This window comes from Nocardioidaceae bacterium SCSIO 66511 (genome assembly GCA_023100825.1).
GTDB lineage: Bacteria > Actinomycetota > Actinomycetes > Propionibacteriales > Nocardioidaceae > Solicola.
The window spans coordinates 2,645,332-2,702,862 of sequence record CP095846.1; the positions used below are offsets into that span (position 1 = coordinate 2,645,332).

Genomic DNA, 57,531 nt, shown 5'->3' on the forward strand with positions numbered 1-57,531 from the left:
GCGGGCATCGAGACAGCCGATGCGTTTGCCGCAGTCTCCAGCGGTGACAACTCGAACATCATCTCCGCACGCGTGGCCCGCGAGCAGTTCGGCATCACCAACGTGGTCGCACGCATCTACGACCCCGGCCGCGCCGAGGTGTACGAACGCCTCGGCATTCCGACCGTCGCAACGGTCACCTGGGCGGCAGACCAGGTCCTGCGCCGGCTGGTCCCGCACGGCGACGAACCGCTCTGGCGTGACCCCTCCGGCACGGTGCGCTGCGACCAGATCCTGGCGCCCGCACCATGGGTCGGGCGTCCGGTACGCCAGATGCAGGACTGCACCGGCGGGCGCATCTCCCATCTCACCCGGCTCGGCACGGGTCTGATTCCGGCACGCGAGACCATCATCCAAGAAGGTGACCTGGTCACGATCTTCATGCTCGAAGACAATGCCGACGACGTACTCACCCGCTTCTACAACGGGCCTTCGGAGGGCTAGGTCATGCGTGTAACGATCGCCGGAGCAGGCGCGGTCGGCCGCTCGGTCGCCCAGGAGCTGCTCGACAACGGCCACGCCGTGCTCCTGATCGACAAGGACCCGACGGCCATCAACTCCGACACGGTTCCCGACGCCGAATGGCTCCTCGCCGACGCCTGCGAGCTGTCGTCGCTGGAGGAGTCGCAGATGCAGCAGTGCGACGTGGTCATCGCCGCCACCGGCGACGACAAGGCCAACCTCGTCATCTCGCTGCTGGCGAAGACCGAGTTCGCCGTTCCGCGTACCGTCGCCCGGGTCAACCACCCGAGCAACGAGTGGTTGTTCAACGAGTCGTGGGGCGTCGACGTACTCGTGTCCACACCGCGGTTGATGTCTGCGCTCGTCGAGGAAGCCGTGACGGTCGGTGACCTGGTGCGCCTGTTCACCTTCCGGCAGAGCAGCGCGAACCTCGTCGAGCTGACGCTGCCGTCCGACTCTCCGTACCTCGGCCAGCGCGTCGGCAGCGTCGCCTGGCCGCGCGACGTCGCTCTGGTGGCGATCCTGCGCGACCAGGGCATCCTGACGCCCGACAGCGACCGGTCGCTGGAAGGCGGCGATGAGCTGCTGTTCGTCGCGCACGAGGATCGCGAGGCCGAGATCGCCTGCCTGCTCGCCCCCGACGAGCATCCGAGCTAGCGGTCAGTCGGCCTCGCGGCGCACGGGCGTGTGGTTGCGGCTGAGCAGATAGACCATCGCCAGCAACGCGGCGACCTGCAGCGGCCAGCCGAGCGCGATCTTGGCCGTACCGAGCATCGCGACCATGAGGTCCTTGTCGGCGAGGTCTTGGCTACCCGCAAGGTACATGGGCGCCTGGATGACGACGCGCACGATGCATGGGAGCACCAGCAGCCAGGTCAGGTTGCGACACAGCTTGACGATCTGCGGGTTCTCCCGCCAGGCGGTCGGGTCACCGGTGACGCTGCCGACGAGGAAGCCGACGACCGGCCACCGCACCACGATCGACAGGATCATCGCGACGGCGTACCCGGCGTTGTAGAGGATTCCGGGCAGGAAGTACGCGAGCGCCTGGTCGCTCTCGTCGCCGCCTCCGCGCGCGCTGCGCCACGCGAAGAACGCGCCGATTCCGATGCCGACCAGACTGTTCACGGCGAACTGCACGGTCGAGCGCTGCACGATCCGTACGACCAACAGCACCGCCGCGACGGTGATACTGACGATCAGCGCGGGTTTGAGCTCGCGTACGGACAGGAAGACGATCGTGAACAAGATGGTCGGCACGGCCGCTTCGACCATGCCGCGGACGCCCCCGAGCGCCTTGGACAACTGACCGCGGACGACTGCCTCGACGGTCTCTTCGGTGGGTGCGCCGCCTGCAGCGTCAGGCATGGGCGAGGGCCGGCTCACGCACTCAGCTCGTAGCGCGGGTTGAACAGGATCCGCTCACCGTCGCGGATGCCGAGCCGACCGTGGACCGTGAGCTGACGACCCGGTGTGATGCCTTCGATTCGACGCCTGCCGAGCCAGACGACGAGGACCGAGCCCGAACCATCGTTCAGATCTGCCTCGAGCGCGGGCACCCCGCCACGGGGGCGCAGCGTGACCCGGCGCAACGTGCCGTGCACGGTCGCCTCCTGGCGGTCCGACCTGGTCGCGATCAGCTCGCAACCGGCCTTCGCCGCCTCGTCACGTAGCTCGGCCTCCTCGATCCGTGCGGTGGGCGTCGTGAGGCGTCCGAGCGCGCGGCTCAGCACCCCTTCACGGCGCTCCTTCGCTCCTGAACGTGGCATGTTTCCAGCGTAGTCCATGGCGGTCCGCGCCATGGGGGGTCAGGGGACCCCGAGGAGACGCAACCCGGCTGCCGTCGCGGCGGCAACCACCACGACCACCACGAACGGCGCCTTGCGCCAGGCGAGCACGCCCGCGACCACGACACCGGCCGGTCGTGCGTACCCCGCGAACCCGTCGCCTTCGGTCAGCGTCGCGGTCGCGAACAGCGCCGAGAGCAAGACCACGACGGCCACCCCGATCACTTTGTCGGTGTACGCCGACAGAGTGAGCCGCTCGCGGAGCACCGGCCCGGCGAAGCGGAACGCGAACGTGCCGGCGCCGAGTACGGCGATGGCAATCGACATGGTGAGCGGGTTCATTGCACGGTCACCTCCTCGGTCGCCTTGGGTCTGCAGATCGCGACACCGGCCAGCGCCAGCAGCACCGGGAGCCCAGCGGGTACGAACGGGGTCGTGACGAGTGCGATCGCGACCCCGACGACGGCAGCGGTCAACGTACGCCGATCGCGCAGCGAGGGCAGGATGAGAGCGAGGAGTACGGCCGGGAAGGCCGCGTCGAGGCCGAAGGCATCGGTGTCGGTGATCACGGTGCCGGCGACCCCGCCGATGACCACTCCGACGTTCCAGCACACGAACAGGCCTGCACCACAGATCCAGTACGCGGCCCGGCGACGCGCCGGATCACGCTGCGCGAGCGAGAACGCGACGGATTCGTCGATCATCAGATGGCTGCCGAGCGCCCGGCGCGGGAGCGTACTGCCGAGGACGTCGGCGACTGCGAACCCGAACGGGAGGTGGCGGGCGTTGACGACGAGCCCGGCGAGCACGGCCGGTACCAGCGCACCGCCGGCAGCGATGAGACCGATGAACATGAACTGCGACGCGCCCCCGAAGACGACGACGGACAGGGCTATCGGAACCCAGAGCGGGAATCCGTCACTCACCGCGATCGCGCCGAAGGAGACGCCGACGAGGCCGTCGGCGACCAGGACCAGGGCGATGTCGCGAGCGAGCTGCCGGCCGAGGCGCTCGTCGATCGTTCGCCATATCGAACGCATTGCACCATGGAAACAACGCGGTAGGGTGTTCGTCAACTTGAACGTAACGACCGATGGAGCGAACGGATGACCACAGCCGACCGCACCGGCGCACCGCTCGAGCTGATCGCCTCGGCCTTACGCCGCGAGCGAGAGCGTTCCGGCCTGTCGCTCACCGAGGTTGCACGGCGCGCAGGCATCGCGAAGTCCACGTTGTCGCAGCTGGAATCCGCCAACGGCAACCCGAGCATCGAGACCCTCTGGGCCCTCGGCGTGGCGCTGAACGTCCAGTTCTCCCAGCTCGTCGACCCGGTGGCCCCCCAGGTGCGGGTGGTACGCGCCGGGGAGGGTACGACGATCCGCTCCGACGTCGCCGACTATGCGGGCACCCTACTGTCGACATCGCCGCCGGGATCGCAGCGCGATCTCTATGTCCTGAGCATGGAGCCCGGCTCCCGCCGCGACGCCGAGCCCCACCTCGCAGGCTCCGTCGAGCACATCGTCGTCGCCGCCGGCCGCGTAGTCACCGGACCGCAGACCAGCCCGATCGAGTTGGCCGCGGGCGACTACGCAACGTTCCCGGGCGACGTACCCCATTTCTACGAGGCACTCGAGCCCGGTACGTGGGTCGTGCACGTGATGGAGTCCCGCTAGCGCTGACTCGCCTCAGTCTTCTTTGGGGGTGGCGTTCTCGGGGATGACGATCGGCAGCGCGTCGCGCGGTGCCATCGGCCCGTCGCCGCGACGTACGACGACGTCCCGGAACGCGCTCTCCAGCGGGCCGTCGTCGTCGGGCTGGACCGCGGCCTTGCCATAGAACGTGCCCCGCAGGAACCACCGCGGGCCCTCGACACCGACGATCCGGCTCGGCTGCACGGCATCGGCGCCCTCGGGCGTCTTCGCCGGAACCTGTAGGTGCAGCTCCGGACCGTGCCGACCGTCGACGACCTCGCACTCACCCTTCAACCGGGCGGCCTCTCCGGCGATGTCGGAGCGTACGTCTTCCCAGAGGCCGCCGGAGCGCTTCGCGGCGAACGCGCGCAGCTCCAGTGCGGCCTCCTTGTTCACGAACACGACCGCGGCCGGATTGCCCGACTTCGGATCGGACGGGATCTGTACCTCGAGACCCTCACGACCCTTGACGATCAAGCCACCGAGATCGACGTACGCGCCGTCGTCGGCGTCGATCGTCACCTCGTCGACATCCCATGGGCCTTCGGTACGCGCCGCGCCGGACTCGGCCGGCGTAGCCTCCTGGCCGGTCGGCGTAGCCTCCGAGTCGGTCTGCGCCTCCTCCCCAACCGGGTCGGATTTGCTCTTGCGACGCAGGATCACCGGGATTCCTCCTCGTTCATCGGCGATATGGACGGACTTGTCAACGCGTTCGCGCCACCGGTCGAACCGTAGCCACCCGCGCCGCGAACCGTGTCGGGGAGCGCCGCGACCTCCACGAACCGGGCCCGCTCGACACGCTGGATGACCAGTTGTGCGATGCGGTCCCCTCGCTCGAGCGCAATCGGCTCGGCCGGATCGAGGTTGATCAGCGAAACCTTGACCTCTCCACGGTAGCCCGCGTCGATGGTGCCCGGTGCGTTCACGATCGAAAGACCGCGACGGGCGGCAAGACCGGACCGCGGATGGACGAACCCGGCATACCCGGGTGGCAGCGCCAGCGCGATCCCGGTCGGCACCAGTGCGCGTTCGCCCGGTGCGATCACCGTGTCGACGGTGGTCACGAGGTCGGCGCCGGCGTCGCCGTCGTGTGCGTACGACGGCAGGGGTACGCCCTGGTCTACTCGCTGGATCGCGACTTCCACGTGTGCAGGCCTCCTCGTGATGTGCCGGGCCGACCTTACAGTGTGCCCCGAGCACGCCCGGTCCTTCGGGCATGACAGCCTTTCCCCATGCCCGAACCGTCGCCCGCCGGAGGCGAGCACGAAGAGACGCTGTACGCGCCGCTGTCGTGGTGGCTGGTCGTTGCGGGATTCGCGATCGTCGTGTGGTGGGTGTTCGTACTCGCGACGCCGCTCGCGGTCGCCGTCGGCGCCGGACTCGTTGTCGCGGCGGCACTCGGTGGCGTGCTCTGGGCGTACGGCCGCGCCGCGGTGACGGTACGCGGAGGCGAGATCGCCGCCTGTGGTGCACGGATCGAGGTGGAGTACTGCGGACCGGCGCAGGCGCTCGACGCGTCACAAACGGCGGCTGTACGCGGGCGCGACGCGGATGCACGGGCGTACTTGGCGCTGCGACCGTACATCGCGACATCGGTGCGGCTGGAGATCGCAGACGAGCGCGACCCCACACCGTACTGGCTGATCAGCACGCGCAACCCCGACCGACTGGTCGCCGCGATCGACGCGGCACGCGCCTCGTCGGGAGCATCCGGCGAGTGATGGCAGCATGCAGGTGCAAGACTGTGACATCGAGGGCACTGAGGACGGAAGGCGGATCGCCAGGTGAGTAAGAAGGCGGACAAGAAGGGCAAGACGCAGGGCATGGCGCAGAAGCGCACCTGGAAGCTCTTCGACCGTGGGTCGACGGTGCTTGCGGGTGTCGTCGCGGCGCAGCTGTCCAACCTCACCTGGCGGGCCGCGACAGGTAAGAAGCCGCCCACGTCACCGGCCGATCCGCAGGTACGTCTCGCGGAGGCTGTGACATGGGCGGCTCTTGCCGGTGCGACGGTCGAGCTCACCAAGATCCTGGTGAACCGCAAGGCCGTCGACTATTGGGTTCGCTCAACCGGCGAGCTTCCTCCGGGCGTCAAGGCAAACAAGACGTCCGGAACAAGCGGCAAGAAATAGCGGCTCTCAGGCAGCGCAATCCCGGCAGATGAGCTGCCCGTTTCGCTGCTCGGCGAGCTGGCTGCGGTGGTGGACCAGGAAGCACGATGCGCAGGTGAACTCATCGGACTGGCGCGGCAGCACCTTGACCGAGAGCTCCTCATGCGACAGGTCGGCGCCGGGGAGCTCGAACGACTCCGCAGCCTCGACCTCGTCCTCGTCTACCTTGCCTGAGTTCTTGTCGTGACGCCGCGCTTTGAGCTCTTCGATGCTGTCCTCTGACTGTTCGTCATCGGTCTTGCGCGGTGCGTCGTAGTCGGTGGCCATAGACTCCTCCTCCACGGGGACTATGGACCGATTCGTCGAGCCGACGACTCGGTCAATGATTCGTACTTCGGTGCCCAAAACGGACGCGGCGCGCAGATTGTGCCCCAAACTCCCCCGCAAATGCGAATCAATTCGACACATTCCGGTGCGATTTGAGACACATTTTGGTGACGACCGTCGTCGGTCACCCTTGGTCCATCAGTTAACGCGAGACACCGGCCGATGATTCCCGATGTGTCGAGGGAGTTTTCGGCCGTCTCTGCGGCCCGGTCACGATGCGCTCAGAAGCCCGCTTTTCGTACCTCTTCGAGCAATTCTGCGGCGATCCACGGGGTGCATGCGATCGTCATGCGTTCGTTCGGCTCGCCGTCGAGGCCGGTCACCACCGCGCCCGACTCCTCGGCGATCAGCCGCCCGGCCGCGAGGTCCCACGGCTTGAGCCCTTCCTCGACGTACCCGTCGAGGCGCCCGCTGGCGACATTGCAAAGGTCGATCGCGGCCGACCCGATCCGTCGGATGTCCGCGACGGAGCCGAGGAGCCTCGCAACGGCAGCGCCCTGCTTCGCCCGAATCTCGGGGCGGTAGTTGAACCCGGTGCCGATCAGCGCGTACTCGAGACGCACCTGCGGCGGCGGGCCGAGTGCCGTCGTCGTGCCGTCGGGTCCGGTACGGGTGGCGCCGTTGCCGCGCAATGCGGCGAACTCCTCGCCCGAGACGACGTCGACGACGCAGCCCGCCTCGACGACACCGCCGACCGACGCGGCGATCGACACGGAGTAGCCCGGTAGACCGTGCACGAAGTTGACGGTGCCGTCGATCGGATCGACGATCCAGGTGACGTCGGACGACTCTTCGGCGCCGCCGAAACCGCCTTCCTCGCCCATCACCGCATCGCCGGGCCGGGCGGCCGCGATCATCGTGCGAATCAGGTCTTCGGTCGCACGGTCGATCTCGGTGACGACATCGGTGTCGCTCGATTTCGTCGCCGCGACGTCGACGCGGCCCTCGGGCCGCCGCGAGCGTACGAACTCGGCCGCGGCGTGAGCGACCGAACGAGCCAGGTCGTGCAGCGCCTCCGGCGACGTCACTGGTCTTCACCGCACAGCGCGGGCCGATCGCCGCGAGCGTTGGCGCAGCAGCCCGCGGGACAGACGTCCCAGCTCGCTGCGCACTCACCGGTCGTACTTCGCTGCACCGCGACGCCGCGCTCCACGGCGGCGCGCTCCTGCACAAGGTCGGTGATCATCGAGACGAACCTCGGGTCGACTCCGGGCGTCGCTGCGCGCCGGTATGCCAGGCCGAGCTTGTCGGCAGTCTGCGCGGCTTCGGTGTCGAGGTCGTAGATGACCTCCATGTGGTCGGATACGAAACCGATCGGCACGACGACGACCGCCCGGGTGCCGGCCTCGACGACCGCCTCGAGATGGTCGTTCACATCGGGTTCGAGCCACGGCATGGTCGGCGGACCCGAACGCGAGCAGTACACGAGCGCATCGTCGCGCTCGACCCCGGTGCGCTCCGCGACCGCGGCGGCGACCGTCGCCGCGACGTCGAGGTGCTGCGCGACGTACGCCCCGCCTTCCGGCGCACCGTCGTGACGGCCGCTCGCGGCGTTCATGGTGTCCGGGATCGAATGCGTGACGAACACGATCCGCGCCTCGTCGCGTACGTCTGCGGGCAGCGATTCGATCGCGTCGACGGTCGCGCTCACGAACGGCTCGACGAAACCCGGGTGGTTGAAGTAGTGCCGAATGCGATCGAGACGCGGAGCAGCGTCGCCCAAGGGTTCGGCGGCATCCCAGAGGTTCTCGCGGTACTGCCGGCAACCCGAGTACGACGCGTAGGCCGACGTCACCAGGCACAGCGCGCGGCGTACCCCGTCGTCGGCCATGCGTGCGAGCGTGTCGCTCAGGTAGGGATCCCAGTTCCGGTTGCCCCAGTAGACCGGGAGTTCGACGCCCTCCCGTTCGAAATCGGCACGGATCGCCGCGACCAGCTCGCGACACTGGTCGTTGATCGGCGAACGACCGCCGAAGTCGTAGTAATGCTTGCCGACCTCGACGAGGCGCTCGCGCGGGATGTTCTTGCCTCGGGTGACGTTCTCGAGGAACGGCACCACGTCGTCGGTGGCCTCGGGCCCGCCGAACGAAACCAGCAGGAACGCGTCATAGGGGTCAGTCGACGAGCGCATGGCTCCAGTGTCTCAACCAGGGAAGACACGGCCGGCGTCGGTGGTCTTCTACGGGCTCGGTGGTGGTGTGACACCGAACGCGCGTATGCGAGGGTGAGATGCCACTCCGGCTCAGTCGCCCTAGGACGCCAACGATGTTCGCCACGTACCGACGCGTGCTGTCGCTGCCGGGCGCGTTGTTGTTCAGCATGACCGGGTTGGTCGCACGGCTGCCGATCTCGATGGTCACCCTCGGCATCGTGCTCCTCGTCTCCGACCGCACCGGGTCGTACGCGTACGCCGGCGGCATCTCGGCGGCCTGCATCGTCGCGACCGCTTTGGCGTCGCCGCTACAGGGTCGTCTGGCCGATGCCCGCGGCCAACGCCTCGCGTTGCTGGTGATCCCGACCACGTTCGCATCCGGCATGGCGCTGCTGCTGCTCGCGGTCGAACGTGGATGGTCGTCGCCCGTGCCACATCTGTTCGCCGCCTGGACCGGCGCGGCGCTGCCTCAGGTCGGCTCTCTGGTACGCGCGCGCTGGACGTACCTCGTCAAGGAACGGCGTCAGCTCACCACCGCGTTCGCCTTCGAGGCAGTCGTCGACGAGGCCGTGTTCATCACGGGCCCGGTGATCGTCACCTTCCTCGCGACGCTCGTAGACCCGATCGCGGGACTGGCCGTTGCTGCCGCGACCGGCCTGGTCGGCGGGCTCGCACTCGCGGGTCAGCAACGTACGGCGCCGCCCGTTCGCGCGGTCGACGACACGGCACCGAGAGTGCCGATCCGCTGGGCGGTACTGCTACCTCTGTGCGTCGCCGCGGCGGGGTCGGGCTCGATGTTCGGTGCCGGCGAAGTGGTGACCGTCGCCTTCGCGAGCGAGCAGGGCGAACGCAGCGCCTCGGGTGTGCTGCTCGCTGTCTGGGCGTGCGCCAGCCTCATCTCGGGCTTCGTCGTCGGCGCCGTCGACACCAAAACCGCGCCGCTGCGTCGGTTCCGCATCGCGAGCCTGGTGCTGACCGCCGCGATGGCGCCGCTCGTCGTCGTGCCGTCGGTCCTGCTCGCCGGGCTCACCCTGTTCCTCGCGGGCTTCGCCATCTCACCGATGCTCGTCGCGCAGATGTCACTGATCGAACAGGTCGTACCCCGGGAGCGGCTGACCGAGGGCATGTCGTGGTTCTCGATGGGCATGGCCGCGGGTGTCGCACTCGGCGGCGCGGCGTCGGGCTGGGTCGTCGACCACCACGGCGCATCGCTTGCGTACCTCGTCCCGATCGCGTCCGCCGGAATCGCCGCCGCAGTCGCCTGGACGGTGCCGAAACAGGCCGTCGAACCCCTCACAGCGGAAGGTATTCGGCGCGTTCACTTGGATTGAGTCGCTCTGCGGACGAGACTGTCCCTCGACACCGTCCACCGTCCGGAGGTGGGCACCTGGGAGGCTACGAATGCGCGATCTCAGTCTCGTGGGGCTGGTCGAAGACCGACGACACGTCGTACTTCGTACCGCCACGGGCGAGGAGTTCCGCCTCCCGGTAGACGACCGCCTACGCGCCGCGATCCGGGGCGACCGGGCGAGACTCGGACAGTTGGAGATTGAGATGGACAGCGCCCTGCGTCCCCGCGACATCCAGGCACGTATCCGACGCGGGGAGTCGACCGAAGCCGTCGCTGAGGCGGCGAACGTACCCGTCGAGCGGATCATGGCGTACGCCGTTCCGGTTCTCGCCGAGCGTGAGCACATCTGCGAACGCGCACAGGCCGCAACGATCCGGCGTACGAACGTCAGCACGCCGACTGCACGGTTCGGCGACGTCATCGCAGAGACGTTCCGCACCCGCGACGTCGACGCGACGGCGGTCGAATGGGACTCATGGCGCCGCGAGGACGGCCGCTGGGTCGTTTCGGTGCGCGTACCCGACGAGGACTCACCCGCGATGTACCTCTACGACGCACCCGGGCGCTATGTCGTCGCCGACAACGACCTCGGCAGCGACCTGGTCGCCGACGTCGCAGACAGCACCGAGATGGCGATCGCATCGGCAGTCACCGAGGCCGAACCGGAGACGACCTCCGAGGCAGACGCCGAGCCCGCCGCCACACACACACGGCCGGAGGTCCAGTTGGATCCCGAGCCGCAGGGGGCATCCGCGGCCGACGAGTACGACGACGTCGACGAGCCGGGCGTGACCTCGCTCAAACGGGCCCGTGCTCGCCGGGCGATGGCGCAAGAGCAGCTGATGCTCGATGAGCAGGCCCAGGCCGGCGACTCCGAGGAGTCGACCGACGAAGACGTCGACCCGCATGCGAACACCGCTGACCTGACCGAGACGGCCGCCGCCGCGCGCGCCGCCGGCGACGTCGGCGAACAGGCCGACGCCGCGCCGAAGCGGTCGCGTCGGCGCGAGCGCAGGCGCGTACCGAGCTGGGACGAGATCATGTTCGGCAACAAGACCGAGGAGTAGGTTCACCCGCTCCAGCCGGATACCATGCTGCGACACCGACTGGAGAGGCAGATATGGCGTACTTCGTCACCGGCGCAACCGGATTCATCGGCCGGCATCTGGTGGCGGAGCTGCTCGACCATCGGGCCGGCGACATCCACGTGCTCGTCCGGGAACAGTCAATCGGCCGCTTCGAGCGCCTGCGTCGTCAGTGTGGGGGCACCGACCGGCTCAAGCCGGTCGTCGGAGACCTCGCGGAGGCACGTCTCGGTGTCGACGACAACTGGTTGCGCGAGCATCGCGGCGACATAGACCACGTCTTCCACCTCGCTGCGCTCTATGACATGACCGCCTCCGCGGACCGCAACGATGAGCTCAACATCGGCGGTACGCGAGCCGCGCTCGGGTTCGCCGATGCGGTCGACGCAGGCGTGTTCCATCAGGTCTCCTCGATAGCAGTCGCAGGCGACCTGCGCGGACGGTTCAACGAGTCGATGTTCGACGAGGGCCAGGGGCTCCCGTCGGCGTACCACCGCACGAAGTACGAGTCCGAACGCATCGTGCGCGAGGAGTCGACGATCCCGTGGCGCGTCTATCGTCCGGCAATCGTCGTGGGCCACTCCGCAACCGGCGCGATGGACAAGGTCGACGGCCCGTACTACTTCTTTCCGCTGCTCAAACGCATGCGCGACTCGCTGCCGCAATGGACCCCTCTTGTCGGTATGGACCTCGGCGACACCAACGTCGTTCCGGTCGACTACGTCGTCAGCGCAATGGATCATCTGGCGCACAAACCCGGGCTCGATGGTCGGGCGTTCCATCTGGTCAACCCAGAGCCGCAACCGACCATCGACGTCGTCAACACGCTGGCTCGCGTGGCGAAGGCGCCCCGTTTCGCGCTGCAGGTCGACAAGCGGCTGACCGGCCTGGTGCCGGCGTCATTTGTGCAGTCGGCGCTGCAGAGCGGCCCGGCGAAGTTCCTGCTCCGCCAGAGCGTCGAGCGATTCGGCATCCCGGCAGAGGTGGTCGGCCATGTCTCACTACCGACGACGTTCGACGACCAGGCGACCGAACGCGAACTGTCCGGAAGCGGCATCGCGTGCCCCGACCTCGAGACGTACGCGTCGGTGCTCTGGGACTATTGGGAGCATCACCTCGACGAGAGCGTGCTCGCCGACCCGCGGCTGCGATCGGCCGTCCAGGGCCGCTGCGTCGTGATCACCGGGGCGTCGTCGGGTATCGGCAAGGCGACTGCGCTTCGCGTCGCCGCGCTGGGCGGGATACCCGTACTGATCGCGCGTGACCTCGACAAGCTCGAGGACACCCGTCGCGAGATCGAGCTGCTCGACGGCCAGGCTCACGTCTACTCCTGCGACCTCTCCGATATGGCGGCGATCGACGAGCTGACCAAGCGACTCGTGGAGGAGCACGAGACGATCGACGTGATCGTCAACAACGCGGGCCGCTCCATCCGGCGCTCACTACACCTCTCGTACGACCGCTTCCACGACTTCGAACGCACGATGACGCTCAACTACTTCGGCGCCATCCGGCTGGTGATGGGGTTGGCCGGCAAGCTGTCCGAGGACGGCGGCGGGCATATCGTGAACATCTCCTCGATCGGCGTGCAGACGAACCCGCCACGGTTCTCCGCGTACGTCGCATCGAAGGCCGCACTCGACTCCTGGAGCCGCGTCGTCAGCTCCGAACTGATCGGCGACGGCATCACCTTCACCACGATCCACATGCCGCTGGTCAAGACGCCGATGATCGCACCGACGAAGCTCTACGACGCGTTCCCGACGATCACGCCCGCGCAGGCGGCCGACCTGGTGCTGCGCGCGATCCGAGACAAACCGCATGAGGTGAACACGCACCTCGGCACCGCCGGCGAGCTCGGACACGCGCTCGCGCCCAAACTCGCGTTCCGGATCCTGCATCAGGCGTACAAGGTCTTCCCGGACTCCTCGGCAGCAAAGGGCGCCTCGGACGGCGACGAGTCGGCGACCAGCGAACAAGTGCTCCTGGCGAAGGTGCTCAGAGGAGTCCACTGGTGACGCCTGGCCTGCTGCTGTCTGGCTGATTCGCTTCGGTGCGACCACCCGTCGGCCCGATCCTCGCCGCTGTCGGGTTTCCCTCGCCCTCTGGCTGGGCAAAGACGCGGCGACGCGCGGAGCCGCCATTTCGGTTCGGTTGCTTGGCGGCTTTCTCACCACTTTAATGCTGGATCGGGGTAACGTTCGGTTTCGGTGTCACTCCAGTACCGGCAGCCACCTACGTACCAACGAGCACGGCAACGTGTCACATTGCACGGTGTCCCAGCCATGCAAAGTGGAGTTTCCCCACGTTTACCTGGTAAGGCACCACCAATCGACCCGCAAAAGCCAATCGGAACGCGAAAGCCGGCCAGCAACCGAGCCATGTAGCCGCGACTCCCGCGTCGCCGCGTCTTTGCCCGACCGAATGAGCGGGAGCGCCGACCGGGAGTCGGAATCGGGCAGCCGGGTAGTCGAGCCAAAGTAGAGCGGGAAAGCCGACAGCGCCGAGAAGCAAAGCGGCAAGTAGTCGCACCGTAGAAGCCGAGCGCCGGCACCGATGGACGAGAGCGCTACTCCCCCGTCGCCACCGGGCGACGCGGATCGGTCACCCACTCGCTCCACGAACCCGGGTACAGCGCCGCCTCGAAGCCGGCGATCTCCAGTGCCAGCACGTCGTGGGCGGCCGTGACGCCGGACCCGCAGTACGCACCGACCTCGGTGGTCGCGTCGATGCCGAGGGCGGCATAGTGCTCACGGAGGTCAGCAGGCGTACGCCACGATCTGTCCTCGGTGAGGTTCAACCGCGACGGGGCGTTCGCGGCGCCCGGGATGTGGCCGGCGACCGGATCGATCGGCTCGAGCTCACCGCGGTAGCGCTCCGCGGCGCGTGCATCGAGCAACACACCGGACTGCGCCAGCGCCGCCGCACCGTCGGCGTCGACGACGGGGCGCCTGCCTGGTTTCGCAACGAAATCGCCCGCTTCGACGCTTTGCACCAAAGCGGTCGTGTTTCCGCTTGCCTCGACCCAGCCGTCGTACCCACCGTCGAGGACGCGCACGTCGTCGTGACCGTGATGGGTGAGCAACCACCACGCGCGTGCTGCGGCTGTGCCGTCGGCTTGGTCATAGACGACGACCGGACGGTCGGCGCATACACCGACGCGACGCATCGCCGCCTCGAAACGGGCCGGGTCGGGCAGCGGATGACGGCCGTTCGGACCGGCCGGATCGGCCAGATCGACGTCGAGGTCGACGAACTGGGCACCGAACAGATGGCCCGCTTCGTACGCGTCGCGTCCGGTCGGACCGTCGCTGCCGTCAACGCTCAGTACGAATCGCACATCGAGCAGCGCTGGCGGCGTTGCCGACGCCTGCAGGTCGGCGAACTCGTCGCGACCGATGATCGGTGAACCGCTCACGCCTTGTCTCCCAGCATCCGTGCCTCATGGTCGAACGGCAGCACATCGGGCGAAAGGGACGCCGCCTTCGCCCGTGCCGCGGTCATCCTTCTCCGGTGATGCTGTCGGCACAACACCTCGTACGCGACCTCGGTCGGCGGCGCGTCGACGTCTCCGACCACGACCACCTCGCCCTCAGTGACCATCTGGCCGTTCTCCGTACGCGCGTTGTGGGTGGCGCGTTCACCGCACCAGCACAAGGCCTCCACCTGGACGGTCTGCACCCGGTCGGCCAGCTCCACGAGTCGCGCCGAGCCGGCGAAGAGTTTCGTCCGGAAGTCGGTCAGGATGCCGAAGCAGAACACGTCGATCTGCAGCTCGTCGACCACGCGGGCGAGCTGGTCGACCTGTGCGGGGGTGTAGAACTGCGCCTCATCGCACACCATGTAGTCGATCCGGCCACCGTGCGTCAGGTCGTGCACCACGTACGCCCAGAAGTCGAAGTCGGGCGGAACCTCGACCGCGTCGACCGACAACCCCAGCCGGCTCGACAGGATCGCGGCGCCGCGGCGGTCGTGCGAGGTGAACAGCCGCCCTACTCTCCCCCGCGCCGCATGGTTGTGGTTGACCTGTAGTGCGAGGGTGGACTTTCCCGAGTCCATGGTGCCGTTGAAGAACTGGAGATTCGCCACCCGCCCATCCTGCCAGGCGCGGGTACGCCGATCGTCATCAGTCCTCGGGCGTGGGAACCTCGGTCGAGGGGTCGCCGTCGACCGCGGCGGACAGCTGCGGCACGAGGCGCTCGAGGGTGTACGGGATGCTGAGCGCCGTCACGAACGAGATCGAGAACCCGTACTCGGGAATCGAGTCGCCGACGAAGATGTCGCGGCCCTGTTCGTGCACAGGCAGTGCGGAGTACAGCTCGTTGCCGAGTACGTCGTCCTTCGACCCGAACGAGTCTGTGAGCCAGACCAACGCGTCGGTGTCGACGAAGTCGATCTTCTCGGCGCTGATGTTGGCGCCGAAGTCCTTCGTACCCACGACATCGTCGATATCACTCGGCAACTCGAAGCCGATGTCGGTCAGCAGCCTGCTGCGCGGGTCGGACGAGCCGTAGACGTAGGTGCCCTCGAACGGCGTCGCGAAGATCGCTTCCTTGCCTTGGAACTCGGGGTGATCCTCAGCGATATCTGCGATCTGGGCCTCGACGTCGTCGACGATCTGCCGCGCCGCATCGGGTCGGCCGACCGCCTCGCCGACGGTGACCAGCTGTTGCTGCCAGGCGATGCCGTAGTCGGGTACGTCGGCGGGCTGCGCCACCGTCGGCGCGATCTTACTGAGCTGGTCGTACTCGGTCTTCGTGATACCCGCGTACAGGCCGATGATGAGGTCCGGCTGCTGCGCCGCCACTTGCTCGATCGGGATGCCGTCGTCCTGGTTCAGCAGCTCGGGCGTATCCGCATCGCCGAGCCGGTCCTCCGCCCACGGGTAGATCGCACCGGGTGAGTCGTCGAGCCACTCGGTCGTCGCCACCGGCACGATGCCGAGCGCGAGCAAGTCGTCCTGCTCCTTCATTCCCACCACGACGACGCGCTCGGGCTCCTCCGTGACTGTCGTCGTGCCGTACTTGTGCTCGATCTCAACGGGGAATGCGCCTTCCTCGACGGCGGTCGTACGGTCGCCCGCGGTCGTCGCGTCGGCCGTGCCGTCGTCGTCGCCGCAGGCGGTCGTCGTGAGTGCCAGGGTGGTCAGCGTCGCGGTCAGCGCCAGCTTCAGTCGGTTCACGAAGGCAAGGCTAGCCTTAATTCATCGCGGGACGGCGGGCGGGCCCGTCAGCCGACCGAGCGGATCGCGTCCGCGACCGCGCTCAGCGCGAGCAGGCGTACGACGTCGACATGCGCCTCGACCACGCCGGTAGCCGCCGCCACGAAGGCGTCACCGTCGAAGCGAGTATGCGGCGGCACGAGGGCACGGGCCAGCCCGTCATGGGCGCCCTGCGCCATGACCCGGCAGCCGACCTTGCTCAACGCGGCGTTCGTGACCACCAGCCCGATCGTCGTATGTGCCCGCCCGGCGTCGAACCCCGACGTTGCCGGCAACGCTCTGACCGGGTCGAACGAGACAGGGCCACCCGTGTCGACGTCGCCAAACGCATTGACCGCACAGAGAGCCTCGACGACGACATCGTCGAGGCGGCACACTGCGTGGCCGAGACCGGCAGGTCGTCGCCCGTCGGGTCCACGCCAGTGTGAGACGTACGCGCCCGCACCCGCGCCGATGCGCCCGGCAAGGAGCTGCTCGCCGGTCGTCGCCTGCGCAGCCGCGTACCCGGACGCCGCCGTCGGTCGCGCCGTGCTGTCGCCGACCGCGAGGTCGAACAATGCCAGCGTCGGCACGATCGGCACGTTGCCCGCCGGCGTCGGCGCGCCGCGACCGCGTTCCTCGTAGTAGCGCATCACACCGTCGGCAGCGGCGAGACCGAACGCCGAGCCACCCGTGAGGACTACGGCGTCGACCCGGTCGACGGTTTTGTCCGGCTCGAGCAGGTCGAGCTCACGGCTGGCGGGAGCGCCGCCGCGTACCTCATGCGATGCGGTCGTGCCGTCGGGCAGCTCTACGACCGTGCAGCCGGACTCCCCTGCCGCATCGCTCCAGTGCCCCACACGTACACCGGCGATCTGATAACCCACGGGAGTCCCCTTCGATCAGGTTGGCGCATCCACCAACAGCGGTACGGTCATCTCGGTCGCGGTCAGCGAACCGTGGAACCCCACCATCTTCAGCTCGACACCGAACCAACGCGACGAGAACAGTGCGAAGTCGCCCAGCGATGCGATCAGCACGTCACCGATTCGCGGACGTACGTGCGGCTCGACGGTGCCGAACCAACCCGCGTCCTCCGCCTCGTCGCGGGTGGCCACGATCGCCCGGTCGCCGCAATGCGCGCGCCACCGCGCGGCGACCTCGTCGGCAGCACCGGTGCGTACGTACAGCTGGCGGAAGCGCGCCTCGCCGGCGAAGACGAGGACATCGTCGAGCAGCTCCGGCCTCGCCTCGACATCGAACCGGCCTTCGACCGGCAGGTCGATCATGCCGTGGTCGGCGGTCACGACCAATGCGGCGTCGGACGGAAGTGCCTCGCGCAGGCGCTGCATATCGGCATCGACCTCACTGAGCCGGTCGCGCCACTTCTGCGAGGTGCAGCCGTGCTCGTGCCCGAGGTGGTCGAGCGTCGACTCGTAGGTGTAGATGAGACTGCGCGGCGCTGACTCGCACGCCTCGACGGTGGCATCCAGGCGCTCCCACGTGCTGGAGATGCCGTGGTACGGCACGCCGCGCTGGCTGCAAACGGTGAGCCCGGTGCCCTCGAACCGCGCCGAGTTGACCACGACGACCGACGTACCGTTCGCGTCGACCTCCGACAGCACGGTGGGATGCGGCTGCCATTCGAGCGGGTCGACGTCTGCGTTCCACTTCAGCGCATTCAGGATGCGGCGTGTACCCGGTATGAGCGAGGTGTAGCCCACCACTCCATGACTCCCGGGTGGGAGCCCGGTGCCGAGCGAGGTGAGGCTGGTGGCGGTCGTCGACGGTGTGCCGCAGGTGAGCGGATCGTCTTGGAGACCGGCGAGGTACGGCGCGTACTCGGCGTTCGCTGCGAGCAGGTCGCTTCCGAGCCCGTCGATGAGTACCAGGACGTATCGCGGTGCGCTCGGGAGCCCGAGCGGGTTCGGTTCGCCTCCGGTCGCCGCCCCCGCGCTGCGGACGAGCTGGCTGATACTTCTTCCGTCGTACGCAGGCAGGACGACGCCCGCAGGATGGTGCAACGGCATCAGCGACCGGCCGTGGCCGCCGAGAGCCGGCGCCCGAAGTCGAGGAGCTGAGCGACGGCATCGTCGCCGTCGGCGGTCGCCGATAGCCGCAGGGTGAAGTCGTCACCGGTGATGTTGCCGGAGTAGCCGTGGTCGGCGTCGCAGGTGGGGTCGGAGCACTGTGCGGGCTCGAGGTCGACCCGGCTGACGCCGCCCCACCCGATGGTGATGACCGCCTCACGGGTCGGCCCGCCGCCGTCCGGCTCGGTCGGCGACGCCGCGACCATTCGCGTGGTGACGACCGACGAGATCGACCCGAGTGGGACCGCCTCGGTCGTGGTCGAGGTGTACGGCTCGGGCAGCAGGTCGTCGGGTGGGTGCTCATCGGTGTGGGTGAGTACGAGCCGGCTGCCGGTCATCACGAGCACCGTCAGGTGGCGGCGGATCTCTTCGCGATCGAACGTCGGCTCGTGGTGCAGCACGTACGCCTCGACCGCCTCACCGGCGAGTGCGTCGACCATGCCCTCGGTGACGACGTTCGGGTAGTAGCCCGTCTGCTGGATCGCCTCGCGGAGAGCGCCCCAGCGGTCGGTGGCGATCTGCTCGTACCTGTCTGCCATGTCCGACAGTGTTCCACGACGCAGGTCGCAGCCCCGCACGGCACGTCGGGCTCCGGGTGCTCAGCTCGGCATCGTGTCGCCGAGGCCGACCGGTCGGCTCATCCGGCGTACGAACCACTCGCTGCGGTTGTCGTTGGACGGCGCGGTACGCGCCGAGGCGTTCAGGACGGTCGTGCCGTGGGCTCCGGCGAGTACGAGGTCGAGGTGCAGCGTGGCGAGCTCGGGTTGCTCGTCCTTGAGCTCGGCCACCCGCTGCAGCAGGTCTTCGATCGCGGCGACATCGGCGGGTTCGCTGCCGCGGTAGCCGAGCAGCAGCGGCGCTGACTTGATCTCGCGCACCATCGCTGCGGCGTCGACGTCGGTGAGCGGCGGAATCCGGTACGCCCGGTCGCCCATCAGCTCGCTCGGCGCTCCGGACAGGCCGAACGACACGAGCGGCCCGAACAGCGGGTCCTCGACGGCGCGGATCGAGATCGGCGTACCGGGCGCTGACATGCGCTGGACCACGAAGTCGGCGGTCTCGGGGACGTCGATGATCTCGGTGAGCAACGCCCATGCGTCGCGCATATCGTCCTCGTCGTCGATGTTGCGCCAGACGTGGGCGAGATCGGGACGAGTACGTAGATGTGGTGCGGTCGCCTTGAGCACGACGTCCCAGTCCAGCTCTCGGCCCGCCGCGATCGCCTCGTCGAGCGAACCGACCCGATGGCGTGTCCACAGGTCGATGCCGTAGTACGCGAGGAGTTCGTGGGTCTCCTCGAGATCGAGTTCACGACCCTTCGGCTCCTCCTTGAGCGTGCGGGTGAGCAGCGCATGCGCGGGAGCGGTCTGCACATCGTCGTAGTGTGCGTGCTCGCCCTGTGGGCGACCGGCCCATTCGGCGTACGCGACGACTCGGGCGAGCGCACGTACCGCGGACTCGGGCGCGGGGTACGACGGCACCGAGCCACGCCCTGCAGCGCCCTCGACGTCGGGTACGCGCAGCAGCTCGGGCACACCCTCGGTGCCGAGGAACGCCGACACGATCGGCTTGTCCGACTGCTCGCCGACTGCCGCGAGCACATTCGCGACGTCTTCACCGGAGACGTTGAGCGGCGGAACGTACACGGCGACGACCGAGTCGACATCGGGGTCCTCGATCGCGGTGTCGAGAGCCTCCTCGAAGTCGTCCTCGTTGGCGTCGGCACCGAGTGCGATCGGCTCGCGTACCTGCAGCCCTGCGGCGCTCGCGGCGTCGGCGACGAGCAGGCCCATGGCGTCGGAGTTGCCGACGACGGCGACTCGCGGGCCGCGCGGCAGGGGTTGGTGCGCGAGCAGCTGGGCGACGTCGAACATCTCGTCGAGCGTGTCGACCTGGATCACGCCGGCCTGCCGGAACATCGCGTCGACGGCCGCCTGCGGCGCGGTCGTGCGCTGCACTGCGTGACCCACCGGCACGCCCTGCGTCGTACGCCCGGACTTCACCGCCACGACGGGTTTGCGTCGGCCGACTCGGCGCGCGATGCGCGAGAACTTTCGCGGGTTGCCGATCGACTCCAGGTAGAGGAGGACGACCTCGGTGGCGTCGTCCTCCTCCCAGTACTGCAACAGGTCGTTACCCGAAACGTCTGCGCGGTTACCGGCCGACACGAACGTCGACAGGCCGAGGCCGCGCCGGTCGACGGTCTCGAGGATCGCGACACCGAGGGCGCCGGACTGGCAGAAGAAGCCGACGCGACCGCGTGGCGGCATCAGCGGAGACAGAGACGCGTTGATCCGGGTCGCGTTGTCGGTGTTGATCACGCCGAGGCAGTTCGGACCGACCAGCCGGAGCCCGTAGCTACGCACCAACCCGAGCAGGCGGCGCTGCCGTCGCCGACCCTCGTCGCCGGTCTCGGCGAACCCCGAGGAGATGACGACGATGCCGTGCACGCCCTTGCCCGCGCAGTCGAGTACGACCTCCGGCACCGACTCGGCGGGTACGGCAATGATGGCGAGGTCGACGTCGCCGGGGATCTCCTGGACCGACCCGTACGCTGGGAGCCCGGAGACCGCCTCGGCCTGCGGGTTGACGGCGTACACCGCACCGGTGAAGTCGGCCAGCACGAGGTTGCGGATCAGCATCTGGCCGATGGTGTCCTGGCGGCGACTCGCCCCGATGACGGCGACGCTGCGCGCGCGCATGAACCGCTGGATGGACGCGGCTTCTGCCCGATGCTCGCGCGCCTGCATCACGCCGATCGCCGTGTCAGTGGGGTCGATGGAGAAGACGAGACGCATCACGCCGTCTTCGATCGAACCCTCGACCTCGTAGCCCTGCTCGCGGAACACCTGGATCATCCTGGTGTTCTCGGGCAGGATCTCGGCGACGAACTTCTCGTACTCGCGTTCGCGGCCTGCCTGCGCGAGGTGCTCGAGCAGCAGCTGCCCCAACCCGCGACCCTGATGCGCGTCCTCGACGAGGAACGCAACCTCGGCCTCACGGTCGTCGATCGCGTCATAGCGCCCGACGGCGATGATCTGCTTCGCGATCGTGACGACGAAGGCGACCCGGCTCTGGTAGTTCACATGGGTGAACCGCTCGACGTCGCGATTCGACAGGGTCGGGTACGGCGCGAAGAAGCGGTAGTACTTGGACTCGTCGGACACCCGCGCGTAGAAGTCGATGAGCCCCTGCGCGTCATCTGTCGTGATCGGGCGGAGCTGGGCGGCACGGCCGTCGCGTAGTACGACGTCGGCCTCCCAGTGCCGCGGGTAACCCGGGGCTCCGTCCATATCCTCGTCGTTCACGCGACCAACGTACCGGCTCGCACCGGCCGGCGGGTGCAGCGTGTGGAGCGTTCAGAGTGTCGCGGATCCCTGCGTACGAGGGGCGATGCCGAGCAGTACGCCCGCCAGGAGGAGCGCCCACGCCGGCGAGGACGGCATCACTGCACAGAGGAATGCTGCCCAGACGGTCAGGGCCCAGCCGAAACCGGTCGGAACCCGCTCGCCGCGCCGGTTGATCCACACCACGAATGCCCCGAACAGGAGTACGGGCACCCCGAAGCTGCCCGGCCCGATCCAGAACGCCTCGTTGTACCCCATCGCACCGGGGTCGTGATCAAGCGTCAACGTGTCCCAGGGACCCTCGTCGACGATGGTCTCCCAGTAGTCGCGGTAGCCCCATGGCGCGACGACGGTGTGCACGACACCGAACGCGACGGCGATCCATCCCGCTGTGCCCGCAAGCACCGACCTTTTCACCTCGCGAGTAGCAGTCAAGGTCATGATCTCTCCCCATTTGTACGGTTGCGTATAAATGAGACGCTAGCACCGTCTATACGATGGCGTATATATCGAGAGAGGAGCGTCACATGGCACTACCGCGCACCGCGCGTCATCGGTGGATCGACGAGGGTCTGCGAGCGCTGGCGGCCGGCGGCCCCGAGGCCGTCCGGGTCGAAGCACTCGCCCAGACTCTCGGCGTGACCAAAGGCGGGTTCTACGGGTACTTCGCAGACCGCCGCGCACTGCTCACGGAGCTACTCGACGCCTGGGAGCGCGACGTCACCGACGACATCGTCGCGCGGGTCGATGAGCGTGGTGGCGCCGCCGAGGGCAGACTTCGGCGCCTCTTCGAGATCGTCGACGACGGCGAGGGCCTCGCCACCGGCATCACGACCGACCTTGCGATCCGCGACTGGGCACGACGAGATTCCGAGGTAGCCGAGCGTCTTCGCCGGGTGGACAACCGGCGAATGGACTACCTGCGCTCGTTGTTTCGCGCGATCTGCAGCGACGAGGACGACGTGGAGGCTCGGTCCCTGATCGCCTTCTCGCTGTACATCGCTCGCCCCTTGATGGTCGTCGACCACGACGGTCGCAGCGAGGCCGATATGCGCGCCCTGACCAACGAATGGCTGCTTCGCCCAGCGATGTGACGTCAGCCGCACGCGGATGACTTCCGGTCGATCGCGCGTTACGTTAGTTGTCGATTCAACTAACTATCCCGGGAGGACGCATGAAGATCGGCATCATCATCGGATCCATCCGCGACGGCCGCATCGGCGAGCACGTGGCCGCGTGGGTCGAGAAGGCCGCCGCGAACCGGTCCGACGCCGAATACGGGGTCCTCGACCTCAAGGACTTCGACATTCCGCTCCTCACCTCGTCGACCGTCCCGAGTGCCGCGAACAGGCAGTACGACTCGACGAACGTCACGCGCTGGAGCCAGGCGATCGACGCGTACGACGCCTTCGTCTTCATCACTCCGGAGTACAACCACGGAATCCCCGGCGCGTTCAAGAACGCCTTCGACAGCCTCGGCCCCGAGTGGACGGACAAGACGGTCGGGTTCGTCTCCTACGGCGCCGACGGCGGCGTACGCGCCACCGAGCAGTGGCGCCAGGTCACCGCCAACCTGCACATGTACGACGTACGCGCCAGCGTCGCACTCGGCCTGTTCACCGACTTCGACGAGACCGGATTCGCACCGCAGGAGCGTCGCGAAGCCGAGCTGTCGGCGATGCTCGACGAGCTCACCCGGTTGACGTCCAGGCTGAGCTGACCCCGCGGCGGTCTCGTAACCGACTTCCCTGCCTTATTGGCGACTACCCGCCTGCCCGATTCCGCTCGCTGTCGGCTTTCCCTCGCCTTCGGGCTCGGCAAAAGACGCGGCGACGCGGGATGCGCAGCTACGTGGTTCGATTGCTTGCCGACTGGCCCGTTCCGGTTCGATTTTGCGGGGTCGGTCGGTGGTCGTTCACCAAGTAAACATGGTGAAACTCCACTTTGCATGGCAGGGACACCGTGCAAAGCGGGAGATTGACATGCCCGTTGGTACGCCAGCGACTACTGGTACGGACGTGACGTCGAAACCACACGTTACCCCGATCCCATATTAAAGTTCTGGGAAAGCCGCCAAGCAACCGAACCGAAGAAGCGGCTCCGCGCGTCGCCGCGTCTTTCCCCCAGCCGACGTAGCAAGGGAACGCCGACAGCGACGAGGAATCGGGCAGTCGGGTAGTCGCACGATAGAAGTACGAACGTCGGCAGTGCCCGAATACGGCGTGGCGGTGTCTGCCGTGTCGGCGGGGCGGTTCACAATATGGGGAACCCCGATCGACCCGGAGACAACTGCATGCCCCGACGCACGACCATCCAGCCGGACGAGTTCGACGAGCACATCGTCGATATCGACGTCGGCGAGGAGATGCGCGAGAGCTACCTCGAGTACGCGTACTCGGTCATCTACTCGCGCGCCATCCCTGATGCGCGCGACGGTCTCAAGCCCGTACAACGGCGCACGCTCTACACGATGGCCGATCTCAGCCTGTGGCCAGACCGCGGCCATGTGAAGTCTGCCCGCGTCGTCGGCGAGGTGATGGGTCGGCTCCACCCACACGGCGACAGCGCCATCTACGACGCCCTCGTACGCCTGGTGCAGCCGTGGACGATGCGGCTTCCCCACATCGACGGCCACGGAAACTTCGGCTCGCCCGACGATCCGCCGGCGGCCATGCGCTATACCGAGTGCCGGATGGCGCCCGCGGCGGTGGCGATGACGGCGTCGATCGACGAGGACACCGTCGACTTCCGCGCCAACTACGACAGCCGCGAGTTCGAACCGAGCGTCCTGCCCGCGGCGCTGCCGAATCTGCTGGTCAACGGCTCGTCCGGCATCGCGGTCGGCATGGCCACGAACATCGCTCCGCACAACCTGGTCGAGGTCGTGCAGGCTCTTCGCCACCTGATCGTCAACCCCGACGCGGGTCTCGACGACCTGATGCGGTTCGTCCCTGGCCCCGATCTGCCCACCGGCGGCAAGATCGTCGGCCTCGACGGCATCCGAGACGCGTACGCGACCGGCCGTGGTTCGTTCAAGATGCGCGCATCGACCCGGATCGAGAATGTCACCGCCCGCCGCAAGGGCATCGTCGTCACCGAGCTGCCCTACAACGTAGGCGCCGAGAAGGTGATCGAACGGATCAAGACGCTCGTGCAGTCCAAGCGGCTCAAGGGCATCGCCGACATCGCCAACCTGACCGACGGCGAGAAGGGTCTCCACCTCGTCATCGAGCTGAAGAGCGGTTTCAACCCAGAAGCGGTTCTGGAGCAGCTGTTCAAGCTGACACCGATGGAGGACTCCTTCGGCATCAACGCCGTCGCGCTCGTCGACGGCCAGCCGCGCACGCTCGGTCTCAAGGAGATGCTGGAGGTCTTCCTCCAGCATCGCTACGACGTCGTACGCCGCCGCAGCGCGTTCCGCCGCAGCAAGGCGAGCGACCGGCTGCACCTGGTCGACGGTCTGCTGATCGCCCTCCTCGACATCGACGAGGTCATCCAGGTCATCCGCAGCAGTGACGACACCGAGGCGGCGCGTACCCGGTTGATGCAGGTCTTCGACCTCAGCGAGACACAGGCCAACTACATCCTCGAGATGCCGCTGCGCCGGCTGACCAAGTTCTCCCGGATCGAGCTGGAGAAGGAGCAGTCCGAGCTGCGCCAGACCATCGAGCAGCTCGACGCGCTGCTGAACGACGAAAACCTCCTGCGCAACGCCGTCTCCGACGAACTGGCCGAGGTCGCAAAGCAACACGGCACCCCGCGGCGCACGGTGCTGCTGGAGTCCGCCGGCCAGACCGTGAGCGCGGCCGTTCCGCTCGAGGTCGCCGACGACCCGTGCTACGTACTCCTGTCGACCACCGGTCTGCTCGCGCGCACCGCCGACGACACAGGCGTCCCCAGCGGCGGCGGACGCTCCAAGCACGACACGATCACGTCCGCGGTACGTGCGACGGCGCGCGGCGAGGTCGGCGTACTCACCAGGTCGGGAGAGCTGCACAAGCTCGACGTACTCGATCTGCCCGGCCTACCGTCGACCGCTTCCGCACCGCATCTGCGCGGCGGGGCACCCGTCTCGGAGTTCCTTGCCGTCGCTGCCGACGATGTCGTGTGCCTGGTGAGCTTCGTCGGCGAGAGCCCCGGGCTTGCCATCGGCACCCGCGACGGTGTCGTCAAACGCGTCCGCGACGAGTACCTCGGCAAGGACTCGTGGGAGGTCATATCGCTCAAGGGCGACGACCGGATCGTCGGCGCTCGCCAGCTGGCAACCGGCGAAGAAGAGTTGTGCTTCGTCACCTCCGACGCCCACCTGCTGCACTTCAACGCCTCGCTCGTACGCCCGCAGGGCCGCTCCGGCGGCGGAGTCGCGGGTGTCAAGCTCGCAGACGGTGCGACGGTCGTCTCGTTCACCGCGTTCACGCCCGCCGACGACGCCGTCGTCGCGACGGTCGCCGGCTCCCCCGATGCGCTCCCGGGTACCGAAGCCGGCACCGCGAAGGTGACCCCGTTCGAGGAGTACCCGAGCAAGGGTCGTGCTACCGGCGGCGTGCGATGCCACCGGTTCCTCAAGGGCGAAGGCACGCTCCTCGTCGCCTGGGCCGGTAGAGGACCGGCGATGGCCAGCGCCAGAAGCGGGTCCCCGGTCGACCTACCGCCGGCAGAAGGGCGCCGCGACGGATCCGGCGTCCCGGCCGCGCAACCGGTCGTCGCCGTCTCCGGTCCGGCCGCACACCTCGTACCGGGAGGCGACGAATGAGTACCGCAGGGTGGTTCGGTGGCTGACCCCACCTTCGCGGCACATGAGAGGCTTGCACTGTGCTGAACCGCGCCCCCAGACGTAACTCCGCCGTGTTCGCGGCTGTTCTCGCCCTCGCCGCGACGACCGCCTGCAGCGGCGACGACTCCGAGTCGAGCGGCGACCCCGAGGAGCGCCTGGCCGCGGCGCGTACGGTCATCGACGAGGCCGAGAGCATCGAGCTGAGCCTCGAGACGTCGGATCTACCCTCCGACGTCGAGGGCATCATCTCGGCCGAGGGTGTCGGTACCCACGCACCCGCGTTCGACGGCAAAGCAGAGGTGCGCGCGTTCGGCATCACCGGCGAGGTGCCGGTGGTCGCCGTCGACAGCGAGGTGTACTTCAAGCTGCCGTTCAAATCCGGCTACGAGACGTTCGACGTCGCGAAGTACGACGCCCCCGACCCCGCAGAGCTGTTGAGCACCGACGACGGGATCACCTCGATGATCACGTCGCTGGAGTCCGTCGAGGCCGGCGAGACCGAGCTCGACGGCGAGACGAAGGTGACGCCGATCGACGGCACGCTGCCGGGCTCCGCGGTCCGCAAGCTGTTCCCGTCGGTCGACGAGTCGGCAGAGTTCGACGTCAGCTTCCGCCTCGACGGCGACGACGTCATGCGTGACGCGAAGATCAGCGGGCCGTTCTACCCCGACGAGGACGACCTCACGTACACCATCGCGTTGGAGGCGTCGGACGAGTCGGTCGACATCTCCGCGCCTTCCTGAGCATCCGCCGAGGTCCCCGATCGTGAGCGACTCCCCAACGGTGGGCACAGGCGCGCGTGCCCTGCTCGCAGTAGCCGCGGTCGCCGTCGCATTCGCGGCCGCCGACACCTACGTCGTCGTGATGGCACTGCCCGACATGATGACCGGCGCCGGGCTGAGCGTCGAGGAGCTGCAGCGCGCAGCACCGATCGTGTCCGGGTTCCTCCTCGGCTACGTGGCGATCCTGCCGTTGATCGGCCGTATCGCCGACCTACGCGGACGTACGCCCGTACTGGTCGGCTCCCTCGTCGTCTTCGCCGTCGGCTCGATCGTCACGGCCGCCGCGTACGACCTCGACAGCATGGTCGTCGGTCGGCTGATCCAGGGCATCGGCGGCGGCGGTCTCGTGCCGGCGACCCTCGCCTTGGTTGCCGACCTGTGGCCCGCAGAACGCCGCGGGCTACCGCTGGGCATCGTCGGCGCCGTCCAGGAGCTCGGCAGCGTCATCGGTCCGCTGTACGGCGCCGTGGTCCTCGCGCTCGCCGACTGGCGGGCGATCTTCTGGCTCAACACCGCCGTCGGGCTGGTCCTGTGCGCGGCGATCCTGACCCTGAGACGCACGGCACGCGATGAGCAGCGGTCGGGTCCGCGAGGCATGCCCGATCTGGTCGGGATCGTACTGGCGCTCGCCGCTCTCACCTGCATGGTGCTGGTGATGCTGCGTCCGGACGAGCTGGTCACCGACCTCGACTACGGTCCGGCGTTCTTCTCCGTTGTCGGCGAGTCGCCGTGGGGTACGCGCATCGCCTTCGGGTTCTACGCGTTGGTGGCGTTGTTCGTGCTGTGGGAGTTCGTCGCCCGCCGCCCACTGATCGCGTTCCGGAGCTGGAGGTCGATCGCTCGGCGTACGGACGTCTTGGGCGCGGCGCTGCTCGCTCTCGCGCTCGGCGCCGTGATCGTGACCTTCGCTTCCGCCGATCCCGAACGCTCCGCGATCTCGGACTCCGCATGGTGGCTGCTGCCACTCGCAGCCGTGTGCCTCGCGCTGTTCGCGTGGCGTCAGCGACATGCCGAGCATCCGCTCGTACCCGGCGCCGCCGTATCCGCGACGCCCGCCTGGGGCTCGATCATCGTCTCGTTCTTCACCGGCGCGGCGCTGATCGCCGCCCTGGTCGACATCCCGTTCTTCGCGCGGCTGACGGCGTACCAGGACTCCCAGCTGGACGCCGCGCTCGTACTGTTGCGGTTCCTGGTCGCACTGCCGATCGGGGCACTGCTGGGTGGCTGGCTGACCAGGCGGACGAGCGCCGGACTACTCACGCTGGTGTCCATGCTCGTTGCTGCGGGCTCGTTCTGCGTGATGGCGACCTGGGGACGCGATGCGCTCGACCACTGGTCGGCGACGATCCCGCTCGTCCTCGCCGGCCTCGGCTTCGGCGCCGCCATCGCCCCCGTCAACGCCGCGCTGCTCGCGAGCACGCGCTCGGATGTGCACGGCATCGCAAGCGCACTGCTCGTCGTCGCCCGGATGGTCGGCATGCTGGTCGGCATCTCCGCTCTCACCACGATCGGGTTGCGCCGCTTCTACGCCGTCAGCGACGACATCCCGCCTGCGTCCCAGATCTGCCCGGACCGCGATCCCGGCTGCGACGCGTACAACGACCGACTCATCGACGCCGGGCTCGCTCAGCTCGACGCGGTCTTCCTCGGCGCAGCGCTGTGCGCGGCGATCGCCGGTCTCGTTGCGGTGTTCGTGTTCCTCGGCGCACCCACTCGTGCCGTGGCGGTCACCGAGACCCTGCGCACCCCCTGAACACACCAGTCAAACGAGCCTGAAGTACTCCACGACGACCTCGGTGTCGTCGTCGACCGTCCAGCCGGGGTCGCCGAGGTACGTACGCACCTCCTCGCGGTACTGGTCCCAGAACGCCACATGCGCGGCCCGCCAGTCCGCGGCGGAAGCGAACCCCTCCCCTTCGGCGTGCGCGACATCGTCGCCGATGTCTGCCAGGCGCAGGACGTCGACGCGGGTGATCTCGACGATGCCGAGCTGTTCTCTCGCACTGTCGACGAGCCGGTAACGAGTACGGGCGGTCGGCAGCCACGAGTTGTCCATCTCGTAGAACACCCGCAGGGAGCTCGTCGCGGTCTTGCGGCCCGACATGACGGCTTCGGTGAGCCGGTCACGCATCGGACCCGGTTCGCCGAGATCGAACGGCGGAAGCACCTCGGTCATCGCGCCAGCGTACGTCGCAGGCTCGCCGCGATCTCGTCGATTGCGAACTCCACCTGGTCATCTGCGACGTTGCCGTAGCCGATCACGAGACCGTCCAGGTCGGTACGCCCGCGAGCCGACTCGGCGAGGGTGACGACCGCGACACCGCTGCGCTCGACATCTGCGGCCACCTCCTTCGCGACGTCCGCGTCGAGCAGCAGCGTGGTGTGCATGCCCGCGCCGACGCCGCTGAGCCGGCCGAAGGGAGCAAGGCGTTCCTCGATGAACCGGTCACGCTGGGCGTACCGGCGGCGTGCCGCGCGTACGAGACGGTCCCACTCGCCGTCGCGCAACAGCGACAGCAGGGCGCGCTGGATCGGCCACGACGGGAAGTCGTGCAACGCCTCGCGCTCGCCGGCCAGCAGCTCGATCACAGAAGGATCGGCGACCAGCCAGCCCATGCGCACGCCCGCGCCGATCGTCTTCGAGACGGTTCCGAGATACACAACCCGCTGCGGGTCGAGGTCGGCCAACGTGGGCAGCGGCGCAACGTCGTAGCGGAACTCCGAGTCGTAGTCGTCCTCGATCACGACGGCATCGCGTTCACGCGCCCACGAGAGCAAGGCGAGTCGGCGGTCGATCGGCATCAGCACCCCGAGCGGGTACTGATGAGCCGGCGTCGCATACACGGCCGCGACCTGAGCCGGCGCGTCGGTCAGCGTCGCCGGGTCGAGCCCGGCGTCGTCGACCGGCGCATCCCACACGGTCCAGCCGCTCGCGGTCGCAGCCCGGGCGGCAGCACGGTACCCGGGATCCTCAACGGCGATCGCTGCACCCGTGCGCCGCATCGCATGCAGCAGCAAGGTGAGCCCATGTGTCGTGCCACTGGTGATCATCACCCGGTCGGGCGTGCACGGCAGTCCACGAGTACGGGTGACGTGCTCCGCGACCGTGCGACGGAGCTCAGGCAGACCGCGGGGATCCGGATACGTCGCCGGCGGAGGCGAGTGCGCGACCTCTCGCCACGCTCGACGCCACGCGGCACTTGCAACATCGGGGGTCCACGGCTCGCCGGGCCGCAGGTCGACCGCCGGTGCAGGCGGTGGCTGCACCGGTGACGCCTCGTCGTCGGTACGGACGGCAGGCACGTCCACCCGGCAGACATACGTGCCGGCTCCGGTGCGCGACTCCAGCCAGCCCTCGGCGACGAGCTGGTCGTACGCCGCTGTCGCGACGGCCCTCGAGACCCCGACCGCCGTCGCGATCGCACGGGTACTCGGCAGGCGGGCACCCGCTCCGAGTGCGCCGTCGCGGATCCGGGATCGGATCTGGGCTGCGAGCTGCTCCGGGAGTCTCGTCGAAGCACCGCGGTCGACCCGGAGCGCGAGCGTATGAAGACTGGATTGGCTCATCGGATTCCATCTGGATTGGACCGTGTCAACATACCAATTCGGCCGGAGAATCGAGGTATGGCCGCAACACTCTCCCCCACCGCACGTACCCGCGTCATCCGCAGCCGCGAACGTGAACAGTCCGATCGGACGGCGCTGTACGACGTACTCGACGCCGGCATGGTGGCTCACCTCGGCGTCGTCATCGATGGTTCGCCGCGAGTCCTGCCGACCGTCTTCGCCTACGATCTCGATGGACCGGACCCCGACGGGAGCCTCTACTTCCACGGATCAGTCGCGTCGCGCAGCCTCGTCACGGCACCGGAGCAGACGGTCTGTCTCACGATCACGCTCATCGACGGTCTGGTGCTGGCACGATCGGGGTTCCACCACTCGGTGAACTACCGCAGCGCGGTCGTCCTCGGCAGACCTCGCGTCGTCGACGACCCGGCCGAGCGAGATCGCGCACTCGACCTGGTGATCGACCAGCTCGTACCCGGGCGCGCCGAAACGCTGCGTACTCCGACCCGCAAGGAACTGGTCGCCACGACGGTGCTCGCGGTGCCGCTGCACGAGGCGTCGGTCAAGGTCCGCGACGGCGGTGTCAACGACGAGCCGGCAGATGTCGAGGCCGGCGAGACCTGGGCCGGCGTAGTGCCACTGTCCACGACCTTCGGTGCACCGGTCCGCAACGCCGACTGCTCCCCCGACCTCGAGGTGCCCGCGCACGTACGAGCGCTCGGCGGTTGAGCTAGGCGTCGATGCGATCGGCGTCGAGCTCGTAAGCGCTCTGTACCAAAAATTCTTTTCGCGGAGCCACTTCGTTGCCCATCAGCAGGTCGAACACGCCACTCGCCGCCTCGCCGTCGTCGACCGTGAGGCGGCGCAGGGTGCGTCGACGAGGATCCATCGTGGTCTCCGCGAGCTGCGAGGCGTCCATCTCTCCGAGACCCTTGTAGCGCTGGACCGGCTCCTTCCATCGAACGCCCTTCTTGCTCAGCTGGGCCAGCTTGCGCTGCAGATCAGGGTCGGAGTAGGTGTAGAGGTACTTGTCCATGCCCTTCTTCGGGTTCGTCAGCTCGATGCGGTGCAGCGGCGGCACGGCGGTGAAGACCCGGCCGGCGTCGACGAGCGGACGCATGTAGCGGAAGAACAACGTGGCGAGCAGGCAACGGATGTGCGCGCCGTCGGAATCGGCGTCGGCCATGAAGATGATCCGCCCATACCGCGCCGTGTCGAGGTCGAACGTACGCCCGGAGCCGGCGCCGACCACCTGGATGATCGATGCGCACTCGGCGTTCTTGAGCATGTCGCCGACCGACGCCTTCTGGACGTTCAGGATCTTGCCGCGGATCGGGAGCAACGCCTGATGCTCGGAGTTGCGCGCGGACTTCGCCGTACCAAGGGCGGAGTCACCCTCGACGATGAACAGCTCCGACCGGTCGACGTCATTGCTACGGCAGTCGGCCAGCTTGGCCGGCAGCGAGCTCGACTCGAGCGCGTTCTTGCGACGCTGGGTGTCGCGCTGCTGCCTCGCGAGTACGCGGGTACGTGAAGCCGCGACGACCTTCTCCATGACCTGGCGGGCCTTCGGACGCTGAGCCGCCTTGGTGGAGGTGAGGAATGCCTTGAGCTCTCGAGACACGATCTTGTTGACGATCCGCGTCACTGGAGGCGTACCGAGCACCTCCTTGGTCTGGCCTTCGAACTGCGGCTCGGCCAGACGCACCGTCACCACCGCGGTGAGCCCTTCGAGCACATCGTCCTTCACGATGTCGGAGTCGCCGTTCTTCAGCAGCCGGGTCGACCGCAGCACTTCGTTGAACGTCTTGGTGAGCGCGCGCTCGAAGCCGGAGACATGCGTGCCACCCTTGGGCGTTGCGATGATGTTCACGAACGAGCGCAGCTCGGTCTCGTAGCCGGTGCCCCAGCGCACGGCGATGTCGACCCCGAGGTCGCGTTCGACGTCTTGCGGCTGCATGTGACCCGCGTCATCGAGGACCGGGACCGTCTCGGAGAACGTGTCGGTGCCCTGCAACCGGAGAATGTCAGTGACCGGCTCGTCGTCGGCGAGGTAGTCGCAGAACTCGGTGATGCCGCCGTCGTGACGGAACCGCTCCTCGCGTACCTCCTCGTCGCGCTCATCGCGGATCACGATCTCGAGGCCCGGCACGAGGAACGACGTCTGACGAGCGCGGGTGACGAGCTCGTCGTAGCTGAACCGTGCGCCCTTGATGAAGATCTGCGGATCCGCCCAGTAGCGGACGCGGGTGCCCGTGACGGTCTTCTTGATGCGTTTGCCCTTGCGCAGCCCCTCGCCCGCCTCGAACGACGCGTCGGGGCCGGCACCGTCGAACTCACCCGGCGCGCCCCGCCGGAAGGACATCGACCAGGTGGCCGAGCTCTTGTCGACCTCGACGTCGAGGCGCTGCGACAGCGCGTTGACGACAGAAGCTCCGACACCGTGCAGACCGCCGGTCGCGACGTACGAACCGCCGCCGAACTTGCCGCCCGCGTGCAGTTTGGTGAACACCACCTCGACGCCGCTGAGGCCGGTCTTCGGCTCCTTGTCGACCGGAATACCGCGACCGTTGTCGCGCACCTCGACCGAGCCGTCGGAGTGCAGCACGACATGAATCTGGTCACACGCCCCGGCCAGCGCCTCGTCGACGGCGTTGTCGATGATCTCCCAGAGGCAGTGCATGAGCCCCCGGGTATCGGTCGAGCCGATGTACATCCCGGGTCTCTTGCGTACGGCTTCGAGCCCCTCGAGCACGAGCAGGTTGCGGGCGTTGTACGTGGTGTCTATGAGAATGCTCCTGTGCGGTGATCCACCTGTGCGAGGCCGAATCTACCCCGGGCGACCGACAGGGTCTCCCGACACGCGGGATCTGCGGTTCGGCTTCGGTTCCACGGTCCGACCCGGCACACTGATGACGTGGAGAAACCAGCTCGAATCGGCGTCCGACGCGACCGTGCTCACACCGCGGCGCGGCGGGAACACCGAGGCGTGGTTGGATGTTGGTACAGATAAGACCGATCGAGACGAGAAGAGGTCAGACGTGACGACTGCTGTAGCCACCGGTGCTGCCCTCAGCGCAGCCGACCGTTGCGACCGCTGCGGAGCACAGGCGTACGTACGCGCCGAGCTCGGCAACGGAGGCGAGCTGTTGTTCTGCGCGCACCACGCACGTGAGCACGACGAGCAGCTCCGCAAGATCGCTGTCTCGATCCATGATGAGACCGGCCGGCTCGACGAGGTGCCGGCCACCGCATCCGACGACGAGCGCTGATAGACCGACCGAGCGGGACCCCGGGCGTACGCGTCCGGGGTCCTGTCATGCGTGATGACGACTGAGCTGCTCACCGGGCTCGGCATCGGCATCGGCCTGCTCGGCATCCTCATCCCGATACTGCCCGGGAGCTCGCTGGTTCTGGGCGCGATCGCGGTCTCGGCGTACGTGACCGGCACCGCAACCGGATGGGCGGTCCTCGCGGTCTCGACCGTGTTCATTCTCGGCGCCGCGGTCGTCAAGTACGCCTGGCCGAGTCGCCGGATGGCGCGCGCTGGAGTTCCGGGCCGCGTTCTGGTCGTCGGCGGCGTCGCCGGGATCGTCGGCTTCTTCGTCATCCCGGTCATCGGGCTACCCATCGGGTTCGTGGCCGGCACGTTCGTGGCCGAGCTCGTTCGTACGCGCGAACCCCACAGCGCCTGGGATGCCACCATCGCGGCAACCAAAGCCGCCGGACTGTCGCTGTTGGTCGAGCTGGCGGGCGCTCTGTTGGCCGCCGGACTGTGGCTCGGCGTCGTGGTCGCGTCCTGACCGCCGTCGGTAGCGGCTAACCGGCGTCGACACGGCGCAGGGTGCGCACCGCCGAGCGAGCGGCCAGCACCACCAGCCGGTCGGGTGAGCTCAACGCCTCGATCGCGCCGAGGTGACGCTCGTCCCCGATCGACGCACTGGCCCTGATCGCCGCCACCTGTACGCGCGGTTCATCGTCGGTGACCAGGCCGATCAGCGCCTCATCGGTCTCGACGACGCGGTGCCGCAACGCGACCTTGGCCGCCGCTTCGCGTACCCGCCAGTGGCGGTCTCTCATGGCCGTCACGACGCCGTCGGCGGCGTACGGGAGCCAGGCGTTCCCGAGCCCGCGTACGCCCCAGGTGCGCGGCCAGAAGTCCTGGCCACGTGCGGCGAGCTCACCGCGTTCGAGCTGACCGTGTGCCGCAACGCCGCCGAGGTATGTGAGCGGCATCGCCAGTAGTTCGTACTCGTCATGACCGTCGATCAGCGCCAGGCACGTGTCGATCACGGTGTGGACTCCGTAGGCGTCGATCGCCTCGGCAACGAGTGCCTCCGGACGCGCGTAGAGATCGCGGGGTTCGGGTCGCACGACCCCAGCGTAGATGTCGTTGCGCGGGCAGGCACACCGTGGCGAGATGGCCTACGTTGGACCCGAGCAGACATCCGCCGCGTCGGCAGGGAGCGCATATGACGACAGACACGACAGCCAACTTGCACGAAGCGCTCCGCGATCTGCGCGCCAAGGCACAGGAGGCGGCGAGCGGTCGGGCCGCGCACAAGCTCACGGGCGGACCCGGCTCCCATCTGACCCAGACGATCATCGCCATGACGGCCGGTACGTCGCTGTCAGAGCACGAGAACCCCGGTGAGGCGACGTTGCTCGTACTCGAGGGCACGGTTCGTCTCCGCAGCGGAGACGACGCATGGGAAGGGCGCAACGGCGACCTGCTCTCGATCCCCGATGCCCGGCACAGCGTCGAGGCCCTACTCGACTCGGCGATCCTGCTCACGGCGGTCAAGCGCGTATAGCCAACTGGCTACTTGACCTTCCAGTGGCTGGAGGCCGCAGACTCACCGCCGTGACCGAACCACTTCTGACCATCAGTGCGTTTGCACGCGCTGTCGACCTCGCACCCGGCACTCTGCGCTACTACGACGAGGCGGGGCTGCTCGCGCCGACGGAGGTCGATGCCCGGACCGGCTACCGCTACTACACCGCCGAGCTCGAGCGTCGCGCTCACCTGATCCGTCGGATGCGCGAGGCAGGCCTACCGATCGAAACGATGCGCTCCGTGCTCGACGGATCGGTCGACGACGCAGTCGATGTGCTGCAGGAGTTCGCCGAACGCGCACAGACAGCCGCACAGCGCACCCAGAGCGCGGTGGCGGATGTGATCGCGAGCCTGCGGTCCGAAGCAGTGGCGAACAAACCCGCCTCGGCCACGGTCGACGCTGGGGAGCTCGCCGCGGCGCTGCGGCGGGTCCTGCCGGCCGCTGACACGGATACCGACTCGCCGCTGAGCGTGATCGCACTCGACATCACCGGCGAAGCGTTGTCGGTCGTCGCGACCGACCGCTACTGGCTTGCGTGCTGGGATCTCGAACTCTTCGAACGAACCGGCGACGCGCACAGGTTCGTCGTCCCACGTGACCGCGTCCAAGACTCGATCGCCTGGCTCGAGCGCCGGGACACCGTCCAACTCGCAGCGGCAGACGACACGCTACGCCTGACCGATCCGGACGGTGCAACGACAAGCGTCATGCTGGAGCCCGATCGCTTTCCCGCGTATCGCCTGATCCTCGACAGCGCCCTCACCTGCGGGGGCCGAGCAACCATCGGACGAGCGAAGCTGTTGGCCGCGCTCGGATCCGACGACGCCACGCCGGTGCGTCTCCGGTTCGGTGGCGAGCGCGTCGCCGTCCGACAGCATGACGGCGCCGAAGGGGTACGTCTGCCGGCGACGACGGTTGGCGAGCCGATCGAGCTCGGCTTCTCACCCGCCCTCCTCGCAAAGGCCTTACGCTCGATGGTCGGCAGCGACGTCACCTTCTCGTACGACGACGGCCGGCGCGCGGTCAGAGTCGTCTCGGCCGAGCAGCGACGACTCGTCGCACTCGTGATGCCGATGCGTCTCGATTCGCCGAAATGACCGAGACCACGACGGCGGAGTCGCGTACGCGTGTATTCCGCGGCGGGTTCGCGGCCTGGCTGTCGGCGGGCACGCTCGCCGCGGTCGGCGACGGGGTGCTGTACTTCGCGATCGGCTGGACCGCCACCGGCGTCAGTGGATCATTCGCCGGACTGGCGATGACCCTCGTGGTACTGCCGCGCACGCTCCTGCTGCTCATCGGCGGCGCGGCCGGGGATCGGTGGGGACTGCGGCGCACGATGATCGCCTGCGATGCCGCTCTCGCCGCGACGTTGGTTGCGTACCTTGTCGCGGACCGCGGTGAGGTACCCATCACCACGCTACTTGTCGCGCTCTCCCTGGCGATCGGAGTGACCAGCGCATTTCGGATGCCGGCGGCGGGAGCGTTCCCGCGGCTGTTCGCCGACGACGACACTCTCGCACGCACCATGTCCGTGACCAGCAGCATGCTGCAGGTCGCCCGGCTGTCCGGTCCGCCGCTGGGCGGCATCGTCGTCGCAGCCGCTGGAATGGCCGGCGCGATCAGCGGCAACCTCCTCGGCTGCGTTCTGATCCTGGTCGTCCTCACGTTCGTACGGCCACCACACGAGGCGCCCAGCGGTACTCCAGGCGAAGGGTCCACGCTCGCGCGTATCCGCGCCGCCCTCTCCGCCGTGCGTACCCGACCGGAGCTCGTGACCCTGCTCGCCGCCATCGGACTCGTCGCGGCCGGCGTGATCCCGATGTTGAGCCTGTGCGTTCCCCTGGCCGCCCGCGAACGCGGATGGAGCGCTGGAGCAACCGGTCTGGTCGAGGCCGGCTGGATCGTCGGAACGCTCGGCGTGACTCTCTTGGTGGCCCGATACGGACCACGTGCGCGGGCAATCGGGCCGCTCATCGCCGGACCGCTCGTCACTGCGGCCGGCGTGGTCGTCGTCGCATTCGCGGCGCCCATACAGGTCGCGCTGGCCGGTGCACTCGTGATGGGAGTGGGCACCGCTACGTTCACCACGCACGCGTTGCCGATCTACGTTCTCGCGACGCCCGCCGGGATGCTCGCGAGATTCCAGGCCCTTGCCGGGCTCGTCCAGGTCGCGCCGATGGTCGTGACGAACAACGTGCTCGGCATGGTCGGCAGCGACGGCCATGCGGCACGGGCGATGGTGCTCGTCGCGATCGGAACGACGTTGGCCGCCGTGGTGATCGCTTCGAACCCGTGGCTACGGAGCCACGGTCGATCGCGCAGTCGGGCGTGACCTTCGTACGCCGCGCTCGTTGAACCAACCAGACCCGCCCGGTGGCGGCGACTCGACATGCGACACCGGGCGGGTCTTCAACGCCGCCCGGTGCGACCTCAGTCGAGGTAGTCGCGCAGGACCTGTGACCGCGACGGGTGACGCAGCTTGCTCATCGTCTTCGACTCGATCTGCCGGATCCGCTCGCGGGTGACGCCGTAGACCTTGCCGATCTCGTCGAGGGTCTTGGGCTGACCGTCGGTCAGGCCGAACCGCATCGACACGACACCGGCCTCACGCTCACTCAGCGTGTCGAGGACCGCGTGCAGCTGCTCCTGCAGCAACGTGAACGACACGGCGTCGGCCGGGACGATCGCCTCGGAGTCCTCGATCAGATCGCCGAACTCGGAGTCGCCGTCCTCACCGAGCGGGGTGTGCAGGCTGATCGGCTCGCGGCCGTACTTCTGCACCTCGACGACCTTCTCCGGAGTCATGTCGAGCTCCTTGGCGAGCTCCTCTGGGGTCGGCTCCCGACCGAGGTCCTGCAGCATCTGGCGCTGTACGCGGGCCAGCTTGTTGATGACCTCGACCATGTGCACGGGGATCCGGATCGTACGCGCCTGATCGGCCATCGCCCGGGTGATCGCCTGGCGGATCCACCAGGTGGCGTACGTCGAGAACTTGTAGCCCTTGGTGTAGTCGAACTTCTCGACCGCACGGATCAGTCCGAGGTTGCCCTCCTGGATCAGGTCGAGGAAGAGCATTCCCCGGCCGGTGTAGCGCTTGGCGAGCGAGACGACGAGACGGAGGTTCGCCTCGAGCAGGTGGTTCTTCGCGCGCTTACCGTCGATGCTGATCCACTCGAGCTCCTCGGTGAGCTTCGCGGTCACCTTGTCGCCGGAGCCCAGCTTCTCCTCGCTGAACAGACCTGCCTCGATGCGCTTGGCGAGCTCGACCTCCTGCGCGGCGTTCAGCAGCGAGACCTTGCCGATCTGCTTCAGGTAGTCCTTGACCGGATCGGCCGTCGCACCGGCGACGGTGACCTGCTGCTCCGGTTCATCGGTGTCGTCGGTCGTGGAGAGGGTGAAGCCTTGCTTCTCGTCCTCTTTGAGCGTCGGGTCGTTCGCGAGGTCTTTCTCGAACTCCTCGTCCGGGATGTCGGCGAGGACCTTCTTGCCCTTCTCGTCGACGGTCGCGACCGCCTCGGCCGACGACGCGGCCTTCTTGGCAGGCTTCTTCGCGGCCGGCTCCTTGGCCTTCTTGGCCGGCGCCTTCTTCTTCGCGGCAGCCTTCTTCGTCGACGCAGTGACGGTCGCGCGACTGCTCGCTGCAGCCGCGACCCGCTTACGTGAGTCCGATGCCGTCACCTCCACCGTGATGCCGGCGTCGGCGAGTAGACGCAACAGCGCCTTGTGATGCGAGGGCGAGATCGAAGCCTCGGCGACGGCGGCGCGTACGTCGTCCGCGCTGACGCGGCCGGTGGCCTTGCCCGTCTCGATCAGATCGGTCACTGCCGGGGAGTTGAGCAAATCGTGTTGCATGGTGCTAGCCGTGCTGGCGGACACAAAAGACCTCTCGACTACGGAATGATGGCGCGGCAAACCACCCTCCGGTCAACCGCAGCACACCAAGTCTGCCACGACGCCGCGGCAGATTCACGGCGACCCAGTGGTTTGTCTCCTGGAAGTACAGGTATCGGCTCGCTCACTTATCGGCTTTGACGGCGAGCACCGGGCAGGGCGAGTCGAGAAGTACCCGCTGTGCATTGCTGCCGAGGATCAGCTTGCCCACCGGCGAACGGCGCCGCAGACCGATCACGATGAAGTCTGCGTTGAGGTCTTCTGCCACCTTGATCAGGTCATCGGCGGGGTCCATACCGCGTACGAGCTGGCGGATCTCGTGGTCGACACCGGCGTCCTGCAGCTTCTCGCGAACCTCCTGCAGCTGCTGCTCGGTCTCGAGCGCGTCGTCTCGGTCGAAGTCACGACCACCGCGATGGGAGTTGACCACGATGAGTCGCGCATTGCGCAGGACCGCTTCCTCGGCCGCGCGGTCGAGCGCGGCCCGACCCTCCTGCTTGGGTACGTAGCCCACCACGATCGTGCTCATAACTGGCACCCTCCTGTCGTCGCCGATAAGCCGGCTTCGCCGATGTCGACCCGAGGTTATCGGATATCCGCTCAGTACGGTGGCTCCCGCGTACAGGCAACTGCGGAGAGCTCCCTGTGGATGACGGCGCCGATCGGATCCGGCCGCGGCATCCTGACAGATATGAGACGCATCAAGCCCGAACTCGACGGCGTCGACCCCGACCGGGCCGATGCCTTCGCCCGCTGGCGCATCCTCGGCCTGCGCGGCGCCCACCTCTCACGCAGCTTCAAGCCCCGGCTGTCCCTGGTCGCCGTCACGGACATCAACGGCACTCGGCACCTGCCCGACGACCGCGCCTGGTGGGAGCCGCCGCATCCGGTCGCAGGCACCCGCACGGCATCGGTGCGATCCGTCGACGCCGGTCTCGCGACGGAGATCGCGGCGCGGCTCCTGTACGACATCGGTCCCGAGCCGGTCGTCGCGGTGTGGACGCGACTCGGTACGAACGACGAAGCAGACAGCGATGTCAACTGGTGGGCAGCACTCGGTCGCGGCGCGGGGATCGCGGGTGTCGCTGTCCCGCCGATGCTGGTGGTGACCCGCTCGGGTTGGCGTTGCGTACCGGCCGGTTCGAGCCGCACCTGGTGCCGGCTGCGTGCGACCGGCTGAGAGCACGCTCCTAGACCGGCCAGGCGTGCACGGGTTCGTTGCTGTGCATGTGCTCTGCGTACGCGAGGACCACAGCGTGCAGAGCGTCCGAGCGACTACGTCGTGCGTCGTCGTACGCCTTGTGGAACGCCGCGATCTGCCAAGTGGACCCGTTGCGCCCCGTCAGACAGCGTTGTTCGATCACGCCGAGCAGGCGATCGCGCTCCGACGCCGCGACACCGAAGGCCTCGAGGCCTTCGTACGCGAGCGGGAGCAGCCGGCGAAGTACCAGCTCTGTCGCGGGTACGGCTCCCAAGCCCGGCCAGAACAGCTGCGCGTCGATGCCGTGCCGCGCCGCCGTGTGGAAGTTCTCCTCGGCAGCGCTGAACGACATCTGCGACCACAGTGGGCGCTCGCTGCCGACAAGGGCTCGGGTCACACCGAAGTAGAACGCGGCGTTCGCCATCGTGTCGACGACCGTCGGGCCCGCCGGGAGCACGCGGTTCTCCACACGTACGTGCGGACGATCGGCGATCACGTCGTAGACCGGGCGGTTCCAGCGGTAGATCGTGCCGTTGTGCAGCCGGAGCTCGGCGAGCGTCGGTGTGTCACCCCGCTCGAACACCTCGACCGGATCCTCGTCGTCGAGAATCGGCAGCAGGGCCGGAAAGTAGCGGACGTTCTCCTCGAAGAGGTCGAAGATCGAGTTGACCCAACGCTCTCCGAACCACACCCGGGAGCGCACCCCCTGCGTCTTGAGCTCCTCGCTGCGAGTGTCGGTCGCCTGCTCGAACAACGCGATCCGCGTTTCGTGCCATAGCTGTTTACCGAGCAGGAACGGCGAATTGGCGCCGAGCGCGAGCTGCACACCCGCAACCGCCTGGGACGCGTTCCAGTACGGCGCGAAGTCGTCGGGGCCCACTTGAAGATGGAGCTGGGTGCTCGTGCAGGCGGCCTCGGGCACGATGGTGTCCGCCGTCGTCTGCAACCGCTCGGCACCGTCGATGGTGATCGAGATGTCTTCGCCACGCGCCGCGAGGATCTGGTCGGAGAGCAATGCGTACCGGGGATTCGGCGACAGCGACTCGGCCGTCATGTGGCCGTGCCCGAGCGTCGGGAGAATCCCGATGGTCAACAGATGCGCGCCGACTCCGGAGGCCTTGCGGGCCGCTTCGTTGAGATCGTCGCGAATGCCGTCCTCGAACGCTGCGAGCCCTCCGTCGTCGAGTCGTCGTGGCGGCACGTTGATCTCGATGTTGAACTGCCCGAGCTCGGTCTGGAAGTCGTCATCGGCGATCGCCTCGAGCGCCTCGACGTTCTTGAGCGCCGGCGAGCCCTCGTCGTCGATGAGGTTCAGCTCGATCTCGATGCCCGACATCGGGCGATCGATGTCGAAGCGCGATGCGCTGAGCATCCGGGCGAACACATCGAGGCACCGACGGACCTTGGCCCGATAGCGGGTGCGGTCCTCACGGCTGAACGTGCGCTGGTCGACTTCTTGTCCCATGGCGGCTCCCGTGCTGCTGGTGCGCCCGAGTCTGCCACCTCCGCGGCGCTCATGTGCGTTGCCGTACCTCGAAACCGTCGGGCAACTGACTCGCGATGACCTCCGGGTCGAACGTGCGCCACGCGCTCGGCGGCACGCAGCGCACGAGCAGGTCGCGAAGGAGCAGACCGAGCGAGTAGTCGGGCTCGGCGCGCGCCGCTTGCTCGAGCGCAACGCTCGCACCGGTGCCGTTGCCGCCGAGCCACGACGAGAACGCAGCAAGGCAGAGCGCCGGGGCACGGAACGGATCGACCGCGCGCTGCGCCACGGTCGTCCAGACCTGAAGGTGCAGATGTGCGTTGTCGTGCTCGATGTAGGACCACGCGAGATCGCGTACGGACAGCAGCAGCGTCCAGATGCTCAACCGGGCGGCGTCCTCGTCGCTGAGCGAGCCCGCTCGTTCTTCGTCTAGATCGGCGAGCAGGTCGCGTACGCCCGTAGCCGCCGCACGCACCAGGTCGGGATTCTCGGCCACCTCCCTCCCCCAGCCTTCGTCGTCAGCGGTCAGGCCGGCAACGGACAGGATCTCCTCGGCGACCCGGTCGGTGACGGCCTCCATCTCCTCGGCCCGCGCACCGCTGACCGGCTCGAAGCGTCGCTCGAGGTCGGCTCGGTCCTGCAACACCTCGAGGCCGTTGAACACGGCGGCGGCCAGCGTCGCCGACGACTCGATGTCGTACGGCGTGCCCTCGGACGGGCAGCAGTCCTCCCGCTCGCACACGTACGACCAGTAGCGGGATCCGTCGCAGCGGACCGCCTCCGGCACCTCGATATCGCTCGCTTCGAGCCGGGTACGCAAGGCGCCGACAAGGGAGTCGGCCGCGAGCCTCTCGACACCGCGGGTATCGGCGTTGAGCTCGGGCTCGACGTACGCGAAGAGGATGACCGCGTCCGGCTCCGCTGCGAGAAACGGCCCCATGACGTAGTCGGCACATGCCTCGACACACTCGGTTGCGGGCAGGTCGACACGGAGGCGAAACCCGAAGCGCTTGCCGTGCAGGGCCATCGCGACGAGGGACCGCCGTGGATGGAACCCGAGCGCCGCCGGCACGAAGCCGAGGAGGTCGGGGATCGACTTGGCTCGCATCACCGGCTCGTCGTCGAGACGCTCGGAACGCGACTTGCTGAGTTCGCGCCGTGTGGCGCGTCGTGATCTGCTGCTCATACCTTCAACATGCCGCCGCGCGTACCAAAGATGTCGAACTTATCCACAGCCCCGCCGAGCTGTCGGTACGAGCTGAGACGATGCGCCCATGCGTTCTGAGCCGTCGGTCCTGCATCTCGACCTCGATGCGTTCTTCGCATCGGTCGAGCAGCGCGACAAGCCTTCGTTGCGCGGCAAACCCGTGATCGTCGGCGGTATCGGGCCGCGCGGCGTCGTGTCGACCGCGTCGTACGAAGCGCGGAAGTTCGGGGTGCACTCCGCGATGTCGACGGCGCGGGCACGTGCCCTCTGCCCGCATGCGGCGTTCCTCGCCGGGCGATTCGGCGCTTACCGAGCGACCAGTCGGCGGGTGATGCGCGTTCTTCGCGACCACTCACCCGTACTCGAGCAGTTGTCCGTCGACGAGGCGTTCGTCGACCTCGCCGAGGGCAAGCTCGATGACTTCTCGCCGTCGGGGCTCGAGCGCGCGATCCGCGACCTCAAGGCGGCGGTACGCGAGGCGAGCGGCGGCATCGCGGGTTCGGCGGGTGTTGCGACCTCGAAGCTGATCGCCAAGATCGCAAGCGACCTCGACAAACCCGACGGCCTGCGCGTCGTACCCGCGGGCACCGAGCAAGACCTGATCCGGCCGATGCAGGTGACCGTCATCCCCGGCGTCGGCCCGGCCACGAGCGAGCGACTACGCCGGGCCGGCATCCACACCGTCGCCGACGCCGAGCAGGTCAGTGAGTCAGAGCTCGTACGCCTGCTCGGCAATGCACACGGTCATGCGTTGTACCGGCTCGTACGCGCCGATGACGACCGTCCCGTCGAGGCCTACCGCGAGGCGAAGTCGGTCAGCGTCGAAGACACCTTCGACACCGATCTCGTCGACTCGACGGTGTTGCGCTCCATCGTCGCCCGCCATGCCGCCAAGGTGTGTGAGCGGCTCCGCGCCTCCCAGCTGTCCGGGCGAACCGTCACCGTGAAGATCAGGCTGTACGACTTCACCACCCACAGCAGATCTGCGACGCTGCCCGGGCCCACCGACGATCCGCGGGTGGTCTCGAGGGTCGCCCGCCGTCTCGTCGACGAGGTCGACACCGTCGCGGGCGTTCGTCTGCTCGGCGTCGGTGTCTCCGGTCTGGCCGACTGGATCCAGGAGGATCTCTTCGGCTCCGAACCCGATGACGAGATCCCCGACGAACCCGACGTCGTGGTCCCGGAGCTGCGCGAGAGTATTCGCTACGTTCCCGGCGGCGACGTCGTCCACGACGAGTACGGCCCGGGTTGGGTGTGGGGAGCCGGTCTGGGCAGGGTCACCGTGCGCTTCGAGACCGCCACTACCCCGCCGGGTCCTGTACGCACGTTCTCCGTCGACGACCCCGCCCTCGCGCCGCATCGCGTCACCGACGAAGACGATGTCGAGGACGACCACGACCCCGATAGCGTGGCGCCATGACGACCGAGCAGACCACCCTGACGCCGCCCGTCGCGCGCCGCGTACCCCAAGAGCGCACCCACCACGGAGACACCGTCGTCGACGAGTACGAGTGGCTCCGCGAGAAGGACTCACCCGAGACCATTGCCTACCTCGAGGCGGAGAACGCCTACGCCGAGCAGCAGACGGCACATCTGTCCGGTCTCCGCGACACGCTCTTCGACGAGATCAAGACGCGCACCCAGGAGACCGACCTGTCGGTTCCGACCCGTCGCGGCGAATGGTGGTACTACACCCGCACCGTCGAAGGTCAGCAGTACGGTCTGCACTGCCGACGGCCCGTCGACGATCCGCACGACTGGACCCCGCCGGACCTGGACGCACGCGGCAACACCGACGACGAGCAGGTGCTCCTCGACGGCAACGCCGAAGCCGAGGGGCACGACTTCTTCTCGCTCGGCGCCTTCTCCATCAGCCGTGACGGCAACCTGCTCGCGTACGCGACAGACACGACCGGCGACGAGCGGTTCACCATCCGGGTCAAGGACCTCCGCACCGGCGAGCTACTTGACGACACGATCCCCAACGCCCACTACGGCGCAACCTGGTCGCTCACCGGGTCCCATCTCTTCTACACCACCGTCGACGACGCATGGCGTCCCGACAAGGTGTGGCGCCATCGCATCGGCACCCCGCCCGCAGACGACGTCGTGGTGCTCCACGAGCCCGACGACCGCTACTGGGTCGGCGTCGGGTCCACCCGCAGCGAGCGCTACCTGGTCATCGCGCTCGGCTCGAAGGTCACCAGCGAGTACCACGTCATCGACGCATCCGAGCCCGAACAACAGCCGCGGGTCGTACTCCCCCGCCGCGAGGGCGTCGAGTACTCCGTCGACCATGTCGTCGTCGACGGCGCCGACCGCTTCCTGATCATGCACAACGACGGCGCCGAGAACTTCGAGCTGGTCGAGACCCCCGCCGATGCGACCGACCGGGCGAACTGGCGCACGCTGCTCCCCCACGACCCGGACGTACGCCTGGAGAGCTCCGATGCGTTCGCCGACCGGATCGTGATCGGCTATCGGCGCGATGCGCTGACCCGGCTCGGCGTCATCGAGATCGGCTCCGACGGATACGCCCCGATGCGCGAGATCGAGTTCGACGAGCCGTTGTTCACCTGCGACACCGCGGGCAACCCCGAGTGGAGCCAGCCGTACGTACGGATCGCGTACACCTCGTTCGTCACGCCGATGACCGTGTTCGACTATGTCCCCGAGTCGGGCGATCTGATCGTACGCAAACGTCAGCCCGTGCTCGGCGGCTACGACCCGGCCGACTACGAACAGCATCGGGTGTGGGCGCACGCCGACGACGGTGAGCAGATTCCGATCTCCGTCGTCGTACGCAAGGGCACCCCGCGCGACGGCTCCGCACCGTTCCTGCTCTACGGCTACGGCGCGTACGAAGCGAGCTCCGACCCCGGCTTCAGCATCTCGCGATTGTCGCTGCTCGATCGCGGTATGGGCTACGCCGTCGCGCATGTGCGCGGCGGCGGCGAGCTCGGGCGTCACTGGTACGAGAACGGCCGCCTGCTCCGCAAACGCAACACGTTCACCGACTTCGTCGCCGTTGCCCGCCAGCTGGTCGCCGAGCGCTGGACCTCCCACGACCGGCTGGTGGCCGAGGGCGCGAGCGCGGGCGGGCTGCTGATCGGCGCGGTCGCGAACATCGCCCCCGATGCGTTCGCCGGCGTACTCGCCGAGGTCCCGTTCGTCGACGCGCTGACGTCGATCCTCGACCCGTCGCTGCCCCTCACGGTCGTCGAATGGGACGAGTGGGGCAACCCGCTGCACGACCCCGACGTCTACGAGTACCTCAAGGGCTACTCCCCCTACGAGAACGTCTCCGCGCAGGCGTACCCGCCGATCCTGGCCACCACCAGCCTGCACGACACCCGGGTCCTGTACGTCGAACCCGCCAAATGGGTCGCTCGGCTGCGGGCGACGAAGTCCGGCGACGCCGAGGTGCTGCTCAAGACCGAGATGAGCGCCGGGCACGGCGGCGTCAGCGGCCGCTACGAGGCGTGGAAGGAGCGCGCGTACGAGCTCGCCTGGGCACTCGACAAGGCCGGGCTCGCGGAGGTGGGCCCCCGCTGAGCCGGTCCCGCACGGTGAGTTCCGCGGAATCGCGCACAGAAAGACCCTCGGGGGCCTACGCTGCGGTCACCACGACCGAGGGAGAACTCCGTGCCCGTCCGTACCCGCCTCACCGTTCCTGTCGCACTCGCCGCAGCCGGTCTCGTCCTGACCTCACTGACCGCCGCCGGCGCGTCGGGTGCTCCGGACGAATCCGACCGAGTCTCGGTGGACCAGCTCGCGAAGTCGAAGTACGCCACCAAGGTGAAGGTGATGACCCGCAACGTCTTCCTGGGCGCCGATCTCGGTCCGGGGCTCGCGGCGCCGGACACCGACGGGCTGATCCGCGGCGCGGGGCAGATCCTGAACCAGGTCGACGCCAACGACTTCCGCAAGCGCGCCGACGCGCTCGCACATGAGATCACCTACCGCAAACCCGATCTGATCGGGCTGCAGGAGGTCGCGAAGTGGCGTACGGCCCCGTGCGACTCTCCGTACTTCCCACCACAGGCCAAGCACGTGCGTTACGACTTCCTCAAGATCCTCCTACGCAAGCTGAACGCCGACGGACGTACGTACAAGCTCGTACGCGCACAGAAGCAGTTCGACTTCGAGGTTCCTGCCAACACCACCGGCGATCCCGAGCCGAACCACTGCGATATCAACGGCCGCCTCACCATGCGCGACGTGATCCTCGCCCGCACCGACGGCCGCAAGATCGAGCTCCGCAACCGGCAGGGCGGCACGTTCAACCACCTGTTCAAGGTTCGCCCCGGCGGCCTGATCAACTTCCCCGTCAAGCGCGGCTGGCTCAGCGTCGACGCCAAGGTCGGCAAGAGCCCGCGGTTCCGGTTCGTCGCGACCCACCTCGAGGCGTTCGACGACGAGACGCAAAAGCCCAGCATCCGCGCCCGCCAGGCCCGCGAACTGGTCCGCAAGAAGGGCCCGATCGGGTCCAGCAAGCTACCCGTCGTCCTCGTCGGCGACCTCAACTCCGACGTACGCACCGAGGTGAAACCCGGCGACGGCCAGGCGTACCGCGCCCTACTCGACGCCGGCCTGCGCTCTCGCGCCGTACGTAAGCCGATGTCGTGCTGCCTGCACCTCGACCTACTCGGCCCCGACGCCAAGCGGGCGGACAACAAGCAGCGCGACCATGTGGTCGACCACATCATGACCGATGCGACGAAGCGGATCCTGCGCTTCCGCGGCGCCGTCACCGGTAAGAAGCCGTACCAGGGCTGGTGGGGATCCGATCACGCCGGCGTCGTGACCCAGTTGCTGATGCTCAAATAGGCGGTCGCGCCCCCGGACCCAGGAAACCCTGAGAATCCGGGGGCGAAGGTAAGAAAGACCTGAGAGCCGCAACTTCGACAGGTTCCCGTTCGTCTGGCCTGTATCGGCGGAATCAACGCCGCCTGTACAGCGTTGAACCTGGTGTCGATACCGGGGGTACGACACAGATGACGAAGGAGTTGGTCTCAGTGGCTACGACGACCGTAACGAAGAGGTCCAAATCAGACGTGCGTCGGCCGCGAGAGTCCGCCGAAGGACGCGACAGCGTCGGCATGTATCTCGATGAGATCTCGCGGACTCCGCTGCTCGACGCGGCCCGTGAGGTCGAGCTCGCCAAGGCAATCGAGGCGGGTCTGTTCGCCCGCCAGCTGCTCAACGAGGGCAAGATCGGCCGCGCCAAGGGCGGCGCGCCGAAGCGGGCCAACGCCGAGGAGCTGGAGTGGCTGGCGGAGGAGGGCGAGCGCGCGATTCAGGAGTTCATCTCGGCGAACCTGCGCCTCGTGGTCTCGATCGCGCGTAAGTACGGTCGCGCACAGATGCCGCTGCTCGATCTGGTGCAGGAGGGCAACACCGGCCTGATCCGCGCGGTCGAGAAGTTCGACTACGTGAAGGGCTTCAAGTTCTCCACGTACGCCACCTGGTGGGTACGCCAGGCGATCACCCGCGGGATCGCTCAGCAGGCCCGCGTCGTACGCCTGCCGGTGCACGTCGTGGAGGAGTTGAACCAGGTCGGAGCCGCCCGCCGCAATCTCGAGCGCCAGCTCGGCCGCGAGCCGGAGCCGGATGAGATCGCCGCCGAGCTCGATATGGACCTGCATCGGGTGCTCGACCTGATCGCCTGGGGTCGCGACCATGTGAGCCTCGACACGCCGGTCGATGAGGACGGCGACACCTCGCTCGGCGATCTCGTCGCTCGTGAGACGCTGCCCGGTCCGGACATCACGGTGCTCGACGTCGAGTCACGCGACCGGCTCTCGGGTCTGGTCGACAAGCTCGGCGAGCGCGAGGCAGACATCATCCGCGCTCGGTACGGCCTGCTCGACGGTCGTCAGCACAAGCTCGCCGATATCGGACGGCGACACGGCATCTCTGCCGAGCGAGTACGCCAACTCGAGCGCGAGGCGATCGCCCGTCTCCGTACCATCGCGGATCCTGATCTCGCCGCCTGACCCTCACCAGGCGCGCAGCGTGCGCCAGACCTCGTCAACGCGCTGAGCGAGCTCCGCAAGCGAACCGGTGTTGTCGATCACCAGATCGGCGACACCGGTTCTGCGTTCCCGGCTCGCCTGTGCGGCAATCCGCGATCGGGCTTCCTCCTCGGACATCCCGCGCAGCTCGCGGAGCCGCTCGACCTGCAGCTCGGTCGGCACGTCGACCACGACCAGTACGTCGAAGGCATCCTCCTGCCCGGTCTCGACCAGCAGTGGAATGTCATGCACCACGACCGCGTCCGGACCGGCCTCGGCGGCGATCGCGGCCGACCGTGCTCGGACGCGGGGATGAATGATCTCCTCGAGCCGGCGGCGGGCTCGCGGGTCGGCGAAAACGCGCTGACCCAGGGCGGCCCGATCGAGGTGCCCATCGGCGGTGAGGACATCGTCGCCGAACTCGTCGACCACCTCGGCAAGACCGGCGGTGCCACGGTCGACGACCTCACGAGCGAGTAGGTCGGAGTCGATCACGATGGCGCCACGTTCGGCGAGCAGTTTGCTCACCTCGCTCTTGCCGGAGCCGATCCCGCCGGTGAGTCCCACCTGAGTCATAGCGGGAAGTCTGCCAGCCGCCACGCCGACGAGGTCGAGCAGAGTGCGTGGCCGGGACCGGCGTACGCCGGTCCCGCCGTCGCCATCGCAACCGCATAGGGTGTCCTCGGTCAACGAGGAAGGACCGGCAATGCACCTGCAGAACACCGCGGCCATCGTCACCGGCGCCGCTTCCGGGCTCGGCGCCGCGACCGCGCTCGCGCTCACCGGACACGGCGCGACCGTGTACGGCCTCGATCTGCCCAATGCGATCGACGCGGCCGAACCCACCGACGGCGTGACGCTCGTGCCGACCGACGTGACCGACCCGGACCAGGTGCAAGCCGCGGTCGAATCTGCCGCCGCTGACGCGAACCCGCTTCGTACGGTGGTCAACTGCGCCGGCATCGGCCCTTCGATGCGGATCCTCGGGCGCAAGGGCGCACACGACCTCGCGACCTACCGCAAGGTCATCGAGATCAATCTGATCGGCACGTTCAACGTGCTGACGCTCACTGCCGAGGCGATCGCCACGACGGAGCCCGATCCGAACGGCCAGCGCGGCGTCGCCGTCAACACGGCGTCGATCGCGGCGTACGACGGTCAGATCGGTCAGGCTGCGTACGCCTCGTCCAAGGGCGGCGTCGTCGGCCTGACCCTGCCGGCCGCGCGCGACCTGGCGTCGTCGGGCATCCGGGTCTGCACGATCGCGCCGGGGATCGTCGACACCCCGATGCTGGCGACCGTCAGTGAAGAGTTCCGCGCGGCGCTCGCCGAGGGCATCCCGTTCCCCCAGCGCCTCGCCGATCCGCAGGAGTACGCCAGGCTCGTCACGATGATCATCGAGCACGACTACCTCAACGGCGAGACGATCCGGATGGACGGCGCACTGCGCATGGCGCCGCGCTGACTCAGCGGCCATGCCCGACCGAGATCTGGAGATCGACGACTCGCTTGTCGTACCGGCCGCAGAACTGCACTGGCGGTTCTCGCGGTCGTCGGGTCCCGGCGGCCAACACGTCAACACGACGGACACTCGCGTCGAGCTTCAATGGGATGTCGCCCGGTCGTCGGTGCTCGACGAGGCCAGGCGGAACCTTCTCCTGCAGCGACTCGACAACCGGCTGTCGGGCGGCGTGCTGACGGTCGCGTCGTCGCAGTTCCGCTCCCAGCTACGCAATCGCGAGGCCGCGCGCAACGCGATGGCGGCGCTCGTACGAGCGTCGTTGCGCCGACGCCGCACGCGCCGTCCGACGAAGCCGACCCGCGGCTCGCAGCGCCGTCGGCTCGACGAGAAGCGAAAGCGCGGTGAGCAGAAGCGGCTGCGACGTCGTCCCGACGAGTGACGCTGCGCCCAACCTGGCGCGCATCGGCGAGGCGCAGCTACGCAACCAGACCCTGACCGATCTCGGCGACCAGCTCGTCGACCATTACGTCGGCAAGGCCAAACAGGACGGCGTACGAACTGCTCGTCGCGGCCGCAGGACCCGAGCACTCCCTACTCGGGCCGATCCGGGCGGAGGATACCCCCGCGTCCCGGATCCTGCGCAGCCTCGGGCTCACCTGGGACGGTCTGCGCGAGGCGGTCGAGGGCAGAGTGGCCGAACCGACGACCGAGTGAGCTTCAGCCGGCCTCGACGCAACCGAACGTACGCCGGTAGTCGGCGGGCGTTGTGCCCCGAGCGGCCGAGAAATGATGTCGCAACGTCGCAGCATTGCCGAACCCGGCTCGAGCCGCGATCTCGTCGATACCGAGCATGGTGTCTTCGAGGAGCTGCTCGGCGAGTGCGACACGTTGCTGGCTGACCCACTGGTGCGGAGTCGTCCCGGTTTCGTCGCGGAAGCGGCGCGCGAACGTACGCGGTGACATCAGCGCGCGCCGGGCGAGCGTGTCGACCGACAGCTCCTCGGCGAGGTTGCCGCGGGCCCACTCCAGCAGCGGTGCGAGCGTATCGGCGGTGTCCTCGACGATCGGCGTACGGACGTACTGCGCCTGGCCGCCGTCGCGTTGCGGGGGTACAACCATCCGGCGGGCGAACGCTCCGGCGACCTTTGCACCGAACTCCATTCGGACCAGATGCAGGCACGCGTCGAGCCCGGCTGCGCAGCCGGCGCCCGTGTAGACCCGGTCGTCATCGACGTACAAGACGTCGACGTCAACCTTCGCCTCCGGGAACTGCTCGGCCAATCGATCGGCGTGGCGCCAATGGGTCGCGCAGCGCCGCCCGTCGAGCAGGCCGGTCCGGCCGAGCACGAACGCCCCTGTGCAATGGGTGAGGATGGTCGCCCCGCGCGCATGTGCTGCCCGGATCACGTCGAGCACCTCGTCGGACACCAGATCCGATCGCATGGTCGGGCAGACCGCGACCAGATCTGCGTCGGCGACCCGTTCGAGCCCGTGCTCGACGCGAATATCGAACCCGGTCGACCCGCGTACGTGAGTCGATGGCCCACACACCGCGAAGTCGAAGGTCGGCGTGTGATCTTCGGGATGCTCCCCCTCGCCCCAGACCTCGCAGAACAACCCGAGCCCGAACGGCTCAACGTAGTCGGTGGCGAGCACGGCGACGTTCTCGATCATGGTGAACGAGCCTGCCACCGCATTGGCAGTAAATCAACTATCGATGGCATCTCTGCCACTCGTGGCAGAAACTTACCCTAGGCAGAATTACTGCCATGAACACCATACTTCTGATCCTCATCGCCATCGCCGCCGTCTACGCCGTCGCCTGGAGCAGCCGCCGCTTCGCGCAGCTGCTCACGGGCGACGGGTACGGGCACCGGCCCGTTCCACGCAGCACCTTCGACCAGAGCAAGCTGGTTCGCTGAGGCCTCGGCCTCACCCCAGGCCGTGGGTCACCACATCCGACGCCGGTACGAACGTCATGCGGTGGCCGGTCCACACCAGGTAGTACTTGCGCTTCCCGGAGACGACGGTGCGATCGCGCGGGATCGACCCATCGAAGCTCTGCGCGTAGTAGTAGTCCGTGCTCACCTTCGGGTTGGCGATGACGTACTCCTGCCCCTGGCGCAGCACGTACTCGATCGGCTCGACTTCCTGGTACGGGATCTTCTTGGGGTACGCCGAACGCTCGGGGTACGCCCGGCCGTAGGTGCGGGCGTACGCGCGGTTCTCCTTCACCGTCACAGTCGGCGCGGCGGCTCGCGCAACGACCGGCTTGTCCGCCGGGTTGTGGAGCCAGACCAGGTTGCCGGCCCACGAGACCTGCAGCCACTCACCGTCGACGTCGTTCACGACCAGCTGCGTACCTGCCGCCGCGCGTGCGCCGATGTCGTTGGAGGTGGTCGACGACTCGTTCTTGCCCGGGTTCCATCCCGCGTCGCGCGCCAGCGGCGCATCGTCGCTCGGCGACTGCCGCAGGTAGACGAAGTTCGTACCCGCATCGGGGTCGCAGGGGCCGGAGCCAGGTGACTGCTCCTCGCAGTCGGTGACCTCGTTCGTGTTGCCTTCGAATCCGGGTCGGACCGTCACGGTGTCTCCCGGCTGGATCGCGGCTGCGCGCTTGTTCGCCCGCTCGCCGCCGATCGGGGCACCGAGCAGATCGAAGTAGTGCTCCCAGTCCCAGTACGGCCCCGGGTCCCAGTGCATGGACTTGGTTCCGCCGGGAATCGTCCCCGGAACCGTGTCGTGGCCGAGGATGTGGCCGCGGTCGCGCGGGATGTCGTACTTGCGGGTCAGGTAGCGCACCAGATCGGCCGACTGCTGGTAGAGCGCCTCGGTGTACCACTCACCGTTGCCGGCCTTGCCCTCATGCTCGATACCGATCGAGTGGGCGTTGATGTACCAGTTGCCCGCCTGCCAGCCGACATCCTTGGGCTTGAGGTGCTGGGCGATGTGCCCGTCCTCGGAGCGGATCGTGTAGTTCCAGGACGCTCCGTACGCCGGGTCCTGGACGCCCGAGACCGCACTGTCGTACGTGCCCTCCGTGTCGTGGATGACGATGTACTGCAGCTTCGGCGCCTTCGGCCGCTTCGCCTTGTCGTGATTGCCGTAGCTGCTCGACGACGGGTCGGTCTCGTCGTCCGTGAGTTCGTACGCCGCCGGGATCCACTCACAGCCCAGGTCGTCCGGGCAGTCGACCTTCGCCTTCGCCTTGCTCGTGGACTCCGGCATGCGTACGTCCGGATGTCCGGGGAGCACGACCCGCTCCCCGTCGTTGGTCGTACGCCGGGTGCCCTCGCGCAGCGTCGTGTACACCTGCCGCGCGAACTGCGCGTCACCGCTCGACCCGTACCGGTCGACGGCCGGCCCCCAGGAGCCGAGCCCGGCCGAACCCTCCGGGCCGTACGACGCGATCACGGCGGCCGCACCGCACACGTTGGCGTTCGGATCGGACTTCAGCTCCGACTCCGACAGTCCGGTCAGCTCCGCCGCTTGCTGCAACGTGCCGTCGGCCACCGACGTACCGCGTGAGTCGTCGCCGCGGCCGTCCCAGCCGGCCTTCGCCGAGTCGACGAGGTGCATCGGACCGTAGCCGCCGGCAACGCTCGCCGACGACCCGTGGTCGTCCCAGCGGCTCTGCAGGTAGGAAACCGCGAGCAGGAGGTCCTCCGGAACGCCGGACGCATCGCTCGCGCGGGCGAACGCCTGTTGCCGGTCGCCTGCGGCCAACACGTCAGAACAGGCGATGCTGTCGTCGGGCGCGGACTGTTGCGTGGTGGCGACCGCCGAGGCTGTCGAGGCGGCAACGGCCGCGCAGGCGAGGCCGATGGTGATGCGAGACGGGATACGCATGGAGCTCCTTCACGAGGGACACTCGTTGTCTATCCCCTCAGGGGGTCACTCAAACGCGATCCGGCTCACAACCGCGGACGCAAACGCAAAACGGGCCGGCGTTCACCCGTGGTGAACGCCGGCCCGTTGCCGACAATGGCCGATCAGCCGCCGGTGAGCTTCTCGCGAAGCGCCTGCAGAGCTTCGTCCGAAGCCAGTGCTCCCTCGCTCGGCGAGGGGGCCGGCGACGACGAGGACGACGTCGACGAAGACGACCGCTGCGGACGCTGCGCCGGCTCGGCCGACTCGCCGCCCGAGGAGTACGAACCGGCTTCGCCGGCCTCGAGATCTGCCTTGGCGGCATCCTCGATCTGCTGCTTATGCGCCTCCCAGCGGGCGTGCGCCTGGGCGTACTGGTCTTCCCAGGTCGCCCGCTGCTCGTCGTAGCCCTCGAGCCACTCGCCCGTCTCCGGGTCGAAGCCCTCGGGGTAGATGTAGTTGCCGTCGTCGTCGTACGACGAGGTCATGCCGTACAACGTCGGATCGAACTCGTCGTCGGATGCAACCGCGGCCTCGTTCGCCTGCTTCAGCGAGAGCGAGATGCGGCGACGCTCGAGATCGATGTCGATGATCTTGACCATCGCATCGTCACCGACCTGCACGACCTGCTCGGGGATCTCCACGTGACGCTCGGCCAGCTCGGAGATGTGCACGAGGCCCTCGATGCCCTCCTCGACGCGTACGAACGCACCGAACGGGACGAGTTTGGTGACCTTGCCCGGCACGATCTGACCGATCTGGTGGGTCCGGGCGAAGTGCTGCCACGGATCCTCCTGCGTCGCCTTGAGCGACAGCGAAACCCGCTCGCGGTCGAGGTCGACGTCGAGAACCTCGACGGTGACCTCGTCGCCCACCTGGACGACCTCGCTCGGGTGGTCGATGTGCTTCCAGGACAGCTCGGAGACGTGCACCAGTCCGTCGACACCGCCGAGATCCACGAACGCACCGAAGTTGACGATCGAGGAGACGACGCCCTTGCGGACCTGACCCTTCTGCAGCTGGGTGAGGAAGTTCTGGCGAACCTCCGACTGGGTCTGCTCGAGCCACGCGCGACGCGACAGAACGACGTTGTTGCGGTTCTTGTCGAGCTCGATGATCTTCGCCTCGAGCTCCTGGCCGACGTACGGCTGGAGGTCGCGAACGCGACGCATCTCGACCAGCGAGGCCGGCAGGAAGCCGCGCAACCCGATGTCGAGGATCAGGCCGCCCTTGACGACCTCGATGACCGTGCCGGAGACGACACCGTCCTCGTCCTTGATCTTCTCGATCGTGCCCCAGGCCCGCTCGTACTGAGCGCGCTTCTTGGACAGGATCAGGCGGCCCTCCTTGTCCTCCTTCTGGAGAACCAGGGCCTCGACCTCGTCGCCCACCGAGACGACCTCTTGCGGGTCGACGTCGTGCTTGATCGACAGCTCGCGGGACGGAATGACACCTTCGGTCTTGTAGCCGATGTCGAGCAGGACTTCGTCCCGGTCGACCTTGACGATGGTGCCTTCGACGATGTCACCGTCGTTGAAGTACTTGATGGTCTTGTCAATGGCGGCGAGGAGTTCTTCCTCGGATCCGATGTCATTGACGGCGACCTGCGGAGTGGAAGGCGCCGGGGGTGCCTCGATGCTGCTCGTCATATGGTGGTGAGCTCCGATGGATGGATGTAGGTAGTGCCTGTGCGCAGGCAGACCTTTTTTCGCGAAATGCCGAGGGGTATGTTGCCCGACAGGGCGCGAGCAGTGCCTGCTCGGTCCGAGGCCATGCAGACTGACTACGCGGCGTCAAGACTACGCGGTCGCGGTTGCACGGGTCAACGCGGGTCCGTGCACGGTTATGCCCGTCTTTTCGCCGTCACGGCACCGGTGTGAGGAAGGCGGCGAGCGATGCGGCGTACGCCGGCACGTCGGCTGCTCCCATCAGCTCGCGGGCAGAGTGCATGGCGAGCTGGGCCGCGCCGACGTCGACCGTCGACAACCCGGTACGTGAAGCGGTGATCGGCCCGATGGTCGATCCGCACGGCAGGTCTGCCCGGTGTACGTAGCGCTGCATCGTCACGCCCGCCTGCTCGCAGGCCAGCGCGTACGCAGCGGTGCCCGCGGCATCCGAGGCGTAACGGAGATTCTGGTTGACCTTCAGAACCGGGCCGCCGCCGACTTGGATGCGATGCTCGGGCTCATGCCGGTCGGCGTAGTTGGGATGCGTTGCATGCGCCATATCACCCGATGCGCAGATCGATGCGGACATCGCCCGGAGGAACTCGTCGCGGCCGCCACCGGCGCTGAGCACGATGCGCTCGAGAGCGGTGCCGAGCAGATCGGACTGTGCACCGCGGTCGGACATGCTGCCGACCTCTTCGTGGTCGAACAGCGCGAGCACCGGAACCAGCCCCGGCGACGGATCGGAGACGGCGCTGAGCAACGCGTGCATTCCGGCGAAGCAGGTGCCCTGGTTGTCGAGCCGCGGAGCGCTGACCAGCTCGGCGTTCTGTCCGACGAGACAGCTCGGGTTCACGTCGTGGGTCATCAGCTCCCAGCCGAGCAGGTCGCCCGGCGCGACCGAGAGCTCCGCGGCGACGAACTCGCGTACCGACCCCTTCGTGGAACCGGCGCCCCAGACGGCGTCGAGATGACGCTGCGGATCCAGCTCGACAGCCTTGCGGTCGGCGGCGAGGTGGATAGCGAGCTGCGGCACCCGAAGGATCGGCCGGTCGACGTGCAGCAGTCGCTCCTCA

General features: G+C 67.9%; 57 protein-coding genes (2 of these 57 cut by a window edge). 27 read left to right on the plus strand and 30 right to left on the minus strand.

Annotated features, from left to right (window positions below):
* Both MU582_12405 and MU582_12410 read left to right on the plus strand, forming a co-directional pair.
* On the plus strand, positions 1–483 hold the 3' portion of the coding sequence (locus MU582_12405) for a TrkA family potassium uptake protein (protein UPK73243.1). The gene continues 180 nt to the left of window position 1, outside the view; only the last 483 of its 663 coding nucleotides appear in the window; its start codon lies off the left edge, out of view; the stop codon is at positions 481–483.
* Positions 484–486: 3 nt separating this feature from the next.
* The gene (locus MU582_12410; GenBank protein ID UPK73244.1) at positions 487–1,158 is read left to right on the plus strand and encodes a TrkA family potassium uptake protein; all 672 of its coding nucleotides are present in this window, start codon (positions 487–489) and stop codon (positions 1,156–1,158) included.
* A 3-nt stretch (positions 1,159–1,161) separates the two neighbouring features.
* Here the strand turns inward: MU582_12410 and MU582_12415 are convergent, their stop codons facing one another.
* Genes MU582_12415 through MU582_12430 form a run of 4 tightly spaced genes read right to left on the minus strand, consistent with a single transcriptional unit; the run spans position 1,162 to position 3,328 of the window.
* A complete protein-coding gene (locus MU582_12415; GenBank protein ID UPK73245.1) occupies positions 1,162–1,869 on the minus strand; it encodes a DUF3159 domain-containing protein in 708 nt (235 codons plus the stop codon).
* Positions 1,870–1,883: 14 nt separating this feature from the next.
* Positions 1,884–2,270 carry an OB-fold nucleic acid binding domain-containing protein gene (locus MU582_12420; protein UPK73246.1) on the minus strand — a complete coding sequence of 129 codons (387 nt, stop codon included), beginning with the start codon at positions 2,268–2,270 and terminating at the stop codon, positions 1,884–1,886.
* A gap of 39 nt (positions 2,271–2,309) precedes the next feature.
* Positions 2,310–2,630: an AzlD domain-containing protein gene (locus MU582_12425; GenBank protein UPK73247.1), complete on the minus strand. Its 321-nt coding sequence runs from the start codon at positions 2,628–2,630 to the stop codon at positions 2,310–2,312.
* The gene (locus MU582_12430) at positions 2,627–3,328 is read right to left on the minus strand and encodes an AzlC family ABC transporter permease (protein ID UPK73248.1); all 702 of its coding nucleotides are present in this window, start codon (positions 3,326–3,328) and stop codon (positions 2,627–2,629) included. Before MU582_12430 ends, MU582_12425 begins: the two co-directional genes overlap by 4 nt.
* A 66-nt stretch (positions 3,329–3,394) precedes the next feature.
* Between MU582_12430 and MU582_12435 the strand changes: the two genes are divergently transcribed.
* Entirely contained in the window at positions 3,395–3,961 is a 567-nt protein-coding gene (locus MU582_12435) for an XRE family transcriptional regulator (GenBank protein ID UPK73249.1), read from the plus strand.
* Positions 3,962–3,973: 12 nt separating this feature from the next.
* Here the strand turns inward: MU582_12435 and MU582_12440 are convergent, their stop codons facing one another.
* Positions 3,974–4,642 (minus strand): DUF3710 domain-containing protein, encoded by a 669-nt coding sequence (locus tag MU582_12440; protein UPK73250.1) that lies wholly within the window; start codon positions 4,640–4,642, stop codon positions 3,974–3,976.
* Entirely contained in the window at positions 4,639–5,124 is a 486-nt protein-coding gene (dut, locus tag MU582_12445) for a dUTP diphosphatase (GenBank protein UPK73251.1), read from the minus strand. Before dut ends, MU582_12440 begins: the two co-directional genes overlap by 4 nt.
* Positions 5,125–5,211: 87 nt before the next feature.
* Between dut and MU582_12450 the strand changes: the two genes are divergently transcribed.
* Together MU582_12450 and MU582_12455 are read left to right on the plus strand one after the other, a co-directional pair.
* A complete protein-coding gene (locus MU582_12450; protein ID UPK73252.1) occupies positions 5,212–5,700 on the plus strand; it encodes a DUF3093 domain-containing protein in 489 nt (162 codons plus the stop codon).
* Positions 5,701–5,763: 63 nt separating this feature from the next.
* Positions 5,764–6,108 carry a DUF4235 domain-containing protein gene (locus MU582_12455; GenBank protein UPK73253.1) on the plus strand — a complete coding sequence of 115 codons (345 nt, stop codon included), beginning with the start codon at positions 5,764–5,766 and terminating at the stop codon, positions 6,106–6,108.
* A gap of 6 nt (positions 6,109–6,114) precedes the next feature.
* Here the strand turns inward: MU582_12455 and MU582_12460 are convergent, their stop codons facing one another.
* From MU582_12460 to MU582_12470, 3 genes are all read right to left on the minus strand, one after another.
* Positions 6,115–6,414: a DUF4193 domain-containing protein gene (locus MU582_12460; protein UPK73254.1), complete on the minus strand. Its 300-nt coding sequence runs from the start codon at positions 6,412–6,414 to the stop codon at positions 6,115–6,117.
* 281 nt (positions 6,415–6,695) lie between these two features.
* Positions 6,696–7,502 (minus strand): inositol monophosphatase, encoded by an 807-nt coding sequence (locus MU582_12465; GenBank protein UPK73255.1) that lies wholly within the window; start codon positions 7,500–7,502, stop codon positions 6,696–6,698.
* Positions 7,499–8,605: a ferrochelatase gene (locus tag MU582_12470; GenBank protein ID UPK73256.1), complete on the minus strand. Its 1,107-nt coding sequence runs from the start codon at positions 8,603–8,605 to the stop codon at positions 7,499–7,501. The genes MU582_12465 and MU582_12470 overlap by 4 nt, the downstream gene beginning before the upstream one ends.
* A gap of 134 nt (positions 8,606–8,739) precedes the next feature.
* Here MU582_12470 and MU582_12475 point away from each other — a divergent pair, with 134 nt between their 5' ends.
* From MU582_12475 to MU582_12485, 3 genes are all read left to right on the plus strand, one after another.
* Positions 8,740–9,957, plus strand: coding sequence for an MFS transporter (locus MU582_12475; GenBank protein ID UPK73257.1), 1,218 nt, complete (start codon positions 8,740–8,742; stop codon positions 9,955–9,957).
* Between the two features lie 70 nt (positions 9,958–10,027).
* Entirely contained in the window at positions 10,028–11,044 is a 1,017-nt protein-coding gene (gene sepH / locus MU582_12480) for a septation protein SepH (GenBank protein ID UPK73258.1), read from the plus strand.
* A gap of 53 nt (positions 11,045–11,097) precedes the next feature.
* On the plus strand, positions 11,098–13,080 hold the full coding sequence (locus tag MU582_12485) for an SDR family oxidoreductase (protein UPK73259.1): 1,983 nt from the start codon (positions 11,098–11,100) through the stop codon (positions 13,078–13,080).
* Between the two features lie 551 nt (positions 13,081–13,631).
* On the opposite strand, the gene MU582_12490 is transcribed toward MU582_12485, so the two are convergent.
* From MU582_12490 to MU582_12525, 8 genes are all read right to left on the minus strand, one after another.
* On the minus strand, positions 13,632–14,480 hold the full coding sequence (locus tag MU582_12490) for a sulfurtransferase (protein ID UPK73260.1): 849 nt from the start codon (positions 14,478–14,480) through the stop codon (positions 13,632–13,634).
* Complete coding sequence (locus MU582_12495) at positions 14,477–15,151, minus strand: thymidine kinase (GenBank protein UPK73261.1); 675 nt, start codon at positions 15,149–15,151, stop codon at positions 14,477–14,479. Before MU582_12495 ends, MU582_12490 begins: the two co-directional genes overlap by 4 nt.
* Positions 15,152–15,188: 37 nt before the next feature.
* Complete coding sequence (locus MU582_12500) at positions 15,189–16,244, minus strand: iron-siderophore ABC transporter substrate-binding protein (protein UPK73262.1); 1,056 nt, start codon at positions 16,242–16,244, stop codon at positions 15,189–15,191.
* A gap of 47 nt (positions 16,245–16,291) precedes the next feature.
* Entirely contained in the window at positions 16,292–17,149 is an 858-nt protein-coding gene (locus MU582_12505) for a P1 family peptidase (GenBank protein ID UPK73263.1), read from the minus strand.
* Positions 17,150–17,164: 15 nt separating this feature from the next.
* Positions 17,165–18,292, minus strand: coding sequence for an alkaline phosphatase family protein (locus tag MU582_12510; GenBank protein UPK73264.1), 1,128 nt, complete (start codon positions 18,290–18,292; stop codon positions 17,165–17,167).
* Positions 18,292–18,891 (minus strand): DUF5998 family protein, encoded by a 600-nt coding sequence (locus tag MU582_12515; protein ID UPK73265.1) that lies wholly within the window; start codon positions 18,889–18,891, stop codon positions 18,292–18,294. Before MU582_12515 ends, MU582_12510 begins: the two co-directional genes overlap by 1 nt.
* 60 nt (positions 18,892–18,951) lie before the next feature.
* Positions 18,952–21,645, minus strand: a complete 2,694-nt coding sequence (locus MU582_12520; protein ID UPK77164.1) for a bifunctional GNAT family N-acetyltransferase/acetate--CoA ligase family protein — start codon at positions 21,643–21,645, stop codon at positions 18,952–18,954.
* Between the two features lie 66 nt (positions 21,646–21,711).
* Positions 21,712–22,140, minus strand: coding sequence for a DUF6463 family protein (locus MU582_12525; GenBank protein UPK73266.1), 429 nt, complete (start codon positions 22,138–22,140; stop codon positions 21,712–21,714).
* Positions 22,141–22,226: 86 nt separating this feature from the next.
* On the opposite strand from MU582_12525, the gene MU582_12530 reads away from it, so the two are divergent.
* The 5 genes from MU582_12530 to MU582_12550 all read left to right on the plus strand — a co-directional run bounded on the left by MU582_12530 (position 22,227) and on the right by MU582_12550 (position 29,008).
* A complete protein-coding gene (locus MU582_12530) occupies positions 22,227–22,793 on the plus strand; it encodes a TetR/AcrR family transcriptional regulator (protein UPK73267.1) in 567 nt (188 codons plus the stop codon).
* Between the two features lie 80 nt (positions 22,794–22,873).
* A complete protein-coding gene (locus tag MU582_12535; GenBank protein UPK73268.1) occupies positions 22,874–23,419 on the plus strand; it encodes an NAD(P)H-dependent oxidoreductase in 546 nt (181 codons plus the stop codon).
* 573 nt (positions 23,420–23,992) lie between these two features.
* A complete protein-coding gene (locus MU582_12540; GenBank protein UPK73269.1) occupies positions 23,993–26,452 on the plus strand; it encodes a DNA topoisomerase IV subunit A in 2,460 nt (819 codons plus the stop codon).
* A gap of 59 nt (positions 26,453–26,511) precedes the next feature.
* Positions 26,512–27,216 carry an LppX_LprAFG lipoprotein gene (locus MU582_12545; GenBank protein ID UPK73270.1) on the plus strand — a complete coding sequence of 235 codons (705 nt, stop codon included), beginning with the start codon at positions 26,512–26,514 and terminating at the stop codon, positions 27,214–27,216.
* Positions 27,217–27,238: 22 nt separating this feature from the next.
* The gene (locus MU582_12550) at positions 27,239–29,008 is read left to right on the plus strand and encodes an MFS transporter (GenBank protein UPK73271.1); all 1,770 of its coding nucleotides are present in this window, start codon (positions 27,239–27,241) and stop codon (positions 29,006–29,008) included.
* A gap of 9 nt (positions 29,009–29,017) precedes the next feature.
* Here MU582_12550 and MU582_12555 read toward each other — a convergent pair whose 3' ends face one another.
* Together MU582_12555 and MU582_12560 are read right to left on the minus strand one after the other, a co-directional pair.
* Positions 29,018–29,431: an ASCH domain-containing protein gene (locus MU582_12555; GenBank protein UPK73272.1), complete on the minus strand. Its 414-nt coding sequence runs from the start codon at positions 29,429–29,431 to the stop codon at positions 29,018–29,020.
* Positions 29,428–30,822, minus strand: a complete 1,395-nt coding sequence (locus MU582_12560; protein UPK73273.1) for a PLP-dependent aminotransferase family protein — start codon at positions 30,820–30,822, stop codon at positions 29,428–29,430. Before MU582_12560 ends, MU582_12555 begins: the two co-directional genes overlap by 4 nt.
* 57 nt (positions 30,823–30,879) lie before the next feature.
* Between MU582_12560 and MU582_12565 the strand changes: the two genes are divergently transcribed.
* The gene (locus MU582_12565; protein UPK73274.1) at positions 30,880–31,551 is read left to right on the plus strand and encodes a pyridoxamine 5'-phosphate oxidase family protein; all 672 of its coding nucleotides are present in this window, start codon (positions 30,880–30,882) and stop codon (positions 31,549–31,551) included.
* A gap of 1 nt (position 31,552) precedes the next feature.
* Here MU582_12565 and MU582_12570 read toward each other — a convergent pair whose 3' ends face one another.
* On the minus strand, positions 31,553–33,652 hold the full coding sequence (locus tag MU582_12570; GenBank protein ID UPK77165.1) for a type IIA DNA topoisomerase subunit B: 2,100 nt from the start codon (positions 33,650–33,652) through the stop codon (positions 31,553–31,555).
* A gap of 211 nt (positions 33,653–33,863) precedes the next feature.
* Here MU582_12570 and MU582_12575 point away from each other — a divergent pair, with 211 nt between their 5' ends.
* Both MU582_12575 and MU582_12580 read left to right on the plus strand, forming a co-directional pair.
* The gene (locus MU582_12575; GenBank protein ID UPK73275.1) at positions 33,864–34,094 is read left to right on the plus strand and encodes a hypothetical protein; all 231 of its coding nucleotides are present in this window, start codon (positions 33,864–33,866) and stop codon (positions 34,092–34,094) included.
* Between the two features lie 54 nt (positions 34,095–34,148).
* On the plus strand, positions 34,149–34,625 hold the full coding sequence (locus MU582_12580; protein UPK73276.1) for a DUF456 domain-containing protein: 477 nt from the start codon (positions 34,149–34,151) through the stop codon (positions 34,623–34,625).
* Positions 34,626–34,641: 16 nt separating this feature from the next.
* Here MU582_12580 and MU582_12585 read toward each other — a convergent pair whose 3' ends face one another.
* On the minus strand, positions 34,642–35,196 hold the full coding sequence (locus MU582_12585; GenBank protein ID UPK73277.1) for an adaptin domain-containing protein: 555 nt from the start codon (positions 35,194–35,196) through the stop codon (positions 34,642–34,644).
* 98 nt (positions 35,197–35,294) lie between these two features.
* On the opposite strand from MU582_12585, the gene MU582_12590 reads away from it, so the two are divergent.
* From MU582_12590 to MU582_12600, 3 genes are read left to right on the plus strand one after another with little or no spacing between them, the layout of a single operon-like run.
* Positions 35,295–35,636: a cupin domain-containing protein gene (locus tag MU582_12590; GenBank protein ID UPK73278.1), complete on the plus strand. Its 342-nt coding sequence runs from the start codon at positions 35,295–35,297 to the stop codon at positions 35,634–35,636.
* 50 nt (positions 35,637–35,686) lie between these two features.
* Positions 35,687–36,757, plus strand: coding sequence for a MerR family transcriptional regulator (locus MU582_12595; protein UPK73279.1), 1,071 nt, complete (start codon positions 35,687–35,689; stop codon positions 36,755–36,757).
* Positions 36,754–37,992 (plus strand): MFS transporter, encoded by a 1,239-nt coding sequence (locus MU582_12600; GenBank protein UPK73280.1) that lies wholly within the window; start codon positions 36,754–36,756, stop codon positions 37,990–37,992. The genes MU582_12595 and MU582_12600 overlap by 4 nt, the downstream gene beginning before the upstream one ends.
* A 98-nt stretch (positions 37,993–38,090) precedes the next feature.
* Here MU582_12600 and MU582_12605 read toward each other — a convergent pair whose 3' ends face one another.
* Entirely contained in the window at positions 38,091–39,512 is a 1,422-nt protein-coding gene (locus MU582_12605) for an RNA polymerase sigma factor (protein ID UPK73281.1), read from the minus strand.
* Positions 39,513–39,675: 163 nt separating this feature from the next.
* Positions 39,676–40,080, minus strand: a complete 405-nt coding sequence (locus MU582_12610) for a universal stress protein (protein ID UPK73282.1) — start codon at positions 40,078–40,080, stop codon at positions 39,676–39,678.
* A gap of 162 nt (positions 40,081–40,242) precedes the next feature.
* On the opposite strand from MU582_12610, the gene MU582_12615 reads away from it, so the two are divergent.
* Complete coding sequence (locus MU582_12615; protein ID UPK73283.1) at positions 40,243–40,731, plus strand: hypothetical protein; 489 nt, start codon at positions 40,243–40,245, stop codon at positions 40,729–40,731.
* A gap of 10 nt (positions 40,732–40,741) precedes the next feature.
* Here MU582_12615 and MU582_12620 read toward each other — a convergent pair whose 3' ends face one another.
* Complete coding sequence (locus tag MU582_12620) at positions 40,742–42,217, minus strand: glutamate-cysteine ligase family protein (GenBank protein UPK73284.1); 1,476 nt, start codon at positions 42,215–42,217, stop codon at positions 40,742–40,744.
* Between the two features lie 49 nt (positions 42,218–42,266).
* A complete protein-coding gene (locus MU582_12625; protein ID UPK73285.1) occupies positions 42,267–43,421 on the minus strand; it encodes a DUF4192 domain-containing protein in 1,155 nt (384 codons plus the stop codon).
* Between the two features lie 88 nt (positions 43,422–43,509).
* Here MU582_12625 and MU582_12630 point away from each other — a divergent pair, with 88 nt between their 5' ends.
* From MU582_12630 to MU582_12645, 4 genes are all read left to right on the plus strand, one after another.
* The gene (locus tag MU582_12630; GenBank protein UPK73286.1) at positions 43,510–44,862 is read left to right on the plus strand and encodes a DNA polymerase IV; all 1,353 of its coding nucleotides are present in this window, start codon (positions 43,510–43,512) and stop codon (positions 44,860–44,862) included.
* On the plus strand, positions 44,859–46,997 hold the full coding sequence (locus tag MU582_12635; GenBank protein UPK73287.1) for a S9 family peptidase: 2,139 nt from the start codon (positions 44,859–44,861) through the stop codon (positions 46,995–46,997). Before MU582_12630 ends, MU582_12635 begins: the two co-directional genes overlap by 4 nt.
* 90 nt (positions 46,998–47,087) lie before the next feature.
* Entirely contained in the window at positions 47,088–48,272 is a 1,185-nt protein-coding gene (locus MU582_12640; GenBank protein UPK73288.1) for an endonuclease/exonuclease/phosphatase family protein, read from the plus strand.
* Between the two features lie 167 nt (positions 48,273–48,439).
* Positions 48,440–49,441: a sigma-70 family RNA polymerase sigma factor gene (locus tag MU582_12645; protein ID UPK73289.1), complete on the plus strand. Its 1,002-nt coding sequence runs from the start codon at positions 48,440–48,442 to the stop codon at positions 49,439–49,441.
* 3 nt (positions 49,442–49,444) lie between these two features.
* Here the strand turns inward: MU582_12645 and coaE are convergent, their stop codons facing one another.
* Complete coding sequence (gene coaE / locus MU582_12650; GenBank protein ID UPK73290.1) at positions 49,445–50,035, minus strand: dephospho-CoA kinase; 591 nt, start codon at positions 50,033–50,035, stop codon at positions 49,445–49,447.
* Between the two features lie 130 nt (positions 50,036–50,165).
* Here coaE and MU582_12655 point away from each other — a divergent pair, with 130 nt between their 5' ends.
* Both MU582_12655 and arfB read left to right on the plus strand, forming a co-directional pair.
* The gene (locus MU582_12655) at positions 50,166–50,924 is read left to right on the plus strand and encodes an SDR family oxidoreductase (GenBank protein UPK73291.1); all 759 of its coding nucleotides are present in this window, start codon (positions 50,166–50,168) and stop codon (positions 50,922–50,924) included.
* A 10-nt stretch (positions 50,925–50,934) separates the two neighbouring features.
* Positions 50,935–51,360, plus strand: coding sequence for an aminoacyl-tRNA hydrolase (gene arfB / locus MU582_12660; protein ID UPK73292.1), 426 nt, complete (start codon positions 50,935–50,937; stop codon positions 51,358–51,360).
* 278 nt (positions 51,361–51,638) lie between these two features.
* Here the strand turns inward: arfB and MU582_12665 are convergent, their stop codons facing one another.
* Entirely contained in the window at positions 51,639–52,595 is a 957-nt protein-coding gene (locus MU582_12665; protein UPK73293.1) for a helix-turn-helix domain-containing protein, read from the minus strand.
* Positions 52,596–52,690: 95 nt separating this feature from the next.
* Between MU582_12665 and MU582_12670 the strand changes: the two genes are divergently transcribed.
* Positions 52,691–52,843: a hypothetical protein gene (locus tag MU582_12670; GenBank protein ID UPK73294.1), complete on the plus strand. Its 153-nt coding sequence runs from the start codon at positions 52,691–52,693 to the stop codon at positions 52,841–52,843.
* A gap of 10 nt (positions 52,844–52,853) precedes the next feature.
* Here MU582_12670 and MU582_12675 read toward each other — a convergent pair whose 3' ends face one another.
* The 3 genes from MU582_12675 to MU582_12685 all read right to left on the minus strand — a co-directional run.
* Complete coding sequence (locus MU582_12675) at positions 52,854–54,770, minus strand: N-acetylmuramoyl-L-alanine amidase (protein UPK73295.1); 1,917 nt, start codon at positions 54,768–54,770, stop codon at positions 52,854–52,856.
* 143 nt (positions 54,771–54,913) lie between these two features.
* On the minus strand, positions 54,914–56,437 hold the full coding sequence (rpsA, locus tag MU582_12680; protein UPK73296.1) for a 30S ribosomal protein S1: 1,524 nt from the start codon (positions 56,435–56,437) through the stop codon (positions 54,914–54,916).
* A 214-nt stretch (positions 56,438–56,651) separates the two neighbouring features.
* Positions 56,652–57,531, minus strand: partial view of a M18 family aminopeptidase gene (locus MU582_12685; GenBank protein ID UPK73297.1) — the 3' portion only. 410 nt of this gene lie beyond the right edge of the window; 880 of the gene's 1,290 nt are visible here — the last part of the coding sequence; its start codon lies beyond the right edge, outside the window; it ends in the stop codon at positions 56,652–56,654.

Coding starts and splice junctions, on each gene's coding strand:
- MU582_12410 (UPK73244.1), top strand. CDS start 487: ATGCGTGTAACGATCGCCGGAGCAGGCGCGGTCGGCCGCTCGGTCGCC.
- MU582_12415 (UPK73245.1), bottom strand. CDS start 1,869: ATGCCTGACGCTGCAGGCGGCGCACCCACCGAAGAGACCGTCGAGGCA.
- MU582_12420 (UPK73246.1), bottom strand. CDS start 2,270: ATGCCACGTTCAGGAGCGAAGGAGCGCCGTGAAGGGGTGCTGAGCCGC.
- MU582_12425 (UPK73247.1), bottom strand. CDS start 2,630: ATGAACCCGCTCACCATGTCGATTGCCATCGCCGTACTCGGCGCCGGC.
- MU582_12430 (UPK73248.1), bottom strand. CDS start 3,328: ATGCGTTCGATATGGCGAACGATCGACGAGCGCCTCGGCCGGCAGCTC.
- MU582_12435 (UPK73249.1), top strand. CDS start 3,395: ATGACCACAGCCGACCGCACCGGCGCACCGCTCGAGCTGATCGCCTCG.
- MU582_12450 (UPK73252.1), top strand. CDS start 5,212: ATGCCCGAACCGTCGCCCGCCGGAGGCGAGCACGAAGAGACGCTGTAC.
- MU582_12460 (UPK73254.1), bottom strand. CDS start 6,414: ATGGCCACCGACTACGACGCACCGCGCAAGACCGATGACGAACAGTCA.
- MU582_12470 (UPK73256.1), bottom strand. CDS start 8,605: ATGCGCTCGTCGACTGACCCCTATGACGCGTTCCTGCTGGTTTCGTTC.
- MU582_12475 (UPK73257.1), top strand. CDS start 8,740: ATGTTCGCCACGTACCGACGCGTGCTGTCGCTGCCGGGCGCGTTGTTG.
- sepH (UPK73258.1), top strand. CDS start 10,028: ATGCGCGATCTCAGTCTCGTGGGGCTGGTCGAAGACCGACGACACGTC.
- MU582_12485 (UPK73259.1), top strand. CDS start 11,098: ATGGCGTACTTCGTCACCGGCGCAACCGGATTCATCGGCCGGCATCTG.
- MU582_12510 (UPK73264.1), bottom strand. CDS start 18,292: ATGCCGTTGCACCATCCTGCGGGCGTCGTCCTGCCTGCGTACGACGGA.
- MU582_12515 (UPK73265.1), bottom strand. CDS start 18,891: ATGGCAGACAGGTACGAGCAGATCGCCACCGACCGCTGGGGCGCTCTC.
- MU582_12520 (UPK77164.1), bottom strand. CDS start 21,645: ATGGACGGAGCCCCGGGTTACCCGCGGCACTGGGAGGCCGACGTCGTA.
- MU582_12525 (UPK73266.1), bottom strand. CDS start 22,140: ATGACCTTGACTGCTACTCGCGAGGTGAAAAGGTCGGTGCTTGCGGGC.
- MU582_12530 (UPK73267.1), top strand. CDS start 22,227: ATGGCACTACCGCGCACCGCGCGTCATCGGTGGATCGACGAGGGTCTG.
- MU582_12535 (UPK73268.1), top strand. CDS start 22,874: ATGAAGATCGGCATCATCATCGGATCCATCCGCGACGGCCGCATCGGC.
- MU582_12540 (UPK73269.1), top strand. CDS start 23,993: ATGCCCCGACGCACGACCATCCAGCCGGACGAGTTCGACGAGCACATC.
- MU582_12555 (UPK73272.1), bottom strand. CDS start 29,431: ATGACCGAGGTGCTTCCGCCGTTCGATCTCGGCGAACCGGGTCCGATG.
- MU582_12560 (UPK73273.1), bottom strand. CDS start 30,822: ATGAGCCAATCCAGTCTTCATACGCTCGCGCTCCGGGTCGACCGCGGT.
- MU582_12565 (UPK73274.1), top strand. CDS start 30,880: ATGGCCGCAACACTCTCCCCCACCGCACGTACCCGCGTCATCCGCAGC.
- MU582_12580 (UPK73276.1), top strand. CDS start 34,149: ATGACGACTGAGCTGCTCACCGGGCTCGGCATCGGCATCGGCCTGCTC.
- MU582_12590 (UPK73278.1), top strand. CDS start 35,295: ATGACGACAGACACGACAGCCAACTTGCACGAAGCGCTCCGCGATCTG.
- MU582_12600 (UPK73280.1), top strand. CDS start 36,754: ATGACCGAGACCACGACGGCGGAGTCGCGTACGCGTGTATTCCGCGGC.
- MU582_12605 (UPK73281.1), bottom strand. CDS start 39,512: ATGCAACACGATTTGCTCAACTCCCCGGCAGTGACCGATCTGATCGAG.
- MU582_12610 (UPK73282.1), bottom strand. CDS start 40,080: ATGAGCACGATCGTGGTGGGCTACGTACCCAAGCAGGAGGGTCGGGCC.
- MU582_12615 (UPK73283.1), top strand. CDS start 40,243: ATGAGACGCATCAAGCCCGAACTCGACGGCGTCGACCCCGACCGGGCC.
- MU582_12620 (UPK73284.1), bottom strand. CDS start 42,217: ATGGGACAAGAAGTCGACCAGCGCACGTTCAGCCGTGAGGACCGCACC.
- MU582_12625 (UPK73285.1), bottom strand. CDS start 43,421: ATGAGCAGCAGATCACGACGCGCCACACGGCGCGAACTCAGCAAGTCG.
- MU582_12630 (UPK73286.1), top strand. CDS start 43,510: ATGCGTTCTGAGCCGTCGGTCCTGCATCTCGACCTCGATGCGTTCTTC.
- MU582_12635 (UPK73287.1), top strand. CDS start 44,859: ATGACGACCGAGCAGACCACCCTGACGCCGCCCGTCGCGCGCCGCGTA.
- MU582_12645 (UPK73289.1), top strand. CDS start 48,440: ATGACGAAGGAGTTGGTCTCAGTGGCTACGACGACCGTAACGAAGAGG.
- coaE (UPK73290.1), bottom strand. CDS start 50,035: ATGACTCAGGTGGGACTCACCGGCGGGATCGGCTCCGGCAAGAGCGAG.
- MU582_12655 (UPK73291.1), top strand. CDS start 50,166: ATGCACCTGCAGAACACCGCGGCCATCGTCACCGGCGCCGCTTCCGGG.
- arfB (UPK73292.1), top strand. CDS start 50,935: ATGCCCGACCGAGATCTGGAGATCGACGACTCGCTTGTCGTACCGGCC.
- MU582_12665 (UPK73293.1), bottom strand. CDS start 52,595: ATGATCGAGAACGTCGCCGTGCTCGCCACCGACTACGTTGAGCCGTTC.
- MU582_12670 (UPK73294.1), top strand. CDS start 52,691: ATGAACACCATACTTCTGATCCTCATCGCCATCGCCGCCGTCTACGCC.
- MU582_12675 (UPK73295.1), bottom strand. CDS start 54,770: ATGCGTATCCCGTCTCGCATCACCATCGGCCTCGCCTGCGCGGCCGTT.
- rpsA (UPK73296.1), bottom strand. CDS start 56,437: ATGACGAGCAGCATCGAGGCACCCCCGGCGCCTTCCACTCCGCAGGTC.